The sequence below is a fragment of the Microcoleus sp. Pol12B5 genome (genome assembly GCF_036701335.1).
GTDB lineage: Bacteria > Cyanobacteriota > Cyanobacteriia > Cyanobacteriales > Microcoleaceae > Microcoleus.
Window position 1 is genome coordinate 1 of the sequence record NZ_JAUBQQ010000027.1, and the last position, 57,671, is coordinate 57,671.

41 protein-coding genes, 1 tRNA gene and 4 pseudogenes (1 of these 46 running past the window's edge) are annotated in these 57,671 nt (G+C 45.9%); 18 read left to right on the top strand and 28 right to left on the bottom strand.

Annotated elements, in window-relative coordinates:
• Window positions 1-135 precede the first annotated feature (135 nt).
• From QUA24_RS14095 to QUA24_RS14125, 7 genes are all read left to right on the top strand, one after another.
• Window positions 136-444, top strand: coding sequence for a hypothetical protein (locus tag QUA24_RS14095; protein ID WP_333230429.1), 309 nt, complete (start codon window positions 136-138; stop codon window positions 442-444).
• A 258-nt stretch (window positions 445-702) separates the two neighbouring features.
• The gene (locus tag QUA24_RS14100) at window positions 703-1,152 is read left to right on the top strand and encodes a GNAT family N-acetyltransferase (RefSeq protein WP_333230464.1); all 450 of its coding nucleotides are present in this window, start codon (window positions 703-705) and stop codon (window positions 1,150-1,152) included.
• A 441-nt stretch (window positions 1,153-1,593) separates the two neighbouring features.
• Window positions 1,594-2,178: an SMI1/KNR4 family protein gene (locus QUA24_RS14105; RefSeq protein WP_333230430.1), complete on the top strand. Its 585-nt coding sequence runs from the start codon at window positions 1,594-1,596 to the stop codon at window positions 2,176-2,178.
• Window positions 2,179-2,282: 104 nt separating this feature from the next.
• Window positions 2,283-2,579 carry a BrnT family toxin gene (locus tag QUA24_RS14110; RefSeq protein ID WP_333230431.1) on the top strand — a complete coding sequence of 99 codons (297 nt, stop codon included), beginning with the start codon at window positions 2,283-2,285 and terminating at the stop codon, window positions 2,577-2,579.
• Window positions 2,569-2,862, top strand: coding sequence for a hypothetical protein (locus tag QUA24_RS14115; RefSeq protein ID WP_333230432.1), 294 nt, complete (start codon window positions 2,569-2,571; stop codon window positions 2,860-2,862). Before QUA24_RS14110 ends, QUA24_RS14115 begins: the two co-directional genes overlap by 11 nt.
• A 91-nt stretch (window positions 2,863-2,953) precedes the next feature.
• The gene (locus tag QUA24_RS14120) at window positions 2,954-3,106 is read left to right on the top strand and encodes a hypothetical protein (RefSeq protein ID WP_333230433.1); all 153 of its coding nucleotides are present in this window, start codon (window positions 2,954-2,956) and stop codon (window positions 3,104-3,106) included.
• A gap of 10 nt (window positions 3,107-3,116) precedes the next feature.
• Window positions 3,117-3,950 carry a hypothetical protein gene (locus QUA24_RS14125; protein ID WP_333230434.1) on the top strand — a complete coding sequence of 278 codons (834 nt, stop codon included), beginning with the start codon at window positions 3,117-3,119 and terminating at the stop codon, window positions 3,948-3,950.
• Window positions 3,951-4,161: 211 nt separating this feature from the next.
• Here the strand turns inward: QUA24_RS14125 and QUA24_RS14130 are convergent, their stop codons facing one another.
• Together QUA24_RS14130 and QUA24_RS14135 are read right to left on the bottom strand one after the other, a co-directional pair.
• Window positions 4,162-5,334: a TRC40/GET3/ArsA family transport-energizing ATPase gene (locus tag QUA24_RS14130; RefSeq protein ID WP_333176612.1), complete on the bottom strand. Its 1,173-nt coding sequence runs from the start codon at window positions 5,332-5,334 to the stop codon at window positions 4,162-4,164.
• Between the two features lie 300 nt (window positions 5,335-5,634).
• Window positions 5,635-6,027, bottom strand: coding sequence for a DUF2358 domain-containing protein (locus tag QUA24_RS14135; RefSeq protein ID WP_333230435.1), 393 nt, complete (start codon window positions 6,025-6,027; stop codon window positions 5,635-5,637).
• Window positions 6,028-6,164: 137 nt separating this feature from the next.
• Between QUA24_RS14135 and QUA24_RS14140 the strand changes: the two genes are divergently transcribed.
• Entirely contained in the window at window positions 6,165-6,773 is a 609-nt protein-coding gene (locus QUA24_RS14140; RefSeq protein ID WP_333230436.1) for a glutathione S-transferase N-terminal domain-containing protein, read from the top strand.
• Between the two features lie 108 nt (window positions 6,774-6,881).
• Here the strand turns inward: QUA24_RS14140 and QUA24_RS14145 are convergent, their stop codons facing one another.
• The 3 genes from QUA24_RS14145 to ahcY all read right to left on the bottom strand — a co-directional run bounded on the left by QUA24_RS14145 (window position 6,882) and on the right by ahcY (window position 10,521).
• Window positions 6,882-8,306, bottom strand: coding sequence for an NADP-dependent isocitrate dehydrogenase (locus QUA24_RS14145; protein WP_333230437.1), 1,425 nt, complete (start codon window positions 8,304-8,306; stop codon window positions 6,882-6,884).
• Window positions 8,307-8,472: 166 nt separating this feature from the next.
• Window positions 8,473-9,075, bottom strand: coding sequence for a DedA family protein (locus tag QUA24_RS14150; protein ID WP_333230438.1), 603 nt, complete (start codon window positions 9,073-9,075; stop codon window positions 8,473-8,475).
• A gap of 168 nt (window positions 9,076-9,243) precedes the next feature.
• Entirely contained in the window at window positions 9,244-10,521 is a 1,278-nt protein-coding gene (ahcY, locus tag QUA24_RS14155; RefSeq protein WP_333230439.1) for an adenosylhomocysteinase, read from the bottom strand.
• A 360-nt stretch (window positions 10,522-10,881) separates the two neighbouring features.
• On the opposite strand from ahcY, the gene QUA24_RS14160 reads away from it, so the two are divergent.
• Window positions 10,882-11,067: a mechanosensitive ion channel domain-containing protein gene (locus QUA24_RS14160; protein WP_333230465.1), complete on the top strand. Its 186-nt coding sequence runs from the start codon at window positions 10,882-10,884 to the stop codon at window positions 11,065-11,067.
• Here the strand turns inward: QUA24_RS14160 and QUA24_RS14165 are convergent.
• Window positions 11,033-11,236: pseudogene (locus tag QUA24_RS14165) on the bottom strand (transposase); the annotation flags it as partial. The gene QUA24_RS14160 and the pseudogene QUA24_RS14165 sit on opposite strands and share 35 nt — an antisense overlap.
• 95 nt (window positions 11,237-11,331) lie before the next feature.
• A pseudogene (locus QUA24_RS14170) lies at window positions 11,332-12,332 on the bottom strand (transposase); the annotation flags it as partial.
• A gap of 180 nt (window positions 12,333-12,512) precedes the next feature.
• Between QUA24_RS14170 and QUA24_RS14175 the strand changes: the two are divergent.
• From QUA24_RS14175 to QUA24_RS27330, 3 genes and pseudogenes are all read left to right on the top strand, one after another.
• Window positions 12,513-13,432 (top strand): annotated as a pseudogene (locus tag QUA24_RS14175) (transposase).
• Window positions 13,365-13,778, top strand: a complete 414-nt coding sequence (locus tag QUA24_RS27325) for an ISAs1 family transposase (RefSeq protein ID WP_445242616.1) — start codon at window positions 13,365-13,367, stop codon at window positions 13,776-13,778. The pseudogene QUA24_RS14175 and the gene QUA24_RS27325 overlap by 68 nt, the downstream one beginning before the upstream one ends.
• Window positions 13,779-13,788: 10 nt before the next feature.
• Window positions 13,789-14,049: pseudogene (locus QUA24_RS27330) on the top strand (ISAs1 family transposase); the annotation flags it as partial.
• A gap of 389 nt (window positions 14,050-14,438) precedes the next feature.
• On the opposite strand, the gene QUA24_RS14180 reads toward QUA24_RS27330, so the two are convergent.
• From QUA24_RS14180 to QUA24_RS14250, 15 genes are all read right to left on the bottom strand, one after another.
• Window positions 14,439-14,520: transfer RNA gene (locus QUA24_RS14180), tRNA-Leu, on the bottom strand.
• A gap of 223 nt (window positions 14,521-14,743) precedes the next feature.
• Window positions 14,744-15,454 (bottom strand): peptidoglycan-binding protein, encoded by a 711-nt coding sequence (locus tag QUA24_RS14185; protein WP_333230440.1) that lies wholly within the window; start codon window positions 15,452-15,454, stop codon window positions 14,744-14,746.
• Between the two features lie 609 nt (window positions 15,455-16,063).
• Entirely contained in the window at window positions 16,064-18,484 is a 2,421-nt protein-coding gene (locus QUA24_RS14190) for a sucrose synthase (protein WP_333230441.1), read from the bottom strand.
• Between the two features lie 133 nt (window positions 18,485-18,617).
• A complete protein-coding gene (locus tag QUA24_RS14195; protein WP_333230442.1) occupies window positions 18,618-20,141 on the bottom strand; it encodes a carboxypeptidase M32 in 1,524 nt (507 codons plus the stop codon).
• Window positions 20,142-20,220: 79 nt separating this feature from the next.
• Window positions 20,221-21,423 (bottom strand): tetratricopeptide repeat protein, encoded by a 1,203-nt coding sequence (locus tag QUA24_RS14200; RefSeq protein WP_333230443.1) that lies wholly within the window; start codon window positions 21,421-21,423, stop codon window positions 20,221-20,223.
• 374 nt (window positions 21,424-21,797) lie between these two features.
• A complete protein-coding gene (locus QUA24_RS14205; RefSeq protein WP_333230444.1) occupies window positions 21,798-22,139 on the bottom strand; it encodes a type II toxin-antitoxin system PemK/MazF family toxin in 342 nt (113 codons plus the stop codon).
• The gene (locus tag QUA24_RS14210) at window positions 22,126-22,527 is read right to left on the bottom strand and encodes a type II toxin-antitoxin system Phd/YefM family antitoxin (protein ID WP_333230445.1); all 402 of its coding nucleotides are present in this window, start codon (window positions 22,525-22,527) and stop codon (window positions 22,126-22,128) included. Before QUA24_RS14210 ends, QUA24_RS14205 begins: the two co-directional genes overlap by 14 nt.
• Before the next feature lie 153 nt (window positions 22,528-22,680).
• Entirely contained in the window at window positions 22,681-24,264 is a 1,584-nt protein-coding gene (locus QUA24_RS14215; RefSeq protein WP_333230446.1) for a tetratricopeptide repeat protein, read from the bottom strand.
• Window positions 24,261-25,598: an ATP-binding protein gene (locus QUA24_RS14220; protein ID WP_333230447.1), complete on the bottom strand. Its 1,338-nt coding sequence runs from the start codon at window positions 25,596-25,598 to the stop codon at window positions 24,261-24,263. The genes QUA24_RS14215 and QUA24_RS14220 overlap by 4 nt, the downstream gene beginning before the upstream one ends.
• A gap of 147 nt (window positions 25,599-25,745) precedes the next feature.
• Window positions 25,746-26,264 (bottom strand): Ycf51 family protein, encoded by a 519-nt coding sequence (locus tag QUA24_RS14225; protein ID WP_333230448.1) that lies wholly within the window; start codon window positions 26,262-26,264, stop codon window positions 25,746-25,748.
• Window positions 26,265-26,341: 77 nt separating this feature from the next.
• Window positions 26,342-27,400 (bottom strand): adenylate/guanylate cyclase domain-containing protein, encoded by a 1,059-nt coding sequence (locus tag QUA24_RS14230; protein ID WP_333230449.1) that lies wholly within the window; start codon window positions 27,398-27,400, stop codon window positions 26,342-26,344.
• Window positions 27,397-27,771 (bottom strand): response regulator, encoded by a 375-nt coding sequence (locus QUA24_RS14235; protein ID WP_015177895.1) that lies wholly within the window; start codon window positions 27,769-27,771, stop codon window positions 27,397-27,399. Before QUA24_RS14235 ends, QUA24_RS14230 begins: the two co-directional genes overlap by 4 nt.
• Window positions 27,764-31,483, bottom strand: a complete 3,720-nt coding sequence (locus QUA24_RS14240) for a response regulator (protein WP_333230450.1) — start codon at window positions 31,481-31,483, stop codon at window positions 27,764-27,766. The genes QUA24_RS14235 and QUA24_RS14240 overlap by 8 nt, the downstream gene beginning before the upstream one ends.
• 296 nt (window positions 31,484-31,779) lie before the next feature.
• Window positions 31,780-34,293 (bottom strand): MASE1 domain-containing protein, encoded by a 2,514-nt coding sequence (locus QUA24_RS14245; protein ID WP_333230451.1) that lies wholly within the window; start codon window positions 34,291-34,293, stop codon window positions 31,780-31,782.
• Between the two features lie 550 nt (window positions 34,294-34,843).
• On the bottom strand, window positions 34,844-36,184 hold the full coding sequence (locus tag QUA24_RS14250; protein WP_333230452.1) for an ABC transporter substrate-binding protein: 1,341 nt from the start codon (window positions 36,182-36,184) through the stop codon (window positions 34,844-34,846).
• A 1,131-nt stretch (window positions 36,185-37,315) separates the two neighbouring features.
• Between QUA24_RS14250 and fmt the strand changes: the two genes are divergently transcribed.
• Entirely contained in the window at window positions 37,316-38,314 is a 999-nt protein-coding gene (gene fmt, locus QUA24_RS14255; RefSeq protein ID WP_333230453.1) for a methionyl-tRNA formyltransferase, read from the top strand.
• Between the two features lie 87 nt (window positions 38,315-38,401).
• On the opposite strand, the gene QUA24_RS14260 is transcribed toward fmt, so the two are convergent.
• The 3 genes from QUA24_RS14260 to QUA24_RS14270 all read right to left on the bottom strand — a co-directional run bounded on the left by QUA24_RS14260 (window position 38,402) and on the right by QUA24_RS14270 (window position 41,692).
• Complete coding sequence (locus tag QUA24_RS14260) at window positions 38,402-39,643, bottom strand: exonuclease SbcCD subunit D (RefSeq protein ID WP_333163571.1); 1,242 nt, start codon at window positions 39,641-39,643, stop codon at window positions 38,402-38,404.
• Between the two features lie 109 nt (window positions 39,644-39,752).
• The gene (locus QUA24_RS14265) at window positions 39,753-40,328 is read right to left on the bottom strand and encodes a Uma2 family endonuclease (RefSeq protein ID WP_333230454.1); all 576 of its coding nucleotides are present in this window, start codon (window positions 40,326-40,328) and stop codon (window positions 39,753-39,755) included.
• Between the two features lie 89 nt (window positions 40,329-40,417).
• On the bottom strand, window positions 40,418-41,692 hold the full coding sequence (locus QUA24_RS14270; protein ID WP_333230455.1) for an ATP-dependent DNA ligase: 1,275 nt from the start codon (window positions 41,690-41,692) through the stop codon (window positions 40,418-40,420).
• 351 nt (window positions 41,693-42,043) lie between these two features.
• On the opposite strand from QUA24_RS14270, the gene QUA24_RS14275 reads away from it, so the two are divergent.
• The 3 genes from QUA24_RS14275 (at window position 42,044) to QUA24_RS14285 (ending at window position 49,723) form a co-directional block, all read left to right on the top strand.
• Window positions 42,044-42,349 carry a glutaredoxin family protein gene (locus QUA24_RS14275; RefSeq protein WP_333230466.1) on the top strand — a complete coding sequence of 102 codons (306 nt, stop codon included), beginning with the start codon at window positions 42,044-42,046 and terminating at the stop codon, window positions 42,347-42,349.
• A 199-nt stretch (window positions 42,350-42,548) separates the two neighbouring features.
• Window positions 42,549-44,051: a UDP-N-acetylmuramoyl-L-alanyl-D-glutamate--2,6-diaminopimelate ligase gene (locus QUA24_RS14280; RefSeq protein ID WP_333230456.1), complete on the top strand. Its 1,503-nt coding sequence runs from the start codon at window positions 42,549-42,551 to the stop codon at window positions 44,049-44,051.
• A 155-nt stretch (window positions 44,052-44,206) separates the two neighbouring features.
• Window positions 44,207-49,723: an AAA family ATPase gene (locus QUA24_RS14285; RefSeq protein ID WP_333230457.1), complete on the top strand. Its 5,517-nt coding sequence runs from the start codon at window positions 44,207-44,209 to the stop codon at window positions 49,721-49,723.
• A gap of 138 nt (window positions 49,724-49,861) precedes the next feature.
• Here the strand turns inward: QUA24_RS14285 and QUA24_RS14290 are convergent, their stop codons facing one another.
• Window positions 49,862-51,478 carry a HAMP domain-containing sensor histidine kinase gene (locus tag QUA24_RS14290; RefSeq protein ID WP_333230458.1) on the bottom strand — a complete coding sequence of 539 codons (1,617 nt, stop codon included), beginning with the start codon at window positions 51,476-51,478 and terminating at the stop codon, window positions 49,862-49,864.
• 268 nt (window positions 51,479-51,746) lie between these two features.
• Here QUA24_RS14290 and QUA24_RS14295 point away from each other — a divergent pair, with 268 nt between their 5' ends.
• Window positions 51,747-53,153 carry a TldD/PmbA family protein gene (locus QUA24_RS14295; RefSeq protein WP_333230459.1) on the top strand — a complete coding sequence of 469 codons (1,407 nt, stop codon included), beginning with the start codon at window positions 51,747-51,749 and terminating at the stop codon, window positions 53,151-53,153.
• Between the two features lie 311 nt (window positions 53,154-53,464).
• Here the strand turns inward: QUA24_RS14295 and patX are convergent, their stop codons facing one another.
• Together patX and coaE are read right to left on the bottom strand one after the other, a co-directional pair.
• Window positions 53,465-53,668 (bottom strand): heterocyst-inhibiting protein PatX, encoded by a 204-nt coding sequence (patX, locus tag QUA24_RS14300; protein ID WP_333230460.1) that lies wholly within the window; start codon window positions 53,666-53,668, stop codon window positions 53,465-53,467.
• Between the two features lie 808 nt (window positions 53,669-54,476).
• Entirely contained in the window at window positions 54,477-55,214 is a 738-nt protein-coding gene (gene coaE, locus QUA24_RS14305; protein WP_333230461.1) for a dephospho-CoA kinase, read from the bottom strand.
• A 205-nt stretch (window positions 55,215-55,419) separates the two neighbouring features.
• Here coaE and QUA24_RS14310 point away from each other — a divergent pair, with 205 nt between their 5' ends.
• Window positions 55,420-57,671, top strand: the 5' portion of a protein-coding gene (locus QUA24_RS14310; RefSeq protein ID WP_333230462.1) for a CHAT domain-containing protein. It continues 2,896 nt past the right edge of the window; only the first 2,252 of its 5,148 coding nucleotides appear in the window; it begins with the start codon at window positions 55,420-55,422; its stop codon lies off the right edge, out of view.

Consider the following 57,671-nt stretch of genomic DNA (forward strand, 5'->3'; position numbering starts at 1 on the left):
ATATGAAATTCTAATTAACTCATAATTTTGCCTGGAATATCATTCTACTATGTATTTGTGTAATTAATTCTGTCTAAGTACTTAGCAGCGTTACTAAGAGCCAATGAAATTCCAGCAGGTTTTTGCTACCAACGGTTGAGTATTGATGACAAGGGTGCGCCGTACAGTTTGCACGGTTTCAATGCCATCCATTTACCTGAAGTTGGTTGGTATCGGGTTGATGCAAGAGGTAACAAAGAAGGAGTCAACGCTCAGTTCACCCCGCCCCAAGAGCAATTAGCATTCAAGATTCAGTTTTCCGAAGAGGCAGATTTTCCAGCCATATTCTCAGAGCCGCTTCAAGTCGTTATAGAAGCATTGCAAGCACAGAAGACATGGGATGATATGCTTCGTAATCTCCCAGACGTTTCGTTGGAGTCTGCCAAGAGTTATATTCTGTTATGAGGGATAATGATTGTATGCCAGTCCGCTAACACGACGTTGAAGCCATAATCAGAGTCATGTCGCTTAGTTATTGTGATATTTGTCGCCACTCAATTTAGCCGTCAAGCATCATATGAATATTATCCAAAGTATGATTGAGGAAGAATAGTTATGGAAACAGAGTAGGATTTTAGTGAGGCTAAGCGAGGGGCGATCGATCCAATCTTACCTGAGAAAACTCGGATTTCAGCTATGACAAGTTTGACGTTCAAAGAAGTTATGATTAATCTACGCTCCGCGACTTCCGCTGATTTGGATCTGTTACGACACTGGGATGAGCAACCTCACGTAATTTCGTCAGATCCTAACGATGACTGGGCTTGGGAGGTGGAACTTGAGCGCGCACCCGATTGGAGAGAACAATTGATTGCTGAAATTGATGGTCGTCCCATCGGATTTATCCAAATCATCGATCCGGCACGCGAGGAGACCAACTATTGGGGTGATATGGCGGCGGATCTTCGTGCTATTGACATTTGGATTGGGGAAGAAACCGATTTAGGCAAAGGCTATGGAACACAAATGATGCAGCTTGCAATTGTCAGATGTTTCGCAGATCCGGCGGTGAAGGCTGTCCTCGTCGATCCGCTTGCCAATAATACTCGCGCCCACCACTTCTATGAACGAACGTCTTGGCTTTCAATTTATCGAGTACCGAAAGTTCGGTGACGATGATTGCTTTGTTTATCGCCTGAACCGAGTAGATTGACCCCATGAATTGATCTCGCATTGCTCTAGCAGCAGTCCGTGAGCGATCGCAAAAATCTACAAGTTATTTTTTGAGCTGTGATTGGAAAATATTAGATGATCCTTGCCTTAATTGACTAGGAAGTTGTTGTCAGAGTCGCTAAAAATTAAGCTGAGTTCAGGAAAGAGTGAACGAACTGTAGAGGGCGCAGAGGAGGGAAAAGAAGATGGAAAAAAGGTTCAGATTGAAGCAATTGAGCGTGGTTAGGATTGCTATAATGACCTGAGCGATCGTTAGAGTCGATAAAAAGTAGCAGGCAAAGAGAGTCAGCACCCCGCTTTAATTTTAGGCGGTTAAAACCGCTATCTCGCTTTCCTCTGAACTCTCGCATAGACTGAGTTTCCAGCTTCGGAGGTTTTCTCATGAAAATAATTTGGGAAAGAATTGATAATTGGCTGGCAGCCAATGCACCTCAAGTGCTAAAAAGTCTCAGACCAGGCGCTAATGATGAGGAGATCCATCGAGCAGAAGCATTCTTTGGTGTAGAGTTTCCCGAAGATTTCAACCTGTCTTACCGCGTCCATAACGGTCAGGATGAAGAATCTTATTCCCTGTTCCCCAACTTGGAGTTCCTCTCTCTCCAAAGCGCGATCGAAATATCTGAAAAATGGCAGGATTGTTCAGGCGATAATTTTAGGTGCGAGCCTGAAAACATTTTTGAAGGAATCTGGAACGGTTGGTGGAACCCGAATTGGATTCCATTCACAAACGAAAGCAATGGTGCTTGCGAATGCGTAGATTTAGCTCCAGCAGCAGGCGGAAATGTTGGACAAGTCATTATTGTTGAGTGGCGGGAGGCTACTAGAGGGCTTATTGCACCTAGTTTTCGAGTTTATCTGGAAACCTTTGCAGATGCACTAGAACGAGGAGAATATCGGTTCTCTGAGAATGGTTATGGGTTAGTGGATCTAGTTGACTTTGAAATATTGATGCAGAAACACAATTGAAAGGCCCCAACAAGCAGCACAGGCTGTGGCAGTAGTTTGAAAACGATCGTTTTTTGTGAATAACGTATTGACATTGTAAATACATTTTACCTATACTAGGGAGCATGAATGTATACTTCGTGCTCAATGGCATTACCTTTGTATGGGACGAGGGAAAAGCGCGGATAAATCCCACGAATCATGATGGGGTTACTTTTCAACAAGCTGCTGAATCCTTCTTGGACCCATTTCTAGTTGTCGTTGATCCCAGCCGCAATGAGGAAGCGCGTGAGGCTGTGATTGGGCTAGATAGTCGGTGGAATCTACTGTATGTGGTTCACATTGAGCGTGAAGAAAATGTCATTCGGATTATTTCAGCACGTAAAGCAACTCGTCAGGAGAGGGCAGAGTATGAAGGTTGAAGCATTAAAGCAGCGATTAAACCGCAACCGTCCAATGACTAGCGTGACGATTCGTATGCCCGAAGATGTTGTGGAAGATTTAAAAAAAGTTGCACCATTGTTGGGTTTTTCGGGTTATCAGCCATTAATTCGTGCTTATATCGGTCAAGGTTTGCGCGTTGATTTAGAACGATTTGAGAGCGAGACAGTAACAGCCTTAGTAGCAAGTTTGAAGCGTCGAGGTGTCAGCGATGCAGTGATTGATGAGGCATTAAAGGAAGTCGTTCATGCTGAGTCCTGTTAATTGTGTCGAGCCAGCAGTACAAAAAGGCGATCGATCTAACATTCAAGATAGCTAACACGACACGGTATCTCATTACGCAAGTCACTGCCTCATGAACGCAGACGCTATGAACAATACCTCAAAAACCGACGGGGCTAGAATCGACGAAATGAGCGATAAAGATATCGATCCCTCCGATATTCCACCGCTGTCGGAGGATTTCTTTCATCGCCGATTAAAACTGTACAAATCCGCATTCGGATGATCGACCATTAATGAAAATATTCCCTGCTCGCATTCATATTCTGTTTGCCAGTCAAGCTCCCGTCGGACTAATCATTCGACGCGGCCCGTCGAAGCAGGTTGCAACAATGCTATGGGATCGACAATGCGATCGATTCCAACTGGGACAATGGTTAAAGGGACGCATCTACGAACGCCGGAGTGACCTCTCACCCGACGGCAAATATCTGATTTACTTCGCGATGAATGGTCGCTGGCAATCGGAGGCCTGTGGTGCCTGGACTGCGATTTCACAAGCACCATACCTCAAAGCGATCGCCATCTTCCCCAAGGGGGATTGTTGGAATGGGGGTGGTCTGTGGACGAGCCAAGCCACCTACTGGCTCAACGACGGCTGCTACGGCCACCAGATATTGCGGGATACTTCAACAGTCCGTCGGGACACCACCTACGTCCCAACCTGCAATTATGGCAACAACGAGTGTCTCGGCGTCTATTACCCTCGACTTTTACGCGATGGTTGGCAACTGGTCGATCGCGTACAGTTCGGCAAAAGGAAAGCCCAACATATCTTTGAAAAATCGATCGGCAACGGCTGGATACTCCGCAAAATCGCCCATGCCGAGATCGATCACCCAGAGGGGAAAGGCTGTTATTGGGATGAACATTCACTCATTAATCGGGCTACTAATGCCACGATTAGTTATCCCCAAGGGGAGTGGACAGACCTGGATGGCAAACGGCTAGTCTGGGCGGCTGAAGGCAACCTCTATGCGGCAGAGATAACAGCGGAAGGATTAACCAACGTTGTCCTATTATTTGATTTTAATGATATGCAATTTCAGCCGATCGCTGCGCCATACTGAATCATCATCCATTTTTAACGGGATACCGATAACCGAACTTAAACCGCTATATGTCTATATCCGTAACCTCTAGTTTGGTATCTCCGATTCTTTCGGAGTTAAAATTGATATCTCTTGCTGTCATAAAACGACCAATACTAAAAACAAAAGAAAGAATAGAAGTCCTCACTAAAAAATCCAACAAGGTTCGTAGTGAGGACTTTAGCCCTAATTAAGCAAACTTAATCTTCAAATAATCCTCCTCCATCTTCGCCCCCGAAGGTTGGAGCGCCGCTAAAGCTTGCGGCAACACCAAATTACGGCGGTGATTGCCAATCCGAACATTCAACTCATCTCCCGTTTTGCTCAACTGGATCTGATCCTTAGCAATTCCGGGCAAATACAGTTCAAGACTATATTGATTGTTTTCCTGCACGATCTTAATCGTATTTTCTTTGTAATAAACTTGACTTGGATCTTCGTCTTTATAAAGAGTTTCTTTCAACCGTTCCAAAGCTGCCAAACCGCACATTTCTTCAGAATAAAGTGGCACCTCCTTAACTGGCAGCGGCATAAAATCTGAGTGAATTTCCTGACGGTACTGTTCCTGGCTTTCTTTCCACCGTTTAAAAAATGGGTCAGTTACTTCTGCAGGAATAATCCGGTTAGCTACTACTAAATCAGTGGCTACATTGTATAAACTCAAATAGGCATGAGCGCGCAGAGACTCTTTAATTACCATTTTTTCTGGATTGGTAACTAACCTTACCGAAGTCACAGTATTGTCAGTTAAAACCTTTTCCAGAGCTTCGATTTGTTCGTAAAATTCGTAAGGTGCATCCATCACCTCTTTGTCTGGCAAAGAAAAACCCGCAATTGGTCTAAAAATAGGTTCAACTAAAGGTCGAAGGGCGGCTGATATGCCTTGCAGCGGCTTGTAAAATTTTCTCATGTACCAGCCGCCAACTTCCGGCAAACTTAGCAGTCTTAATGCTGTGCCTGTTGGAGCAGAATCGATAATTAAAACATCAAATTCGCCTTCGTCGTAATGCCGCTTCATTCGCACTAAACCGAAGATTTCATCCATTCCTGGCAAGATGGCTAATTCTTCAGCTTGCACCCCTTCGAGCCCCTGCGCTCGCAAGACTTGAGTAATGTAGCGCTTAACTGCTCCCCAATTGCCTTCTAATTCCCTGAGAGCGTCTAATTCTGCTCCCCACAAATTCGGTTTCACCAGCCGCGAATCGTGTCCCAGTTCCATGTCAAAGCTGTCGGCTAAGGAGTGAGCCGGATCTGTACTCAGCACTAGGGTTTTGTATCCCAATTCGGCACATCGCAGCCCAGTCGCAGCGGCTACGGAGGTTTTGCCGACGCCGCCTTTTCCAGTCATTAATATTAAGCGCATTGATTGTTTAGCTCGCCTGAAAGTAGTTTACTCTTATATTGTAACGTTATGTAACAAAAATTAATTTGCTGGGGGAATTAATTGGGGCGACAAGCAGCCGCTGAACACAGCGTATTTCCTGTAACTCACGAAATTGCTGCAATGTCAAGATCAGTTAAAATTATTTATTTCAAATATCAATTGCGGCGCCTAAAAATCCATCAGCGTTCATCTGTGTTTATCTGCTAACATCTGCGGTTCAAAAAGGGATCTCGCTCTTGAAACACCATCTTTTATTGCTAACAAACCTAAGCCAAATTCTCAAACATTAGTTTTCACCGGAAATATAAGCTGTTTGAGTACATCCAACCGCGAACAATTCCAGTAATCGATGTGAGAAACAATTAAACCGTCGCTGTTGACTTTCAGTTCGCTCCTACCGGCGATCGCCATTTTCGGCTTCCAAGGTAGCGGTGCGATCCAGCTCAGAGTCCAGCGAGTTTCTATAGTATCTACCGACTGCGAAATCCCGTGCAAATCGAGATTTACATCCTGAAAAAAAGTCCCAATAAACCCGATCATTTTGCGGTAGCGATCGACTCCTTTAAATCGATTCACCGGATCTTCAAAATAAACATCTTTTGCATAGATGCTGTAAGTCTGATTATCGGGAAATCTTTGATAATCGTCTTTGAGAATTTCAATAATGTCCATTTCGAGCGATCGTTATTCTTCTATTATTAGAATATAATTTTAACACAATAGATATAAAATTCGCAATTTTCGTTCAAATTGTGATAGTATATCAGGTTATTTCCTGCCTTGCAAACTTTCAACTTAACATCACAACTATGATTGACCTCTACACTTTTACCACACCGAACGGCCGCAAAGTCTCGATCATGCTCGAAGAAATAGGTTTACCCTACAACGTGCACGTCATCGACATCACAAAAAACGACCAATTTAGCCCAGAGTTCATCGCCATCAACCCCAACAGCAAAATTCCGGCGATAGTCGATCGAGATAACGGCATCACCGTCTTCGAGTCCGGCGCTATTCTGATCTATCTTGCCGAAAAAAGCGGCAAATTTCTGCCCGCAGACAAACAAAAATACTTTCAAGTTATGCAGTGGCTGATGTTTCAAATGGCCAGCGTCGGCCCGATGTTTGGTCAGCTAAACCACTTCAAACGCTTTGCACCCGAACAAATTCCCTATGCGATTGGGCGCTACGAAAAAGAAACCTTGCGCCTCTACGGAGTATTAGACACTCAACTAGCAAAATATGAATATATCTGCGGCGACTATTCTATTGCCGACATTGCTATCTATCCCTGGGTTGCTATTTACGAATTTCAAGGATTAACCCTCGACAACCACCCCCACCTCAAACGTTGGGTAGAAACCTTGCAGAAACGTCCTGCAGTTGAGCGCGGTATGGCTGTTCCATCATTATAAACCCCCCATCTAAATTGTATTTTTGGGCGGGCTAGAAGCCCACCCCACAAGCAAATTGACTTTTGTGGAACGGGCTAGAAGCCCGTTCCACAAAAGCCTTCGAACTCATCAATCCGCGAAATGCTTAATAATCGCCTCAGCAAACTCCGAACACTTCAACTCAGGCACCGGAGGCTCCATCAACCTCGCCAAATCGTAAGTAACTTCACCATTAGAAATTGCCGCTCCTAAACCCTTCTTAATCAAGTCTGCTGCTTCCTGCCATCCCATGTATTCTAACATCATCACCCCGGACAAAATCAGGGAACCGGGATTAACTTTATCCAAACCAGCGTGTTTCGGTGCGGTACCGTGAGTTGCCTCAAAAACTGCACATTCATCACCAATATTCGCACCAGGGCCCATACCCAATCCACCCACAATGGCGGCGGCCGCATCGGACAAATAATCCCCGTTTAGATTCATTGTCGCCAAAATCGAATACTCGGCCGGTCGGGTTTGAATTTGTTGGAAAATACTGTCAGCAATTCGGTCGTTGACCATGATTTTTTCTTTCCACTGGCCGCTGCCGTGACTGTCCCAAATTGCAAACAGAACGTCGGCTACTTCTTGACGAATTTTGGCTTGTTTTTCGGGGGTCAAAGCATCGTATCCCGGATCTATTTGGCGAGCATTATCTTCTAAGCTAATGTCGGGATTTTTTTCTTTGTTGCCCAGAATCCAAGACTCTCTTTCAGTTACGCACTGTTCGCGAAATTCGGTGGTTGCTAATTCGTAACCCCAATCTCGGAAAGCTCCTTCAGTATATTTCATGATGTTGCCTTTGTGCACCAAAGTCACTTGCTGCTTATCTTTTGGCAACCGTAAAGCGTGGGTAATAGCCCGCCGCACTAAACGCTGAGAACCTGTTTTGCTAATGGGTTTAATTCCGATTCCCGAATCGAGGCGAATTTGTTTTTTGCCATGTTCTGGTGTTGCTGGAATTAGCTCATTATTGAGGAATTCAATCAATTTTTTGCCAATTTCGCTGCCTTTAGCCCATTCAATTCCGAGGTAAATATCTTCTGTATTTTCCCGGTAAATAATTACATCTAGGAGTTCAGGAGTTTTGTGTAGCGATGGTGTTCCCGCATAATATTTGCAGGGCCGCACGCAGGCGTAAAGGTCAAAGATTTGCCGCAAAGCTACGTTTAGCGATCGAATTCCGCCCCCGATTGGGGTTGTCAGTGGCCCTTTGATGGCGACTCCGTATTCTTTGATGGCGTCTAAGGAGTCCTGGGGCAGATATTGGTAAGTACCGTAGACATCGCAAGCTTCGTCGCCTACATAGATTTTAAACCAGTTGATTTTTCGATCGCCACCGTAAGCCTTGTCTACCGCAGCATCCATGACTTTCTGGGATGCAGGCCACAAGTCAACGCCGGTACCGTCGCCGCGAATGAAGGGAATAATTGGGTCATTGGGGACGATCGGCGAACCGTCTTTGAAAGTAATTTTAGAACCTGTTGTTGGGGCTACAATTTTTTCGTACATATCTTAACAGCGCGGATAGGAATGTTCCCTATTTTGCCACGATTGTCTGCCTAAACCTCAATCAATCCTAAAGATTTGTATGAATTTTTGATAAATTGATTTTTAACCGCAGATAACAGCAGATAAACGCAGATGTTTTTGGGGATGTCTGCATTTATCTAAAATTTTATTCTTTTTGCATATTCTTCTTCACAATCCACAAAATACACCAGATGACTATAATCACCACAACTATTTTGGAAACCGGGCCGAGATAATCCTCTACAAGTGTATAATTTTCCCCTAGTTTATATCCGGCAAAAGTCAGGAAACTTACCCATAAAAGAGTGCCGCCTGTTGAGTAGATTAAAAAAGGAATTAAAGGCATATTATTGATGCCAGCCGGCAGGGAAATTAGGGTGCGAACTCCCGGTACGAGGCGACACAAAAACACGGCTTTGTTGCCGTGTCTGTTAAACCATCTATTTGCTTTGTCAATATCGGCGCCCGATACAGCGATCCACTTGCCGTATTTGTCGGCTAAACTGCTCAAGCGTTCTTCGCTCAATAATTTACCAGCATAGTACCAGGGAAGCGCCCCCAGAACTGTACCGATTACTCCTGCTGCGATCGCCGGTGAAAACTCCATTCTGTTCTGGAATACCGTGAATCCTGCCAGCGGCATAATCAATTCTGAGGGTATGGGGGGGAAAAGATTTTCTAAAAACATCAACAGCCCTATTCCGAAATAGCCCATAGACTGCATTGTGTTAGTTATCCATTCAACCATTTTGATTCCCTAATTTGGTAAGAAGAAGTCATTAGTCATTAGTCATTGCTCGTTCCCAGGCACAGCCGGGGAACACATATCTAGAGGCTCTGCCTCGACTCCCCTTGAGGGAGGCAGAGCCTCCTTGTATTCATTCCCAGGCCGAGTCCGGGAACGAGAATACTATGATTAAGTGCCCGAAGTCCAAGAGTTTGTGTACTCAATTTGTTCAGCAGTCAAAGTATCAATGTGAATACCCATTGCTTCCAATTTGAGACGGGCAATTTCTTTGTCAACTTCCACGGGAATTGAATGAATACCAGGCTCTAGTTTGCCTTTGTTCGTAACTAGATATTCGCAGGCTAAAGCTTGGTTAGCAAAGCTCATATCCATCACGGCACTGGGGTGTCCTTCGGCTGCTGCCAAGTTGATTAAACGACCTTCGCCCAACACAATAATCGACTTGCCATTATTGAGGTGATATTCTTGAGTGAAAGACCGGACTGTTTTCACGTCGGTACTTTTGGCACCGAGGGATTTGAGGTCAATTTCAATGTCGAAGTGACCGGAATTGCAAACAATTGCGCCGTCTTTCATTGTCTCGAAATGTTCGGCACGAATGACGTGTTTGTTGCCGGTAACGGTAATGAATATATCTCCGACTGTTGCTGCTTCGTCCATCGGCATTACGCGGAAACCGTCCATCACTGCTTCGATCGCCCGAATCGGATCAATTTCGGTGACAATTACGTTAGCACCCATACCACGGGCGCGCAGTGCCGTGCCTTTGCCGCACCAACCGTAACCTGCAACCACAATATTTTTACCGGCTAACAAAATATTAGTAGCGCGGATAATGCCGTCTAGGGTAGATTGACCGGTTCCGTAGCGGTTGTCGAAGAAGTGCTTGGTGTCGGCGTCGTTGACGTTCATTGCGGGGAAAGTCAGCACGCTGTCTTTCAACATGGCCCGCAGGCGCACGATGCCGGTGGTAGTTTCTTCGGTAGTTCCGATCAAGTCGGAAATTTGGTTCGGGCGGTGTTGGATCAGTGCCGCTACCACGTCGCTGCCGTCGTCGATGATAATATTGGGGCGGTGGTCTAGGGCTGTGTAGACGTGACGTTCGTAGGTAGCCGCATCTTCTCCTTTGAGGGCGAAGACGGAAATGCCGTAGTCTTGAACTAAGCAAGCTGCTACGTCATCTTGAGTGCTCAGGGGGTTGCTGGCGATCAGTACGGCGTCGCCACCGCCGAGTTTGATGGCGATTGCCAAATGAGCGGTTTCTGTGGTTACGTGGCAGCAAGCGGCCAAGCGAATGCCAGCGAAAGGCTTTTCTTTAGCGAAGCGTTCTTGAATTTGCCGCAAAACGGGCATTTCCCGGCCGGCCCACTCGATGCGTTGCTTTCCCAGGGGGGCGAGGGACAAGTCTTTGACTTCGTGTTTAATCTTGACGGATGTAGCAACCATGTATGTTATTTCTCAGAAATCATCAAACTTTGTTAGTTTTAGCAGATTAACCCATCGGCGGGCAAGTGCTGTGATTTTACTTGATCGGGGTCGGCGCTGCTAATCTTAAATTTTGATTGTGTTTTAATGATTAGTGAGCTAGTCGAGGGAGTCACCCGCACAGTGAGAGTCAAACATTCTTGTCTGGCGATCGATCTCAATCTTTTGTGTTAGCGTGGCGTTCTGGAATTATTTGACACTCTCACTTGGGCTGCTGGCAGTTTGAGCGCCTGCGTGATTGCCTTCCCGGCTTGGCGTCCGGCAGATATCATTGGTTTGTTATGACTTGGTTCAGTAGGGATTAGTTTCGCGTTTCCAGACATCTTCAAATACTTTTTAGCGGAAATATTGTTGCTGTGGCACGAACCGTTTCAATTGGGCGATCGGATAATTGTAGAAGGCTTTGAAGGTACTCTTGAAAAGATTTTGTGGCGTTCTACTGGCTCTCCTGAACTTATGGTTACAAGTTTATCTAATCAAAAAAGCAAGCTAATACGCGATTCCTAAAATTATTAAAATTATAAAAACCATACCCTTGCCGCATTATCAACTTAATCCGATTGTTGATTCCTTCCATGACTCCACTTGTGGTGCGATCAAGAAAGTAGTTGCAAATACCCTCAAAACAATTCTCAATTGTTGATGCAGATTCTCTAAAAAACACTTGTGCGTGATTTGGAATTATGTCAATTTTGTAGTGACTAATTAGGGCTTGCTGAGTAATCTATCGCTTTCCCAATAACAGGAGCGATCTATATATTTAAGCTCGATTTAATATAAGTATTTATGTATTAATCCACTCCTATTATAAGGGAAGATTATCATTGATTCCAAAACAGGTGTTCTTTTTCCAAACAGACATAAAAACCCACAAAAAAACTGGCGCCCCCAGGTAGAAGGATTCATTACAAAAAAAGTAATTGCAATAACGCTACCAGATGTATTATCAAGTTTAGCCATCACTCGATTCAGACCGAATCTTCGTTTACCTTGTCCGAATTTTCCCTCAATCGCGTTGCGAATTCTCTCATCCTCCAACGCTTGCCTCTTTTTTTATTTACTCACATTTGCTGGAGGTCTTCCTAAAGGAAGCCCACTGATTCTAATTCCTCTTTCTTTACACCAAGCTCGGTTTTCTCGATTTCGATAAATTCAATCTGCATGAACTGACTCTGGATAATATCCTGTGATCCTATGATATGCTTCTACTTGTGCTTTTAAGTCCCCGGATTCGTTAAAGTTATCCCAGCTCATCCGGTCTAAGAATACATACCCTTCAAAGCAAGTGGCTGATAGTTTGGCTCGCCTCTCTACGCTTTTTCCGGCTTTTCCTCTGACTACTGGGCGAATGTGAGGCTGACTTAAACTTACTATTCTATCCTCAATACTCTGTTTATTATTGTCAAATAATCCTAGCTGTTGATGATAGATTTTTCTGAGTAATAGAAAGGTTTTATATTGCTTTTTATTTAAACTTTATAGGGTCGCACCTGACTCGATTAGGTGTTCAATATGAGCGAGATTTCTTTTGATGTATTGGAGTTGTTTTTTAAGCCTCTGTCTTCTTTTATTGCGGGTGGATCGTCTTTTTTTCGCTACTGCTAAGTAGTTTTTTACAGCAAATTTTACAGTAGGTTGTTGGTTTTTTATTGGTTGGATTTTTGAACTATTTATACAGGATGTCTATTTTTTTTGGTATAAACTCTGGCTCCGTTTAATAGTCCTAAATGGGTAGGATAACTAATGTCGGCTGGGGCCGAAGGAGCATCTATAGCATTTCTTAGAAAGATAAGGTATAATATAAGTGACTTAAACGGAGTGAAAAATATATAACTTTAAAATGTTATACAGATATAATTAAATGGGGCTCTCTTCGAGCAGTAGTCCCTCGACCCGCAGTCACGAGAATAACAACTACCTCAAATTTTAGCAAGGATCACGCATTAGTAAAAATGAAAACTTATTCTCTTGATGCTAGACAAAAAATTATGGAGGTGTACCATAATGAACCGCTGTCACAAAGAGCAATAGCTAAGCGTTTTTGTGGAGCCTCGGAGTTTTGTCCAAAAAATGGTTAAACAGTATCGTGATACCCAAAATATTGCTCCTCGCACTGAGCGATGTGGAGTCAAATTAAAACTGAATTCAGAACAACTGCTAATTTTAGCGGAATTGATTGAAGCAAACAATGATGCAACTCTCGAAGAACTCCGTTATTTACTGTACCAAAAAATTGGTTTTACCATCAGCGTAGCAACGATGGGAAGAATGGCAAAACTCTTAAACATGACTTTGAAAAAAAAACTCTTTTCCCGTCAGACAAAGGCACTGACAGGGCTCAGAACCTGCGATACGAGTTCTGGCAAAAAATTAGAGAAGTTTGTTTCAAAGACTTAATATTCATTGATGAATGTGGAGTAAACTTGGCAATGGTTAGGTTATACGCTCGCTCTCTAAAAGGTTCAAGAACTCTCGTGATCAAAACCGAATAAACGCGGAAGGAATGTCTCAATAATTGGAGCTATATCGGTCAAAGAAGTCCTAATATCAGTTAATTTAATAGGTACAACTGATGGAATTACATTATTTGAGGCTTGGATTATCCGAAAATTAGTGCTAAACTTATGGAAAGGTGCTTGTGTAGTGATGGATAAGAGAAAGGGGCAAAATTAATATACCTGTCGCCTTATTCGCCCGATTTCTCACAAGCGTGAAAATTTATAGTCAAAACTTAAAAATATTCTCCGTTCTATCAAGACACCTAATTATAAAGAGTTAGCAAAAGCACTCTTAGTTTGCATTTAGTGAAGTTACATCAGCAAATATTTGGAATTGGTTTACTCACTGCTGTTATTGTACCTCACCTTTGTAAGGAATGCTATATTCAGCAAGCCCTATATAGTGCAAAAGCTGATTATATTTTAGCGCTTAAAGCCAACCACCCTGCACTTCATGGGCCCGTCAAGACTTGGTTTGACCAAGCGCTAGCTCTCAAATTTGAAGGCAGATCCTTCAGCTACAACGAACGGATAGAAAAAGGACATCACGGTCTCGAAAAAAGACAAGTTTGGAGCGTCCCTGTTTCTCAACTATCACCGTTGCATCAACAATCGGATTGGGTAGGTCTAAAGACCCTCGTAATGGTAATACGAATTCGGCGTTTATGGAATAAAACTACTTATGAAATCCAGTTTTATTTGACTAGCGTAAGATTGTGACGCTTGTAAGCTTGGACAGGCAATCCGTCTCCATTGGGGCATTGAGAATGGTCTGCATTGGACTTTAGATGTCACTTTCAAAGAAGATGCTTGTCGTGTCCGAACGGGACATGCACCACACAATCTGGCATTACTACGAGGGATAGCTCTTCATGCTTTAAACCGGGATAAATCTTTTCGGCGTAGCAATCGCCAAAAATCCAATCGAGCCGCACTGAATAATAACTATATGCTGACTATTCTTGCTGCTTGTTTATCCCACCCAACATGATGATGCCTCTCAATCCTCTTGTCAATAGGGTTAGAGATGCACTTACCCTGATAAATAAAGCTGCATATTTCACGGAATAAGCCTCTACCAATATGCAGCTTTCTTGTCTTTATTTCCTTCCCCACTCGTCATTATTCAAGCAATGTCTTAACCTAAGAAAATTCCCGTCAAGCTTCAAGATTTATGGCAACAAAACGAAACCACGATCGCTCTGACGGGGTGACAACAAGAGTCAAAACCACGATATAATCAAGGACATAGCCTTCCAAGCCCTTTGAAAAAATGGCAGCTTGTAACACAACCTTCAATTCCGGGATGCCGTTCACAAGGTAGCAAAAACTCTGCTAAACCAAGGGTGGGGGTTTTTCGTTTGGGAATACAATCTGTTATGCGGATAAAAGGACTTGAACCTTCACTCCTCTCGGAACCAGAACCTAAATCTGGCGCGTCTGCCAATTCCGCCATATCCGCATTTTTACATTTTAATACAATAGCACACAACAGAGCGATCGGTCAATCGATTTTAGATTTTAGATTTTAGATTTTAGATAAAACACAGCTACCCACTGATAAATCCGCAGGCGGATGACCAAATTGCTCGATCGCCCAACATCGAGAAACCCGGTCATTTTGGCACACCGGGTTCAATCATGAGTTATCGCCACAGCAATTTTCCGTATGTTTCACTCGTCGCTTACTTTTGGCCCAGCGCCTTCCAGGTTGTTTCGTCAACCATGCCGTCAACCGTCAAACCCTTAAATTTCTGAAAGTTCTTGACAGCCGTAGCAGTGCGAGCGCCAAAAATGCCGTCGATCGGGCCCGGATCGTAACCCTGCATTTCCAAACGCACCTGTAGCGTCTTCACCTTGGAACCGACAGCGCCTTTATTTAGAAGAGTTGGAGGATTGCCGGCAGCAGCAGCATTGCTCAGAATTGGAGCATTGTTCTGCACAGTTTCAGGAGCAGACGCCGGATCTGCTGCTAAAGCTGTCCAAGTTTCTTTGTCCACAATGCCGTCTGAGTTCAAACCCTTAGACTGCTGAAAGGCACGAACCGCCGATGTAGTGCGAGAGCCATAGGAACCGTCGATCGTCCCCACCTTGAAACTGTGCACCTGCAACCGTTGCTGTATGGCAGCAACTTCTGGCCCATCAGCTCCCGCCGAGATAGTTTTTTCCTTTCTGACTGGCGCCTGCTCGCCCGCGTAAAAAGGCTTGTTAAACATATCTGCTTCGGACTTTCCCTCGGGCGATGCTGACGCACCTGGATCGGCGGGAGCCGTAAAGTCTCTGCGGTACTGTTCCTGCACCAAAGGCTCGGAGTCAAAAGCAGCAATTGCCTTTCGGGTTAAGCCGGGAGCGAGCAGAGCGATCAAGCTGAAAATCGTAACAGTAGTCACACGCATAAATTTCATCCTGTTAGTAAGGTTTGACAGGGTTTCCCTGTTTTCAAGTTTCTAAATCTAATTGTATTACCCGGACAGCTTTCTGAGACATATAGCAAAAGCAAGAGGGAAGAATGCCCTTCTACTTCGCTATCGGGTAAGAAGAAGTCCGAGGGAAGGGGTAATAGACCGCATTGGTTTGAGCCATTAAGAAAGTTCTAAGCGTCTGGCGCGGTTGCTATATCTGCCCCGGTCTCTAGAATTTCAGCACTCGGGACACCAGCACTCACAACTTACCTGTTAGAAGTAGGGGCCGGTTCGCACTATTCCTAATAAACCCACTTGATTCCGAGATGTTTCGTTACCAAAGCTCATATTTTCGTATAAACCACGTCTTTTAGCCTCAGTCTTATGGTACAAAACCTGCCGTCATTCACAAATCTTTACAGGCGAATTTTCTACAAAGTTGATCTATGAAAAGCGAAGTTTTTTCCTTCAATCTCCCCGTAATATCAATTTCGGTTGTATGGGAATTATTAAACCCCTCTTGACGCAGAGGATACAGAGAAAGGGAAGAGAGAGATGAATAATGGCGATACCAAGGGATTTAATATAAGCAAAACTCGCGACTTATCGATTTGCGTGTTCTGCCAATAAAGCCTTTGCTCTTGGCTTGTAAATGAGATAAAACAGCGATTCTACGTAGCGGAGCATATCTTCGCGGTTTTCCTTGGACGAGTAGTTCCAAAAACCGTAAGTCCGCGCCAGAGTCAGCAGCTTGGTAGTATGAATTTTCCAGGTATACGTGCTGTAAACTCGGTCAATGCCTCGCGTTGAAATTTCATACCAATAGTTGGGATCGTGTTCACATTTCGATAAAAAATCTAGAAGTTTTTGGGCAGTCTCCTGGTGGTTAGTCGGGTTGATATAAAACCCATTTACGCCATCTTGAATAATTTCCAGCGGGCCGCCAAACTGCGTCCCGAAAGTGGGAATACCGGTAATCATTGCTTCGAGAATTGTCAAGCCGAAAGCTTCAAATAAGGCTGGCTGAACAAATATACCTTGGGTGTCGGCGATTACCCGGTAGATTTCGCCGGACAGGCTTTTGGAAAGCTTCACTCCCAACCAGCGAATTTTATTGTGAAGGTTGTATTGGTCGATAATTGCGTAGAGTTTTTTAATTTCTTCTGCTTCTTCGTAGTCTTCGGTTTCTTCGACCCGCAGCTTGCCGGCTACTAGAATTAAGTTGCATTTTTCTTGCAATTCCTGGCTTTTTCCAAACAATTCTGCTAAGCCTGTCATGTTTTTAATGCGATCGAGCCGGGCCATCGAAAATAAAGGGCGCTTGTGCGGAGCGTCGAGTTTTCCAAAGACTTGTTCCGGGTCTTCTAGAGTAAACAGCAGTTCGTTGAGCCGATCGCGATCGCCTTGGACCCGGTCTTCGATCCGCGTGTAGGGAAAGTACACACTTTCGTTAACTCCCGGCGGCACGACGTTGAATTTAGGGCTGAACAGTTCAATCCCGTTCACAACGTGGTACAAATCCGGCATGGTAAAACACTTGTAAGATTCGTACTGACCAACACTATCGGGTTGGCCCACAATCTCTTGATAGGTGCTGCTGACAATACAATTAGCTGCATTCATGGCAATTATATCGGCAGTAAATTGCAGCGAAAAATGGTACTTTTCCTCTGATTCTTGCCAGTAGAGATTGCTGAACAAATATTTAGATTTTGCCAGCGCATGGGCAATATTGCACTGAGTAACTTTGAGTTTGCGAGACAGCAAAAACGCTACCAAGTTCCCGTCGGAATAGTTGCCGACAATTAAATCTGGCTTGCCCTCAAACTCAGCCAGAAGTTCTTTTTCTGAATCGATCGCATAAGTTTCCAAATAAGGCCAAATCTCGAATCTAGAAATCCAATTTTGAGTCAGTTTGGGATTAAACTCCCGGAAGGGAACCCGCAAAATCCAAGCATTTTCTGTGGCGTGAACTTTTTCCAAACGTTGGTTGCAGCGCGTGCCGTCGCTGTTAGGAATTAACCGGGTGAGAATAATTACTTTAGGTTTGACTCCTAAACTATCGAGACCTGCAAGATGAATGTCTTCTTGCAGTTGTTTTTCTAAACTCTTGGCTTGATCGAGGACATAAACTACCTGGCCTCCCGTATCCGGTCGCCCCAAAACTCCTTCTTGGCCGAACCAGCCGTGAGGAGAAACTAGGACGATGTTGAAAATCATCGGGATGCGAGAAATAAATGCTTCTAGGGTTTGCGGATCGGAGGAATCAATTAATTCGTCAAGAATTCCTAGGGTTTCATGCACGCGGGCGGCGGTATTTCCCCAACCTGCCTCGAAACCCATCATTTGCAAAACCACTCGAAATCTCTCGTAGGGTTCTTCTTCAGAAAGATCGCCGACAAAGGTGAGGGCTTTTTTGATTTGTTGTGAAAGTTGTTCTTGGGATTTTATGCGATCGTTAATTAGTAATTGTACGCCTTTGTAGCGGTGAATCCGCAAGAAATTAAATAGAGCTTCCTGCCACTGTCTGGCGTCTTGAAATAGTTTGCTGGAGAGATATCGGTTGAGGAATTGTACTCCTTTGCCGATGTTTTTGGGGTCGCGAATTGTGGGGGAGTAGTCGTAAAACGGGCCGAAATCTAGTTCTAGAATGTCGCCTTCTTGGGGATGAAAGTGGTTGACGAAGCGATCGCGCACATCGAGCAAGTCTTGCACTGTCATCTGCTCAACAGTCAAGTCGTCTGCAACTCGCACTATTTCCATACTAGCAATTTTTGGTCGCAGCAGGACGCAAAGGCTGCCATCTTCGAGGATAATTTCCTGAACGTAGTAAATTAATTTGCTTAAATGAGAAGATTGATGGAACTCTTCAGGCTTTTCGTATTTGGTGCAGTAGGTGGCAAAAGCGTTAACTATGTCGTTTCGCAGTAAATATTTGTTTCCCAAAGCGCGCAAATCGCTGACAAACTGACGGAAGTCGGTTTTTTCGTCGCTGGCGATAACAGCCTGAAAGAGTTCCGACATACATACTCCCTTATTTAGAATTTTTGATTTTCGTTGTAAAACAGGGCGATACTTTGTGAGTATCGCCCTTTATTTTTAGGGGGCTACTTTTTTTAATGCCATTTTAAAATCTGCAAAGTGAAGTTGCTATCCCTCAAATGACATAAAACTCCCCGTATTTATGGCGAATGTAACGGACAAAGGGATCGATAGTTAAAGGTGAACCTGTAACGCGATCGATCAATTCGACAGCAGTGTATTTGCGGCCGTGCTGGTAGATATTTTGTTTGAGCCAGTCGTGGAGTACGCTAAAATTGCCCTGTTCTATTTCTACGGGAATTTCAGGATTGATTTTTACTGCAGTTTCGTAGAATTGGGCGCTCATCAAGTTGCCGAGGGTGTAACCTTGGAACATTCCGCCGATCGTACCAACATACCAGTGAACATCTTGCATCGCGCCTTCGCTATCCGTGGCTGGGACAACGCCGAGGTCGGTTTTATAACGTTCGTTCCAGGCTTCGGGGAGGTCTCGCACTGCTAGTTTTCCCTCTACCATTGCCAATTCTAGGTCAAAGCGGATAGCGACGTGGAGGTTGTAGGTTACTTCGTCGGCGTCGGTGCGGATGAGCGATCGTGAGACTTTGTTAATTGCCCGGTAAAATGCGTCAGTGGATACGTGTCCCAACTGTCGCAAAAATACGCCTTGGAGTTGCGGATAAAAACATTCCCAAAAACCGCGGCTGCGCCCGACCAAATTTTCCCAAAGTCGCGATTGACTTTCGTGGACGCCGGAGGAAATGCCGCCTGCCAGAAGCGTGCCTTCAAATTCCGGGGAATTTCCGAGTTCGTAGAGGGCGTGTCCGGCTTCGTGGATGCTGCTGAAGAGTGCTTGATCCAAGTGGTCTTCATAGACGCGGGTGGTAATTCGTACGTCGTCTATGGAGAAGTTTGTCATGAACGGGTGCAGGGTGGTGTCTTGCCGTCCCCGTTGGAAGTCGTACCCCATGCGTTCTACGACTTTACGGGTAAATTCTAGTTGCTGGGATTCTGGGAAGTCTTGGTGCAAGCAGGAGTCGTCGGCGGGAGGTTGCGAGGTGATGGCTTCGACTATCGGCACTAATTCTTCACGCAGTTTGGCGAAAAGCGGGCGCAGCAGGGATACTTTCATGCCGTAGTCGCTACGATCGATCAAAGGATCGGCGATGTGTTCGTAGCCGGGGAAAAAGTCGGCGTATTGCCTGCTTAATTCTAGGGTTTTTTCGAGATACGGCTCAACGGCTGCGAAGTTGTTGGCTGCCCTGGCCGCGGCCCAAGCTTCGTAGCTGTCGGCTTGGTGGCGGCAGAGTGCGGACATAAAGGTTGCGGGGACTCTGGCGGCGCGATCGTAGTCTCTGCGGGCGATGCGGATCAGGCTGGCTGCGGTGGAGTCGTAGGGGAGGGTTTGTTCGTAGAAACGCAAGTCTTCTAGGAGTTCACCTATTTTGGGGTCGGTAAATTTTTCGTGGGATATTTGTTTGAGAGTAGCCAACTGGCGGCCTCTGGCATTTGCACCTTTGGCGGGCATATAAGTTGATTGATCCCAATGCAGCAGCGACGAGGCTGATTCGATGTCGTTAACTTCTCTGAGGTGGGCTGCCAGTTGAGCGAATTTTGCTTGAGTTTTGTCTAGGGTTTGCATGATTGGGGTTTATGGTGCTGTTTTGCCTACAAAGGTTGCAGTGCGGCATCGGTATCCATCAATCATTGCTACCCTGAAATCAAGCTAAAAACCGCACTTCTTCCCGTATTGTACGCAATTTAGAGTCATTTTTGCACAATTTCCGGTATTTATGCGGATTGAGTTCGATCGCCTTGGACAAGTTTTCGATCGCTAGCCGGATGCTGGTAGCTACAAGTTCCTGGCTGTTTGTGAGCTCGCCTGCTTCTTTTTCCAGGGCGTAAAGGCAAGCTTTTTGATAGTACAGGTTGGGATCGTCGGGTTTGAGTGCGATGATTTTATCGTAGGAGGCGATCGCTTCGGTAAATCGTTGAATTTTTTTGAGGGCTATGGCGCGGTTGTACCAGGCTTCGGTGTTGTCTGGCTGCAACTCTAGGGTTTTGTCCCAAGAGGCTATTGCTTCTTCAAAGCGTTGTAAGTTGGCCAAGGCTAAGCCACGGTTGTAAAAGGTTTCGCTGTCGTTTGGCTTGAGTGCGATGGCTTTGTCCCAGGATGCGATCGCTTCTTCAAATTGTCCCATTTGTGCGAGCGCTGTGCCGCATTTGTTCCAGGCTTCGGGGGAATTAGGCCGCAGTTGCAGGGTTTTGTCGTAGGAGGCGACGGCTTCCGAGTAGAGTTTTTCATCGGCTAGGGCTAAGCCGCGGTTGTACCAGGCTTGATGCAAGTCGGGTTTGAGTTCGATCGCTTTGTCGTAGGAGGCGATCGCCGCTGTATTTTGGTCGGATTTTCTCAGGGCAAATGCTTTGTTGTACCAAGCTTCGCAGTAGTCTGGTTTGATGGCTAGGGCTTTGTCGTAGGAGTCGATCGCTTCTGATAATTTTTCTAAGCTGACGAGGGTGTTGCCGCGGTTCGTCCAAGCTTCGGGGTAGCTGGGGTTGAGTTCGATCGCCTTTTCGTAGGATGCGATCGCTTCTGAGAGTCTGTTGAGCTTCCGCAAAACGTTGGCGCGATTATACCACGCTTCGGGATTGTTGGGTTTGATTTTTAGGGATTGGTTGTAGGCTGCGATCGCTTCTTCTAGCTGGCCCAATTTTTTGAGGGCTACGCCTTGGTTGTACCAGGCTTCATAAAATTTTGGTTCAAGTTCGATCGCTTCTTCCCAGGATTCGATCGCAGCTTGAAATCGTCCCATTGCTTCTAGGGCGTTGCCGCGTTCGTATAAGGTTTGAGCCTTTTGGGTGTTGACTGCTATGGATTTTTCCCCTGAGTCGATCGGCTTTTCTATGCTGGCTAATTTTTGCAAGGGGTTTCACCTCTTTATTTTCTGTCTAGTTGATACTTTTCTTTTTTATATGCGATCTTTTTTGCCTGTGAGTGCTTTCGATCGCGACTATTTGGTTATTTATGGCAATTTTACAGGAATTTGGGAACTTTTTCAATTTTTTTCCTTATAATTCTAGAGCTGGGACTTGGAAGTATAGATTAATACTAATTTTTTTTATGACTGCGTAGAAAAGAGGAAAGGGCGATCGTACTCAGGTGTGACAAACCTCATCCAAGATATAACAGGACTTACATATCGACCCTATTTGTAGTGCATTGCGGCCCTTTTTGCTACGGGTAGTGTAAAAATTTAAAAGTTGCGTAAGTCCTGATATAAGTTTCACCTATCGGCGATCACTGACTTAGCAAATTGTAAAGCTTTTCAGCAATTTGAGCCTGTGTATCTGATGATAATTCACCCAACTCACGTTGAACAACCACTGTAGAAACAGTTACCAGTTGATGCAGCCTGATAGTAGATGGCACCCGCAGCCCCGAAGGCTGAAAGTCGGGATGAGAAGCTTCTAATACGATATCTGTTTCCAGTAGATTTGTGGGCAAGCGACTTGTAATATAAGCAAGAATAACATGGCGTCGCGCTCCCAAAGGGTTAGTCAAACAAGCTGCTGGACGCAGTTTGTTAGCCGATAAATCATCATAGGGAAACGGTACTAGGAAAATCTTACCCTTGGTCATGGAATGGTTTACCGTCAGCTATGGTATAAATGTCTTCTTCTGGGTCTAGGATCGAACCAAAATCCGGCTCGATTGCTACTGTTTTAATCCATTCAGGGTCGTGGAAGGGCAAGCCATCAGCTAAAGTGTAGATATCTTCCGCTGAGTCTCTCAGAGAATCAAAAGCTGGATTTGCGATCGCAGCTTTTAGCCATTCATATTCTTCGAGTTTTGCTTTGTTAATTAGGGCGGCTTCTAGTGCTTCTAGTCGCTTCAGATCGGCATAAGTAATGATAGCAGCGATCGCCCTTCCTTCCTGTTCTATGACAATTCGTTCTCCAGTATCCTCGACATGGGCGATGAGTTCGGGAAATCTGTCATTGGTTAGATTAACATTTAGTTGAGTCATCTTTTAACTCGCTATTAATTATCCTATTATATCGTGTCCATTAGCTTCGTTGAAAAGTGTTTGTGATGCTGTAAGGGCGGGTTTTACCAACAATAATTGCCTCAAACCGACAATCTCATAAACCCGCCCCGCCCCCGCTTGGGCGGCAAATCCCTATTCTTGAATCAAGGCTTGAAACCGAGTATGCGATCGAATGCTGTCAAAATCCGAGTTAGTTTTTGCCATTTCTCGGTATTTGTCAGGATTCAGATTGATGGCTTGCTGCAAATTCTGAATCGCTTGGTCAATCTGACTGTGTAACGCATAGCAGCAAGCTTTATTATAAAATGCTGGGTGATAATCTGGTTTGAATTCTAAGGCTTTGTCGCAGGAGGCGATCGCTTCTTCCAATCTTCCTAAAATACCCAGTGCAATGCCCCGATTGTACCAGGCTTCGTCTTTATCTGGTTTGAATTCTAAGGCTTTGTCGTAGGAGGCTATCGCTTCTTCCAATCTTCCTAATTTACAAAGTGCATTGCCCCGATTGTACCAGGCTTCGTAATAATCAGGTTTGACTTCTAAGGCTTTGTCGTAGGAGGCTATCGCATCTTCCAATCTTCCTAAATTACCCAGTGCATTGCCCCGATTGTACCAGGCAACGTGATAATCAGGTTTGACTTCTAAGGCTTTGTCGTAGGAGGCTATCGCATCTTCCAATCTTCCTAAATTACCCAGTGCATTGCCCCGATTGTTCCAGGCAACCTGTTGTAAATCTGGTTTGAATTCTAAGGCTTTGTCGTAGGAGGCTATCGCATCTTCAAATCTTCCTAAATCATTCAGTGCATAGCCCCGATTGTTCCAGGCTTCGTGTAAATCTGGTTTGATTTCTAAGGCTTTGTTGTAGGAGGCTATCGCTTCTTCCAACCTGCCTAATTTACGCAGTACAATGCCCCGATTGTACCAGGCTTCGTGTAAATCTGGTTTGATTTCTAAGGCTTTGTCGTAGGATGCGATCGCCTTTGCATATTCTTCAGCATAGTCATACAATAAACCTTGTTCATAAAACAATTCTGCTTGTTGTTCAGGTGTTTGCCCATCCTCATCAATTAAAGATTGAATCCTCACCAATTCCCGTTTTCTTTCTTGGGGAGTCAAAGCTAGATAATCTTCTTGCTTCCATCTTTCGGAACAAGCCTGCCTTGATTCTAGTTGCAGCAGTTCTTTATCCATTGACAACTTAAATAAACTCGATCGCCAATCAAAGAAATCAGGTGCCCGCTGAATAAAATAATCAATAGCAAACTTAGGCAACAGAAAAACAAAGCAGATTTTAAAATTATCTCGAAATCGTTCTCGCTGCTGGTTTAAATTAATTAAAACAGGCGGCACTCCCCGCCAACTGTAAGAGTAAATATCCTTACTTTCCCAGCCGAGTTCCTTTTTTTCTTGTTCGTATTCATAAAGTGAATATTCTAAACCCTGGACGAATAGGACATTGATGCGCTCGCGATTTGGCAACTCTTCAATTAGATTGTAAAAATCATAAACCGATTCCTTCAGCCGCAAAACCTCAATCTTTTGCTGCGAAATATCTGTTTTAACTCTAGCAATCCAGCGTTCTCCCTCCGCCGGGGAACACTCCACAAATAACAAGCTAAAGCCTTTTGTCCGCTTGATAGCGCGTATCAGATCTCGATATTCTTCCTCCGGTTCTGCGGGCGGTAAATCTTCGTCCCAATCAATTGCTTCTGGTTTCATGGCTGAAGTAGTGCGACTGCTTCCTTAAATTCCGGAATGCCTTCAATTAGCGGGTGAACATCATACCAAGGCTGCATTTCTCCTTCATCATCAAAATATCGGTATTCCAAAATACAGCGGTTAAATAGCAAATTGCGGTGCTTTTCTTCATTAAGTATCCGGTGAGAAATAGAGACTTTTGCTAAAATTGACCATTCATCTTGTCCGGGAGTTTTGCGGTAGACATTCCGCTCTTTCGTGATTGCTCTTTGGGCCGCTTTGGCAGTAATTGGCAAATTCTGTGTTTGATTCACAGCTTCTCGCATCATCTTCATCAAATCCCTAACGTGACCTCCACTCATCAAGCACAGCCGTTCTAGGGTTTCTTCGGTGTCAAACAATCCTGTCTCTAAAGATAGATTTGGAGCGATTTTTTGCACCCGCTTCTTAATCAACTCTTTAATTTTAGCAAGTCCCGGTTGGTGAGCGCTACCATCTAGATTCTGTACCAGAATCATTGGCAGCACTTGCGGAGTATTGTACTTATCGCTTAAATCAGCAGCGCGATTGGAATGCACCATGGAAATCGGTACAGTGTAAACGACGTGACAATCTAAAGCTTGGAGTTGTTCGCTGCGGTCTAAGAAAATTTGGTCTAGATTGCTGCGTCCTCCTGCGTCTGTCGCAGAAAATGGCACAATCCGGTCTAAATTATCGGCAATCGCTACCAGTTGCGAATATTTGTTGGGCAACTTTTTTTTAGCGTCGCCAATAAACTCATTTAGCGCATCAATCAGCGTTTGTGTTTGGGGTTCAACTTTTTCTCGGATTTTTTGACGCAGACTCGGTTGAGTTCTCACATTCGCCGTCAACTTGGCAAACTGACTAATTTGCGCCTCTAAGGTCAATTTTTCAAAAGATATTTCTGTTAGCCCTAAATCTTTTAAATCGTCCCAGCGGTCTTTCATCCAATTGAGCAAAGGCTTGGAGTCAGCCTCTTTAATTGCTTCTAATAAGTGTCTGGTGCAAGCTAGCAAAATATCTGTATATTCAGTATCTTCGGGATTGATATCTTCCGCGTCAGCCGCGAAATAAACTACAAAATAACCTTTGTTGTTCAAGTGTTGCTGTAGCCGCAGCAATTCCGTTGATTTTCCAGCACCGCGATGTCCTGCATACAACTGGCAAGTCATCGGTTCTGAACGCTCAATGTTGAGGCCCAAGTCTAGGGTAATATTGTCATCTCCTCGCACTTCCCCACAGTCAACATATTGCGGGTCGCCTGCTGGTAAAGGAGAAGATGGGTTAAAGGCGTTGTAGAGGTCTTTTAGTAGTTTTTCTGTATTTTGAGTCATAAATTTTTTTTAGTATTTTTGGTTTTTTATAGGCTGAACCGCAGATTTAAGGCAGATGAACACGGATAAACGCAGATAATTTTAAGAAGAGCGATCGAATCTATGCAAAAGGCTGGGTGCACATCGCGCACCCAACAATCACTACTTTTAGGCTTGATATTTTTTCAGAATAGCAACTTTTTCGGGGAAGATTTCGATCGCCATTTTCTCATCATAACGAGTCGCGAGCGATCGCCTCACTTCGCCCAAAAACAGCGGCTGCGACAGTCCAGGCTCTGGGTGTACAACTGTACGAACTCGGATAGTCATGTAGTCTCTGCCGCGCCCAGAGCGCCCTGGAGAGTACAAATCCGCAGCCGCTTGCTGCATCGTTGCTTCTAATTGCGATTCGGTGATCGTAGGTGGCACAGTAACTACTGTTTGAGCGCCGCCTGTATCGTAAACTAAAGAATAGCGCACCGCACCGGGAATTTCTGTACGGGAAAACAGTCCCAAACCCAGACCGAATATACTCGCAGCAATTACGCCCATAAAGCTTGTCACTCCTACCAATCGGAAGCGAAAACCCCATTTGAAGATAAATGCTATAACTGTTAAAATAGCCAAAGCTACTGTCAGAATTGCCGCCCATTGGGCGTACATTAAAAGGTTAGAATTTACGCTCATTTGATGATTTGTTGACTGTTGACTGTTGACTGTTGATATTAGTTACCGCTACCCGATGCCCAATGCCCAATGATTAATTAAGCGTTTCGGCCCATAAGCAGATAAGTCATCATATCGCCTTTGCCCTTCACTGGAATCACGCCGCGCTCCTCAAAAACGTACTTATCCCGCAGGCGCTCGTAGGTAGCAACTGTCACTTGAATGCTGCCGGGGACGCCTTGAGATTCCATCCGGGAAGCTGTATTTACCGTATCTCCCCACAAATCGTAAGTAAATTTTTTAGTACCGATTACCCCAGCTTCTACCGGGCCTGTGTGGATGCCGATGCGAATGCTGAGCGGCTGACCTCCCTTGGTATGTATCTTAGTCATTGCTGCTTGAATTTCCAGCGCCATTTCGGCGATCGACTCGGCGTGGTCGTCGCTGGGCGTCGGCAAACCGCCAACCACCATATAAGCATCGCCGATCGTCTTAATTTTCTCAAGTCCGTAGCGCTCGGCCAACTCGTCAAAAGCCGAAAAAATCTCGTTGAGCAACTCCACCAATTGGGCCGGCGATAAATGAGACGAAAGCTTAGTAAAACCGACCAAATCGGCAAACATCACTGTTACCTCGGCGAAACTGTCTGCGATCGTAATTTCCCCGTGTTTGAGGCGCTGCGCGATCGCCTTCGGTAAAATATTTAACAGCAAACGCTCGGACTTTTCCTTTTCCTGAGCCAACTCATGTAAATACGCCTGTTCCTTATCCCGCAGTCGCTTCTTTTCCAGACAAGCGCTAATCCGAGCCTTGAGCAATACCGGATTGAACGGTTTAGAAAGATAATCCTCCGCCCCCAACTCTATACACCGGACGATACTGTCGATATCGTCCACCGCCGAAATCATAATCACCGGGATGTAGCGCAAATTCTCGTCCGCCTTCAGACTTTCGAGCACCTGATAGCCGTTCATTTGCGGCATCATAATGTCTAGCAGAACCAAATCAAAAGGAACGCTTCGCAACATTTCCAGAGCTTGGAGACCATCTTCAGCAACAGTCACCACATGGCCTTGACGCTGAAGTCGGCGGGCCAGCAAATCGCGGTTTACCTCATTGTCGTCAACAACCAGCACGCTGCCCTCGTCACCTTTCATGTCAGGGCCTCTTTCAGAAGAGTTTCAATTTTACCCAAAAGTCGTGGAAACTCGACGGGTTTGGTGTCGTAGTCGTTGCAGCCTGCGGCAAGACACTTTTCACGATCGCCCGCCATTGCGTGAGCCGTCAGCGCAATCACCGGAATCCTGCTAGTTTCAGGAGCCGCCTTAATTTGCTGCGTTGCTTGCCACCCGTCGAGAACCGGCAGACTCATATCCATCAGAATCAAATCTGGTACTTTCGCGAGCGCCATCGACACTCCCTCAGCACCATCAACAGCAATAAAGACCTCGTGTCCCTTGCGGGCCAGACGCCTGGAAAGCATATCCCTGTTCATTTCGTTATCTTCGACCAACAGGATTTTAGCCATTGGTGTTCTCCTTGCCTTTCGAGTCGTACCTGCGATCGAACCTGTCATTCACTATAGAGCGAACATCGCGCAACAAACTATCGCAACTGTAGACTCCCTTTTGTAGCACCCGCTCGACGTAGCCGTTTAGCTGCTGGCTTTCGGCCGGTGTCAAGTCTTTCCCCGTGATCACAACAATCGGTATAGGATCTCCCGAATGGGATTTGCGAAGTTCGCCGATCAATTCAAAACCATCCATTTCTGGCAACATCAAATCCAGTAATATCAGGTGCGGGCGAGCAACTTTTAGCCGATCGAGAGCAGCGCGTCCGCTGTCAGCTTCCGTTACTGCCCAGCCTTGTGTTTCTAGTACGCATCGCAGTATTTCGCGCGTGGCAACGTCGTCTTCCACAATTAGAATCTGACAGGTCAAATTGTTACTTGCAACGCCGTCTTGGTCGCGTCGGTACTTGTTCAACAAGGCAGCCAGCCGTTTGCCGTCCACTGGTTTGGTGAGGTAGTCCGATGCACCCAATGCAAAGCCGAGGCTTTTGTTGCCCACAAAGGATAGCAGGATTACGGGAATTTCGGCAAGGTCAGGGTCTGCCTTCAGCGCTGAGAGTACCGCCCAGCCATCCATTCCGGGCATGATCACATCCAGGGTGATGGCGTCTGGCCGTAGTTGCTTAGCGAGCCGGAGAGCTTGCTCGCCACCGCCGGCGACTTCTACGTGCAGTCCTTGGCGACTGAGGGCGCGCTCGATTAAATCCCGCGAGATCGGGTCGTCGTCCACTACCAGCACCGTGCCGACAGCGGGGGCGTCGGGAGGGCTAATGCTGTCGTGGACTTTGTTGGGGATTTCCGGATGTGTGATGGCTTTGGGCAAGAGCACGGTGAAAGTGGTGCCGGAGCCCAAGGTGCTGCTGACCTCAATGCTGCCGCCCATCATTTGACAGAAGCGCTGGCTGATTGCTAGTCCCAAACCGGTGCCACCGTACTCGCGGGTAGTCGAGGCATCACCTTGGGTGAAAGGTTGGAAAACTCGCTGCAATTGCTCTTGTGTCATGCCGATGCCAGTGTCGGCGACGCGGAAACTTAAAAATTCGGAGTTGGAAATTAAAATTTCGGAAGATTCCTCTTGATTTTTCATTTTTAATTGTTCATTTTTAATTCTTTCCACTCCGATCGCAATTTTCCCGTTTTGTGTGAACTTGGCAGCGTTGCTGAGCAAGTTAAGCAGCACTTGCCGCACTTTTGTCATGTCCGCGTGCATGGTGTCGAGGTTGTCTGGACAGTACACTTCTAGGGTATTACCGTTTTTCTCGACCAGCGGCCTGGCCGTGGCAACAGCACTTTCAATTAAGGTATGAATCTCGAATGTTTCTAAGTAGAGATCCATTCGGCCTGCTTCAATTTTAGAAATATCTAGGATGTCGTCAATCAGGGACAGCAGGTGTTTGCCGGCGCTGCAGATTTTTTCGAGGTCGGGGACGGATTCGCAACTGCCCAATTCTTCGGCTTCTTCTTTAAGCATTTCGCTGTAGCCGATGATGGCATTGAGGGGTGTGCGAAGTTCGTGGCTCATGTTGGCGAGAAATGTGCTTTTTGCCCGGTTGGCTGATTCTGCTGCTTCTAGGGCCAACTGCATGGCGGATTCTGCCTGTTTGCGATCGGTGATGTCTTGGACTGTGCCTTCGTAGTACAAAACGCTGCCGTTTTCGTCGCAGATACTGCGCGCGTTTTCGGAAATCCAAATCGTGCTACCGTCTCGGCGGTATATTTGGGATTCAAATTTTGACACTTGGTGGCGGGCGCCCAATAGAGCCATAAACTCGGCGCGCCGATGGGGGTTAACGTAAAATTGACGGTTGATATCGGTGAGTTCCGCGAGCATTTGGGTACAGGATTCGTAGCCGTAAATTCGGGCTAGTGCGCTGTTGCCGCTGAGGTAGTGCCCGGTCGGCGTTGTCTGGAATATGCCTTCGACTGCGTTTTCAAAGATGCTGCGGTATTTTGTTTCGGATTGTCTCAAGGCTGCTTCTGCTCGCTTGCGCTCTAGGGCATTGGCGAGCATTTCTCCTACCATTTTTAGCTGTGTGGATATTGTGGATATTTCGGTTGCTCGACCTGCTGTTTGCTGTAAGCCCTCGAATCCGATAAATCCTACTAGGTTTTTACTACAAATTAGGGGAATAATTATCAATAATTGAATATTTCTTAGCTGTTTTTTTAATTCTAAATTATTTAGGGAAGCGTCACTCGAAGGTATTAAGGCGGTTGCTGTTTGATTGATTGTTTGGGATGGGGAGTCTGTCTGGAATTCGCCTGAATTGTGACCGATCAAATAGCCAATTTCGGCGATTGCTGGGGGCGGGAGTTCGCCGATTTCTGGAATATAGAGGCATTCGGCGCGATCGAGTTTTTCTGCGATCCAAGGGATTTGTGCGATCTCTATTGGTTTGTCGGTGCTGTTTTTGACTGCCGGAATGCTTTCGCCACACCACTCGTAGGTTTTGTGGGCGCGGGTTTTGTCGAATGATAACAGGTAGATGTAACTGCGGTCAAACCCGCTCAAGGTGGCGATCGATTGCAGGGTTCGATCGATGCCTTTGTCTATTTCTGATAAGGGCTGGCTGATGAAATCGGTTGACAAACGGGCAATCAATTGAGCGAATTCTATTCGATACTGCAAAGATTGTTCTACTTTTTTGAGTTTTGTAACGTCTCGAAAGCTCCAGACTCTACCGACTGTTTTCGCTCCGACTTTTGAGGGCAACGAATTTAATTCAAGAATTCTTCCGTCTTTAAATTCTAATAATTCGCTGATTTGAGTATCTGAATCTGCCGACACTTTAATCACGTTTGGGAGAAATCTTTGCGGGTATTTTAATTGTTCCCTGTCGAAGGGGAATCCTGTTTTGAGCGTGTTTGTGAGTGTGGCGAAGGTCGATCGGCTCAACTTTCCTTGGCTGGAGGACAAGCCCCACATCTCTATAAATTTCTGATTATAATTACATATATTGCCGTTTATGTCAACCGCCAGAATTCCTGCATCTGTAGATTTTACAACTGCTTGCAGTATCGAGAGCGATTGCTTGTGTTCTCTAATGTCAAAAAACATCAAGACTGATATTTCGCGGCCCTCAACTGCGGGATGGAAAAAATAGGAAACTGGTAACATCTTGCCGTCGCGACACAAAAACTCGTCGTCCCAGTTGTTGCAAGGTTGACCGGAAGCGATCGCCTGTTGTAAATCTAGTGTAGGTGCGATCTTCCCATCTTCAGTATTGCTGGGCGACTGTTTCGTAGCCGTCAAAACTTGGGATTTGTTACCTTTCTTTTGCTTCCCGATGCGTTCTAGCAGAGAAATGCCTGCAAGTTCCGACTCTCGCCACCCCAGCAAGCGTTCTGCCTCTGGATTCACCGAGATTACACAGCCCTTCGCGTCAAGGATACATAATCCCGCTCCCAAGTTGTTGAGACTCATCGGCAGTCGATCGAATTCTGAAGCTGTTGGAGAGTCTTTAGGGGACTGGGGCGAGGAGGCAAAATCCTGCTGCGCCACCGACTGGGAACTCAAACAAGCTTGCAGCAGCGGTTCCTGCTGGCTCCGGGTTCCGTCGTAGCTACAACTTACCTGCTCTAAGAATAGCTGCCACTGCTCGGCAGTGGGAGGGGGAGACTCGCTGGCTAAACCGAGCTGTTCGAGTTGGCGCTGGAGGTCGGGATGCATAATTTCTGGCGCTTTGTAGGCAACTTTCTACAGTATATCTTTTTAATTAATAATATTATATATACGCAGCTATACAGTTAGTCTAAAGCTACGGGATCAAGCAAATCCTAGGTTTGATCGAAAAGCCTATTGAGCATCTCTGCTCTCCAAAAAACTTTAAACTGCGCTAATTATATCCTAACGGCTTTAATGATTTGGCTATATGTTTAAAATCTCGATACCTGCTAGCGAAAGAATCAGCGAATTGCGGAGGCTAATAAAACCGGAAACGCTCGAAAAGAAATGTCAATAAATTATTATTTATCAGAATTTTCGGTTGAAATTGAAAGGTCGGTGAAAATAGCTGGCAGCCGAATGGTAAAAGTAGAACCTTTGCCCACCTCGCTGAATGCGGTAATGTCTCCGCCCATCATTTCGCAGAATTTCTTAGTAATCGTCAGCCCCAAACCAGTCCCGCCGTACTTCTTAGTAGTGGAGGAATCGGCTTGAGTGAAAGGCTCAAAGATTCTGGCTAACTGTTCGGGACTCATGCCAATGCCGGTATCTTTGACCGTAAAAATGATCCAATCTTGAGCGGAAGATAAGAGAGACAAGCTATTTTCAGCTTGGCCACCTCCTCTATACGCTCCAAGTTTTTTGCCTTTGTTTGCAGCGTCGGCGGGGATTTCGCCGGATCGGGTAACGGCGAAGGTAATCGCACCGGAGCAAGTAAATTTCGCGGCATTGCTGAGGAGGTTGAGCAGAGACTGCCGGAGTTTAGTCAAGTCGGTCTGCATCGAGCCAATATTTTCGGGGCATTGTATTTCTACAATATTGCTATTTTTGTTTGCCAGCGGCGCGATCGTGGCAACTACTTCCTCAACCAGAGTTGGAATGGTGAAAGTTTCGACGTGCAAGTCGGTGTGGCCTGCTTCAATTTTGGTCAAGTCGAGAATATCTTTAATCAGCGCGAGTAGGTGCTGACCGGCCGTGTTAATTCTCTGGAGGTCGTCGATGAACTCTTCGGCACCAAGGTCTCGGGCGTCTTCTTGCAGGATCTCGCTGTAGCCAATGATGGCGTTGAGGGGGGTTCTGAGTTCGTGACTCATGTTGGCGAGAAAAATGCTTTTAGATCTATTTGCAGCTTCGGCGGCTAATGCGGCCCGGCGGAATTCTTCGGAACGCAAGCGTTCGGTGATGTCGGTGGTCATGATTAAAACGCACTGAGTGCTGCCGAGGTGGATGAGTTCCAATGACAGCAGCCAGTCGCGGACTTCGCCGGCTTTGGTGCAAATTTTGATTTCTTGGTTGCTGATCGAATTTTGTGATTGCAAAATCTGGGCGAGCCGCCCCCCGTCTTCTGAATTGACAAACATTCCTAAGTCGCTGGGAGTGCGGCCGAGAAATTCGTGCCGCAGCCAGCCTAATGAGCGCAAAAAGCTTTCGTTGGCATCGAGGAAGCATCCATCTGTGAGGGTGCAGATGCTGATCCCGACTGGGGAGGCGTGAAAGGCCTTGGAAAATCTTTCTTCTGAAGAACGCAGCGCGGCTTCGGCTTGCTTTCTGTCTGTGATGTCTTGGACGGTGCTGGTGATGTAGAGGGAGTTGACGTCGGCTTGTTCGTAGACTGTGCGGTTGCTACCGTCGGGGAGTATGAGCCTGTAATCGATACTGTAAGGTTGTTGCTGAAATAAAGCGGCTTCGATCGAGGTTTTGACTAATTCTCTGTCTTCAGGGTGCACGTATTCCAAGAAGGCTTCCAGGCTGGGTTCAAAAGTTCCCGGTTGCTGTCCCAGGATGCGGTAAATTTCCTCTGACCACCGCAATTGCTGGCCGTTGCGGTCTAAGTCCCAGTTGCCTAGCTGGGCGATGCGCTGGGCGTTGGCGAGGCTGGCTTCGCTGGCGCGCAGGGAGGCTTCTGCTTGGTGGCGTTCGGCGACGGTGGCGGCTAAGACTAAGCCGGTGACGGCGATGACGGCGATGAAGGCTTGCAGGGATAACAGCGCTTGGGGGATACTGCTGGCGTGTTTGAGGAAGGGGCCGCTGCCTCGGGCGATACCCCAGATGGCGAAGCCGCAGAGGATGAGGTTGGAGAGGGCGGTGTAGCGCTGACCGAATCGAAAGGCAGCCCAAACTACTAGGGGAAATGGTAAGTATTCGAGGGGATAGCGGGCGTAAGCGGCGCGGGTGCGGGAGCAAAAGACGAGCCATCCGACTGCTAGTAGCAGCAGCAGCCAAATCGCTCGTTCAGCTATCTGTTTGCGATGGGTGGGGACTTTGGGCAATTGTTGCCACGTCAGCAGCAGCGGGGCGACGAGCACAATTCCCATAGCGTCTCCGACCCACCAAGTCCCCCAAATCGTGCCAAAATCGCTCCAGCTAGATATACCACTCAGGCATACGAGGATGCTGCCGATGGTGGAGCTGATCAGGGTAGATCCCAAGGCTGCTAGCCCGACTATTCCTAAAACGTCTTTGAGCCGATCGAGCCCGGCGCTAAAGTTAAGGCCTTGGAGTAGATAAGTTCCCGTCCAGGCTTGCAGGCTTCTGGCGCCTGCCGAGATCAATGCCGTGACGATGTTGGCCGACGGTACGTTCATGCTGAACAGGAAGCCTCCGATCGCGATTCCCGGCCACAGTTGTCGCCCAAACAGCAGCAGGGCGACTTGGGCAATTCCTGCTGCTGGCCACATCGGGTAAATTTCTGAACTGAGGGTGAGGGTGGAAATGGCGAATTGCGACGCCCAATAGTAGACCAGGGCGATCGCGCCTACTGCGAGAAAGTACCGCCAGGAATGTCCTTTGATTGCGTTAAGGAACTTTGTCTGCATTGTCGTTTGGGGAAAAGGTGGACGGTTGTTGGGATCTCAGGAGGTGGCACGGGACAGGCACAGGGTAGAGAAAATGTTTCTATTAGGTGATGGTAGGTCATGGGTGGTAGGTAGTGGGAGAAGCTTTTGAGCTAACTTTTTGTGGTGCCGTTGAGGGAGCGGTTTTTTTGTTCGATCAAATCTGCCCATGAATTTCGGGAGTATCGCTTTTTTGTAAATATATCTCTAATGGCTAAGCAATTGGTTTGTAAATTTTGGTTTTTGTTAAAAATTTATGATCGAGCGAGAGCGGGTGTCTTTTTGTATCGGGCCATCGTAACTAAATTTACCCTAACATCTTGCACCATGATCAATAATACCTAAAATACCAATAACAGCGACGTAAAATCTCTGCTTTTAGGTAAGTTTCGGGCAATAAACACGGTTTCTGATTAGAATTGCAGGCTGTAGTGATTTTCACTAGATTTTTAACCATCAATCGAGGCTTCAAGTCTTTCGCTCGAATACAGTGAAAGGGGATAATTTACAGCTAAAAAAATATTTTTTTTGTCTATTTTTCTGGGACCGTTGCAACATCTAAGGTTAGTGTCAAACGCTCTTGAGATTCTTTAAGGGCGTCTTGGGGGTTGCGGCCGAGAAGGGTTGCCTCTATGGCGCGACCGAGGTTTTCTGACAGGCGGGAGTAACCTGATATAATGGGTCGCGCTCTGGCTGAGTTCATTTGTTCTAAAAATACTCGCAAAACAGGGTTTTTTTCCACAAAGCTTTGATAAGCTTGGCTCTGTCTCGATTTTAAGTTAATGGGTAAATAACCTGTTCCCAATGCCCATGCTGTTTGGAATTCTTCACCTATAACGTATTCTAAGAATACTAGGGCTGCTCGCTCTCGTTCTGGCGAGGTTTTCATTAAAAATATGTTTTCACCCCCTACGACGGCTGCAGGGCGTTTGAGGAGCGGTAAAGGCATTGCTGCGTAGTCGATCGCGCTTTGCTGCAACTGTGCTAGCGTCCACGGCCCGGTGATTTGCATGGCGACTTTCCCGGCGATGAAATTGTCGAGTTCGTAACCGCGTTCGGGTGCTGACAATATTGCTGAACCTTCTTTTAACAAGTCGCTCCACAATTCTAAGGCGGCCTGAGAACCGGGATTATCTATTTGAGGTACAGGACTTTGAGGTATTTTGCCTTTGAGTTCGCCGCCTGCGCTGAACATGAATGGCAGCCAGGTAAATACTGTCCATTCTCCTTTGCCTAGGGGGAGCACTATGCCGTGTTGGTCTGTGCGGCCGTCTCCGTTGGTGTCTCGCGTGAGCGATCGGGCTACTTGCTTTAATTGCGCCCAATTCTGCGGCACTTCTTTGATTCCTGCTGCTGCAAATAAGCTGGGACGGTAAAATATGGCGACGTTGTTTGTGCCTAGGGGAACTGACCAAGTATGTCCGCCAAGTTCCATTGACTCGAAGAGTGCCGGGTCAATTTCGGCTTTCCGGGGCGATTTGTCGAGCCAGTTTTCTAAGGGTTCAATTGCGTCGAGTTCTGCTAGTTTTCCTGCAATTGAGGGGCCATTCCACAACAAATCAGGCGGTGCATTTCCAACTATTGCTGTTAGTATTTTTGGTAGTTGTTGGTCGGGCTGACCGATGTAAACTGGTTTGATTTGGATGTTGGGATGTGTTTGGTTGAATTTGTCTGTAAGGGTTTGAAATACGTCGCGATTTGGCGGGGGATTGATGCCGTGCCACAGTGTGAGTTCGATCGGCTCGCCGTTTTTTGAGACTGGGGTGGTACTGTTTTGACAGCCGCTTAATATTAGCAGATTTAAGGCAATTAAAATGCAGATCGTTAGTTTTAATGGTCTTTTAATTGCTTTGGATAATTTGGATAATATCATTTTTTATTTAGATTCAGGGAAGAAGACTTTTTTAACTGCAGATGAACGGGGATGCACGCGGATAGTTTAGAGGTTGGTAAAACGAGCTAAATCTAGAAAATCTGCTGGTAGCTGATTTCTCTCTCCATCGGAGGTGTTTTGAAACAAAACAGTGAAAGCTCCTGCTCCTAGTCTATCTTGCGGCCACATCCGATAGCAAGGAATTTCTGTCAGGTGCGATCGATCTTTTACTCAATGAGGAACTGTAACAGGCGGAAATTCGGGGAATTTGCTTAATAGCGATTCGCTGACTTGTTCCTGTTCTGCGCTCGAATCGTTGCAGGTCATGTAAGCACGATAACTTGGCAGCGCGACAATTTTACCAGAATTAGCTAAAATTATTATTTTTTGGGGGTGGGCATTGCTTATGATTAAAGCCTCGGGGTGCTTTGTATCCTTGGGCTAAGATTGATTGACCAGTACAAGGAGCGTCTACTATTACTAAAATAGCAGTTTTTGGGAAGTTTTTCCAGAGTATTTTTGAATCGAGGTTCGGGACGGCCCATGATTTAATTGAGTAGCGCCTGACGTTGAAAATCAGGATTCATGCGCTTGCCTATGACTTCGTTGCGAAAGAGTCATAAGAGTAATTCTGGGTTTAAAGTTTTCCAGGTAAATACACTTGGTTTTGTTGTTTTTATATAAAAAATGGATGTGAAGTGATGGGCCAAGTTAAAGCAAAGGTAAAGTTAATTAATGCAGTAGATGAAGTCCTTGTTTGTCGCGGACTGTTATCTGTTGAGTCTAGTTGACCTGAGTGTCAGTCGATTTTAGATTTTAGATTTTAGATTTTAGATTAAAGAATTGAAGCATTGACCCCACGGATGAATTTGGGGGCTTGTATCCTAGATGGTTCCGACTTGTGCGATCGCCTTTTTGCCGATCGCACAAGTCGGAACTATCGTCGATGTGTATAATTGAGGAGGAAACTACCATGATTGGAGTCCTAGACGCATTGGGAGCTATAAACCCGCTTGATTGGTAGATTTCTTGTTTTGACAGTTCAAGACCGTATCTAGAGGAATCACGGTTAATTCACGCCTACACGCTCTAACTGATGACTGCTAACTACTTACTAATAACTAAAAGTATATGAAAATTGTTTTTTTTGGCACTCCCGATTTTGCTGTTCCTACTTTATCCAGTTTGCTAAGTCACCCTGAATTCGAGGTTGTGGGTGTGGTGACTCAGCCGGACAAACGCCGGGGAAGAGGTAATCAATTGATGCCTTCACCTGTAAAAGATGTGGCTTTAAATCACAGTCTCCCGGTTTGGCAGCCGCAGCGAATTAAGAAAGATGCTGAAACAATTGCCAAATTGCGAGAAGCGGCGGCGGATGTGTTTGTGGTGGTGGCTTACGGCCAAATTCTGTCTCAAGAAATTCTGGATATTCCTAGTTTGGCTTGCGTTAACGTTCACGGTTCAATTTTGCCGAAGTATCGCGGTGCCGCGCCGATTCAGCGCTGTCTTTTTGACGGGGAAAAGACAACAGGAATTACTACTATGCTGATGGATGCTGGGATGGATACGGGGGCGATGCTATTGAAGGCTTTTGCTGGTATTTCGCTGTTGGATAATGCTGATTCTTTGGCGGATAGGTTGGCGGAAGTTGGGGCGGATTTGTTGATAGAAACTTTGGTAAAATTGAGAGACGATAAGGTTAAAGTTGTTGTTCAAGATGATGCTGAGGCGACTTACGCACCGATGATTAAGAGCGCAGATTATGTGCTGGATTGGTCAAAAAGTGCGATCGCCCTTCACAATCAAGTTAGGGGCTTTTTGCCGGATTGCACGACGACTTTTCGTGGCAATTCTCTGAAGGTGATAGCTACGGTGCCCGTCGGGCCGGAATATTGGCTGCAAATGCCAGCGGATTTGAGAGTTTTGGAACGCGAATGGCCTGTTTTAGCCCAGTTGTCGGGCGCGAATGGGGAAGTTGTCAAGGTTGTAAAGGGGTTGGGGGCGATCGTCCAAACTGGTGATGGTTTATTATTGTTGCGGGAGGTGCAGTTGGCGGGGAAAAAGGTGCAGTCTGGGGTAGATTTTGCCAATGGAACTCGGTTGGCGGTGGGTGAGATTTTTGGGAGTTAAATAGTATATTTAGGGCGGGGAAAATACCCACCCTACAATATTGGGCAGCAAAATCATCCTGTAATTAGATGCGCGATTATTGATTTATTAAAATTCCACCAAAACTTCTTCCGTATTGCCCAACAAACCTTGTGCTGCCTCTAACATACTCTCAGCAACATCTTTCAAATCTTCGCGACTTGCCAGATAAGTTTTTAAAGCTTCTAACGGTTCTATACTATTATTAGCATTCAATTCTGGCAACCGCGGCCTCGCTAACTGACTAACTAATTCCGGCTGAATTGTGTAGCTGTGCGCTTCGCCCAGAAGTATGTGCAATTCAGCATTGTCGATTAAATCTAATTGTTCCGATCGCAATTGGTAAATCAATCTCACAACCGCATCTTGTATCTCTTTCTTACCAATAGCTTTAACTAACTCTGCTTGGGGGTTTTCCGATTCGGAAACATTCACTTTAATAGTCTGAAACACCCGCACTGGCAAAGTGCAAAATTCCCACTCTGCTTTTCCCCGTTCCAAGTTAACTAACACAAAACCTTTATCTTCCTTCTCTTCGCTAAAATCAACTCGTTCGATACTTCCGGGATAAATTACTGGCGGATTGTTGGAAGCATTGAGATTTTGGTGTTTGTGAACGTGGCCGAGAGCAACGTAATCAAAACAAGGGCGAGTTAGCATGGAAACGGGAATGTTAAAACCTTTGCCAACTGCTAAAAAACGTTCGGCACCCAGACTTGCTTTATCTGCCATTAAGTGCGCTAAAAGTACGGTTGGTATGTCGGGGTTTAGGCGGCGAATTTCGCCTTCCATTGCGATCGTCAATTTTTCGGTTAATAATTGGTTAACATCGCCCATAGACAGGCTTTCAGTCTCGGAACGTGTCATTAAGGTCGATCGAGTCAACCAAGGCAAAGTAACCACCTGTACTGGCCCGCTGCGGGTTTGAATGAGGTGAGTGTCCAGGCGATCGCCTACAATAAACTTAGGTATTCCCAAAGTCCGATAAATTCCCAAACTCGCGCCACCTTGTCCCTGAGAATGTTGGTCGTGATTTCCTACTAGCAAAACAGTCGGAATTTGGGCGTCCACCAAGCGGCTGAATTGTCGGGCAAAAGCCTCTTTAACAAACGGTGGAGGCGTCGAATCAGGGAAAGCATCGCCGCCGAATATGACTAAATCTACGGGTTCAGAAATTGCTCTATCCATACATTTGCTCAGCGTCGCCGCGAAGTCTTCCAGCCGCGTATTTAAACCAGTTTCTGGATTAATCCGGCCGTGGGAAAAGCCGCTGCCCATGTGAATGTCTGAAAGGTGTAAGATTTTAATCATTGTTTTTTCTATTGGTTAGCTATCGTTTTGGTTCGTAGTGAGGACGGAAGTCCTCAGAAGAAGGACTTGCATTCCTGACTACGAACCAAAGAAAGTTGTTTTTCATACATCACAATATGATGCCGGGGACTTTTTGATAAATTTCGCTAATTGCACAACTAAAATTCGCACTAACAAATTCTACTCTATCTCCTTGTCGGTAAGTCTGAGAAACCCAATTTCCTGACTCATTCAGCCGAAAGCACTCAATTTTAATCTCAGATTGAGTGATGAGTACGTATTCTTGCAAACTCGGAGAAGTTTGGTAATCGGCAAATTTATCGCCTCTGTCGAAAGCTGCTGTTGAGGGCGACAATACCTCAACTACTAAAGATGGATATAAAATGAAATCTTCAGTATTTGAGGTATCTCTTTCGTCGCAAGTCACCGCTACATCAGGATAGTAATAGCAATTTGCCTCTTCCAGTCGGACTTTTATATCTGATGATAAAACTAAGCAGGGTGTATTCAGAAGATGATTTCCCAGCAGCCGAACTAAATTACTACCAATAACAATATGAAGCTTTTTTGCCCCTGTCATTGCATAAACGTGTCCGCGTCTGTATTCGTGTTTGATCGGGCTTACTCGCTCGCCTTCTAGGTACTCTTCTGGAGAAATGTAGAAATTGTTTTTGCTGATAACCATTGATTTTCACTCTGCTGATTTTATCTGATACTATGTGTTGGAACTCGCATATTTGGGGAAGAAAACGGCAGTGCCGTTTCCCTACAAATTTAACAAAACTCCAGAAATCGTGCGTGCCATAATTTGCCACTTTCCGTCAAACCCTGCGATCGCACTTTAATTTTGACACTTTTGGGGTTAGCCTCGTAGAGTCGGGCAATTTCCAGCATTTCCTCCCCGCTAAACCCGGTTCCCACGGTTCCTACCGGGACTAATTTGCCATCAATTTCTTGCGCTACTTTGACGGCGCTAAACGGCCGCCCCGCAACTTTTGTCGCCGTCAAACCCACAATAAACAAATCGTGTTCTTGACAGTATTTAGTCCTCACCATCGGATATTTCTTAACATCTTTTCCGCCGACATAGTGACAGTTGTGCAACACCCAAACTTCGCCTTCTTTATTTTCGGATTCCTGCTGATTAGCCAGGAATAGCTTTTCGGCGGTGGTGCGAAATGTCGGTACAACTTCAAAGGCTGGGGATAAATTCGCCAGCATTTCGCCAACTTCAACTCCCACTGCAATTCGTTCGGATTCTGCCACGGGAGTTAAATCATTGCCTTTGAAAAACAAACTTTTAAAAATGGCATAAATTGCGCTGGGCTGAGTAGTCGGAAAACCGCTTTCAATATTAACTGTAGCAGCTTGCGCCCCGGTACGGTGTTCGCTGCCTGTACAGCTTTTGTAATACAGTTCGCCGTCTAAAACAAAGGTGCCAATTTTAGCGGCTGTGTCGATTAATGTGCGATCGATCTCAACCGATGCCTGTTGCCGCAGGTTAGTCGATCGCGATTGGTAGTATACTTTATCTGGCGTGGCAATGACCACTACTCGATTGCCGTCGCGTTTTGGCTGTCCCCAATAATCGGGATTTTCGATGTAATAAGAACGTTCACTCGGCGCGTCAACCGGCTGCATGGTGACAATCCTTCCCGGCTGTAAGTGCGGTGGTAATTCGGGAACTACGGGGTTATTAACAGTCTCTATGTTGGCAGCGGAAGTTGATTTTGCAGCAGCAAGATTGGTGCTAGATTTGTTTGGAGTATTGAGGGCGATCGGCTTTTCTCCGGTTTCCAATTCAAACGCTCTTTTCCAAAAGCCGATCGCCATTTCCGGGTATCCTTCCGACTCCGCGCACAGTGCAAAACCAATAACTTTTGCCGTTCCAATTCCCCGCCCGTAATCAGCCAAATACTGCACTGCCCCCGCTTCTCCCATCAAGTGCAATCCTCGCGTCACGATGCGATTGTTCCAGCGTTCTCGAATGTCGGCGCTAATTTTTTTAGCTGCTTTTCGCTTGGCTTCTGCGTATTCGGTGCAGTCCATACTGCCTCCTTTATGTAGGGCTATTTATATACTATACTAAAGATTGATTTATTAGTCAAGGTGGAGTTTACAATTAGGTTATGTGAATAAATTTAACTCTTTCATTGGTGAACTAGATTTATTTTTTTACCGCAGAGGCGCAGAGGGCACAGAGGAAGAGAAGAAAAAGAGGGATGGGGTTGTAGTGTTTTGATTGTCAAGCGCGGTAATCTGTTCGCTGCCAATGCTAAGATAACTTCGATCGCGCATTGCGAGCAATAAAGCCGTGAGTTGCGTCTTACTCGCGTTGAGTTCGCCCACTGGCGATCGCACGTTTGATAATTTAAGATCGAGTTTAATCTTACTGTTATGATGCGATTGATTTTGTACAGCAAACCCGGATGCCACTTGTGCGAAGGGTTGCAAGAAAAACTCGAACAGATTGAAAGCCTCCAGTTTCAACTCGAAGTCAGAGATATTACCGAACGCGATGACTGGTTTCAAGCTTATCAGTACGAAGTTCCAGTTTTGTTTAAAGTGCAGCCCCAGCCCAAAAATTCTGTTGGCGAGGCTGCATTCTCCACTGAAGAACTGTTACCCCGTCCTTCTCCCCGCTGTAGTGTCGCCCAATTGGAGCAAATGTTACAGAAATATTTGCAAATCGATCGATCACAATAATACGATTTACCCAAAAACTCAGGTTTTAATCCTGACTTCAGGGTGCTCGGTGTGCAGCTTACTCTAGGCCGATAGGTTTTACACCGCGCATAAAAAAAAACTAGGGTTTGCACCGTATACAGCAAAAACCTGTAGAGAATGGCTCAAACAATGTGTTCCGCCAGTCATATTCAAGACATTTAAGCGAGGAGTTTTTCAGATGAAATTGATAGAATTATTAGCAGCAGTTCCCAGCATTTCCTTTGACGCGCAACATCCCGCCCTCGATGCCGAAGTCAAGGGTTTATCGACTAATTCCCACGCTTGTCAGGCGGGTGATTTGTTTTTGGGAATGCCGGGAACTCGGGTAGATGGCGGAAATTTTTGGCAAAGCGCGATCGAATCTGGTGCAGTTGCCGCCATAATTTCCACCCAAGCAGCCGAGAAAACACCCCCCGAAGACGGGGGTAGTTGCGTCATCGCAGCAGCCGATATGGCTCAAGTTTGCGGTCAAATAGCAACCGCATTTTACGGCAATCCAGCTAGCAAATTAAAACTTGTCGGCGTTACCGGGACTAACGGCAAAACTACCACAACTCATTTAATCGAATTTCTGCTCAATGAAATGCAGTTGCCGACGGCGATTTTCGGTACGCTTTATACTCGCTGGCCGGGATTCCAACAAACTGCACTTTACACCACACCTTTTGCAGTTGACCTGCAAAAGCAATTAGCAGAAGCTGTAGTCGCCGGATGCAAACACGGGGTAATGGAAGTCAGTTCCCACGCTTTAGCGCAACAGCGAGTTTTGGGGTGTAGTTTTGAAGTTGCTGTCTTTACAAATTTGACTCAAGATCATCTCGATTATCACCGCGATATGGAAGATTATTTTGAGGCTAAATCGCTTTTGTTTGGTTCTGATTACCTCAAAAAGCGCGCTATAATTAATATTGACGACCCCTACGGGCAGCGAATAGTTGAAACCATTAAATCTGACCTAGGTTGGAGTTACAGCACTGTTCTGAAAACGGCAGATTTGTATGCTTTTGATTTGGAGTATCAGCCCAATGGAGTTAAGGGAATGCTGCACACTCCCAAGGGTGAAACAGCTTTTTCTTTGCCTTTAGTTGGTCAGTTCAATTTATCAAATATGTTGGCTGCTGTTGGTGCTGTTTTAGAATTGGGTTTAGATTTGTCCGCAATTGTGGAGAAATTATCTCAGTTTTCGGGAGTTCCGGGACGGATGGAACGGGTGCAAATTAGTCCAGACCAAGATATTAGCGTTATTGTGGATTACGCGCACACTCCAGACAGTTTGGAGAACTTGTTGAAGGCATCGCGGCCGTTTATTCCGGGTCAGATGATTTGCGTGTTTGGCTGCGGTGGCGATCGCGATCGCACTAAGCGGCCGATTATGGGGAAAATCGTTGCAGAATTAGCCGATTTAGCTGTTGTTACTTCCGACAATCCGCGGACGGAAAATCCCGATCGCATTTTGGAGGATGTTTTAGCAGGAATTCCCGCCGCAGTAAAGCCGATAGTGATGTGCGATCGAGCCGCTGCAATTCGCACTGCTATTATGGAAGCTAAACCGGGAGATGGCGTGCTGATTGCAGGAAAGGGACACGAAGATTATCAAATTTTGGGCACCGAAAAAGTCCATTTTGACGATCGAGAACAAGCGCGAGATGCCTTGAAAGCCAGAAGGAATTCAGTTAAGTAAATTCGGTTAACTGTTAACGGTTAACCGTTAACGGTTAGCTGTCCGTGGGCTGTGAAATTTGTTGTAGTTTTCAGTATTGATACCTGGGTAAAATCTGATTTGCACGAGATTATAATAGTAAGAAAAAGTATCTTCACAAAAAAATAATTATTGCTATGATAGAACTAACTGGCTATCAAATTCTAGCTCGAATTTACTTAGGCACTCGCACCATAGTTTATCGAGGAACTCGCCTCTGCGACCAAAAACCTGTCGCCATCAAAGTCTTGCGAAACGAGTATCCCAGCTTCAGCGAACTCTTGCATTTTCGCAATCAATACACGATCGCCAAAAACCTGAATTTGCCCGGAATCATCGAAACCTACAGCTTGGAGCCCTACCGGAACGGCTATGCGCTGATTGTGGAAGACTTCGGGGGAATTTCTCTGAAGGAATGGACGGGGAAAGGAAAAACCGTGCCATCTCTGGTTGATTTTTTCCAAATTGCGATCGACCTGAGCAATACATTAGATATACTTTGCCACAACCGCATCATTCACAAAGACATTAAACCAGCCAATATTTTAATAAATCCTGATACTAAACAAGTCAAACTCATTGACTTTAGTATTGCATCTTTGCTGCCGCGAGAAACTCAAATAGTGATGAGTCCCAACGTAATCGAAGGAACACTCAGCTATATATCTCCAGAACAAACAGGAAGAATGAATCGCGGCATTGACTACCGCACAGATTTTTATTCATTAGGTGTAACCTTTTACGAATTGCTGACAGGAAAATTGCCATTTCAATCGAGCGACCCAATGGAATTTATCCACTGTCATATTGCCCAGCACCCGCCATCTGTACATGAAATTAATCCCGAAACTCCCTTTGTCCTCTCGGAAATTGTCAGAAAATTGATGGCCAAAAATGCCGAAGCTCGCTATCAGAGTGCATTAGGGCTGAAAGCAGATTTAGAAAACTGTTTGCAACAACTCAATGAAACAGGTAAAATAGAGAGTTTTGTCATTGGGAGGCGAGATTTTTGCGATCGCTTTATCATACCCGAAAAACTCTACGGCAGAGCAACCGAAGTCGCTGCATTATTAGCAGCATTCGATCGAGTAGCAAACCCCTCTAATTCTCGTTCCCCAGAAGAGGCTGGAACCGATAGAAACGATGCAAAAGAAGACCTCCTCTTGATTGAGGAGGACTGGCGCTACTCGAACTTATCCCGGAGCGAAATGATGCTAGTTGCCGGATTTTCCGGCATTGGGAAAACCGCTGTAGTCAACGAAATTCACAAACCCATAGTTCGGCAACGTGGTTATTTTGTCAAAGGCAAATACGACCAATTTCAACGTAATATTCCCTTTAGTGCTTTTGTGCAAGCCTTCCGAGATTTGATGGAGCAATTAATCTCAGAAAGCGACGCTCAGCTAGAACGATGGCAAAGGAAAATTATTAAGGCTCTTGGCGAAAATGGTCAAGTTATTGTAGAAGTGATTCCCGAACTGGAACGAATTATTGGGAAACAACAGCCTGTCTCTGAACTTTCGGGAAGTGCCGCCGAAAATCGTTTCAATTTACTATTTCAAAAATTTATCTCTGTCTTTGCTACAAAAGAGCATCCCTTAGTGATTTTTTTGGATGATTTGCAATGGTCAGATTCAGCATCTCTAAAGCTTTTGCAAGTGTTGATGAGTGAAAAAGATACTCAGAATTTGCTGGTAATTGGGGCATATCGAGATAACGAAGTATCTCCGGCTCATCCATTTATGTTGGCAGTAGCAGAGATGGAAAAATCCCAAGTAACAGTAAATACTATTACCTTGGAACCTCTGAGTCAAGTCGATATTAACGATTTGATAGCAGATACGCTCTCGTGCGAGATCCTTCTTGCTCAGCCATTAACCGAGTTGGTTTATCAAAAAACCCAAGGCAATCCATTTTTTGCCACGCAATTTCTCAGGGCGCTACAGGAAGATGGGCTGATTGCGTTTAACCCCACTCCCCTTACGGAGGGGGGAGAGAAAGGGGTAACAGAGGGGTGGCAGTGCGATATTGCCAAAGTCAAAGCCCTAACTATTACCGATGATGTAGTGGAGTTTATGGCGGTGCAATTGCAGAAGTTGCCGCCAGAAACTCAGGATGTGCTGAAGTTGGCTGCGTGCATTGGAGCGCAGTTTGATTTGAATACATTGGCGGTAGTCAGCGAGAAGTCGCCGGAAGAAACTGCTGCGGATTTGTGGAAATCCTTGCAAGAAGGATTCATCTTACCAACGAGTGAAATTTACAAGTTTTATATAGGAAAAGAAGAGCGGATCACCAGCCCCGCATTGCCAACAACAGCCGCTCAATTACCTTACTACAAGTTTCTCCACGATCGGGTTCAGCAAGCTGCTTATTCATTAATTCCTGATGACCAAAAGCAAGCCACCCATCTCAAAATAGGACAGTTACTTCTTCCGAATTTCTCAGAAGTTGAAAGAGGAGAAGAAGTGTTCGATATTATTAATCATTTTATCCTTAGTTCGGAGCTAATAACCCAGCAAGAGGAACGAACAAAGCTTGCTAAAATTAGCCTCTTTGCAGGGCAGAGAGCCAAACTATCAACAGCGTATGAATCGGCGACAAAATATCTCGCTTTCGGTTTAAGTTTCCTACCCAGAAATAAATGGCAATGTGCCTATAAATTAACATTTACACTGTATTTAGAAAGCCTTGAATCTGAGTTTTTGGCAGGAAATTTTGAGGAAGCTGAAGAGCTGATAAAAATCGCTTTTAATTCTGCCCAATTTAGTTTAGATAGAACAAAAATTATTGCCATTCAGCTAACTCATTATCAAAACAATGCCCTGTATCAAAAGGCGATTCAGGTAGGAATTGAAGGGCTGAAGCTGTTAGGCTTAGAACTGGCGATTATGCCAAATGAAGCAGAGTTAGAAGGGATGGCTCTGGAAGTTAAAAAAACCTTAAATCAGCGCGCAGTTGCACGACTAATCGACGCACCACTCATTGTCGATGAAGAACGCCAGATGCTGATCAAACTGCTAATGAACATGGTACCGCCCACTTACCTAACTAATCAGGAGTTGTTAGTGTTGGTTGTGCTACACATGACAAATCTCTGTTTGCAATACGGGAATACAAATGTGGCGGGTTTTGTTTATGTTTGGTATGGAACAATTCTCTGCCAACGCTTTCAAGACTATGAACTGGGCTATGAGTTTGGACTTTTAGGGTTGAAGGTGAATGAAAAATTTCATAACACCACCCTGAATGGCAAAATTTATATGTCGTTTGGCAACTTTATCAACCATTGGCGGAAGCACGTCAGTTCCAATCTTGTTCTGCAACAAGCTGCTTATCAGGGGGCAATGGAGGTAGGGGATTTTTCTTGGTGTCATCACAGTGCTCTGTTCAGTTTTTGGCAGCAGGCGATCGTCTCAAGCGATATTCACAGTTTGCTGGCTCGACATGAAAAGTACATCAGCTTTGCGGAACGGACTGAGATTACGACAGCCTTTGCCCTAATTCTTCAGTGCAAGCTCCTAGAGAATTTGCAAGGGCTAACGATAGGGAAGTATAGCCTGAGCTCTGAAACATTTGATGAAGAGTCGGCGCTAGCAACGTTCAATGAAATTGGCTATGGCTATGGCAGTAGTACATACTATTTCGCTAAAGCCTTTTTGTTTTTCACCTATGGTGAGTATGCTAAGGCTTATGAAATGTTAGTAGCCGCGACCGAGTTTTATAATGCACTATATGGACAATTTCAACGTGTTCTGCATTGTTTTTATCAGTCTTTGACTCTATTGCAACTTTATGGGGAAGCACCGGAAAAACAACCCAAAGATTATCAAGAAGTTGTTCAGAATAATCGGCAACAACTTCAAATTTGGGCACACAACTGTCCTGAAAACTGTTTGTCCAAATTTCTGCTTTTAGAGGCGGAGATGGCTCGCGTTGCTGAAGAAAAATGGCCGGCTGCTGAGTTGTACGATCGCGCCATTCAACTGGCTAAAGACAACCAATTCCTCAACGAGGAAGCCCTCGCCCACGAACTCGCCGCTAAATTCTACCTCGGCTGGGGCAAAGAAAAAGTCGCTGCTGGCTATATGCAGGAAGCCTACTATTGTTACGCCCGCTGGGGAGCAAAAGCCAAAACCGATGACCTAGAAAAACGTTATCCCGATCTGCTGCGCCCCATCGTACAACAGTCCGGCCAACCCGTCACTATTTTAGAAACCCTATCCACCCTCACCAATCCCACCTACTCAATTCATTCGAGTACCCACCACACTACCTCAAGCACCTCGATCAACCATGCTCTAGATTTTACGACCCTGCTGCAAATCTCCCAAATAATCTCCAGCACGATCGACCTGGATGAGTTGCTGCAAATTGTGACCCAAACCATGCTACAAAACTCTGGAGCCGATCGCTGTGCACTGATGCTATGTCAAGATCAACAATGGCAAGTGCGGGCGATAGCTACGTGGGAAAACATTAGCCTGCAAACGGAACCCCTAGAGAATAATCCCAGCGTTCCTGTTAAATTAATCCAGTATGTCAAAAACACCCTAGCAGCAGTTGTCATTGATCACGCCAAAACTGATCTGCCTGTGATTGACGATTATTTAGAGCACCATCAACCAGAGAGTTTGCTGGGTTTGCCAATTCTAAATCAGGGGAATTTGGTCGGCATTTTGTATCTAGAAAATCGGATAACCAGTGGGGTGTTTAGTCGCGATCGCCTCTTAGTGCTGAATTTTCTCTCTAGTCAAGCGGCGATCGCTCTGGAAAATGCCCGCCTCTATCACCAAGTGCAGCAGACTTTGAATGAACTTCAGCAAACTCAGATGCAAATGATCCAAAGTGAAAAGATGTCAGCATTAGGTAATCTAGTGGCCGGGGTTGCCCATGAAATCAACAACCCCGTTGGTTTCATTGCCGGGAACATTAATGAAGCTCATGCTGGAGTCCAAGACTTAATTGATTATTTGCGCCTCTATCAAGAAAAGTTTCCTCCATCCGAAGCAGAATTGATTAAGAAAGCAGAGGCAATAGATTTAGATTATCTAGTAGAAGATTTACCCAAAATGTTGAGTTCCATGAAAATAGGATGCGAGCGCATCAAAAACATCAGCACCTCCCTCCGCACTTTCTCTCGCGCCGATACGGCCCATAAAGTTGAGGCCAATATCCACGAAGGTCTCAATAGCACTTTGATGATTTTACGGCATCGCCTGAAAGCGAACGACAAGCATCCTGAAATTAAAATCCTTAAAGAGTACGGCAATATCCCCCAAGTAAAATGTTATTTGGGACAATTAAACCAGGTATTTATGAATTTGTTAGCAAATGCGATCGATGCCTTAGAAGAATCAAATCAAGGACGGAGTTTTGCCGAAATTCAAGCCCATCCCAATCACATCACTATTCGGACAAAAGTAGAAAGTGAAAAGGTAAAAATTTCCATCGCCGATAACGGAAAAGGAATGTCAGAAGAGGTAAAAAATCATATCTTCGACCATCTATTTACCACTAAAGATGTTGGCAAAGGAACTGGGTTAGGACTAGCGATCGCACGTCAAATTGTAGAAGAAAAACACGGCGGAAAACTGAGTTGTTTTTCTTCACCTGGAGAAGGAACGGAGTTTCTCATTGAGATTTTAATTGATTGAACATTACTGGTCAGTTGTCCGTTGTTGACCTATATTAATGAGCTCTCTCTTCTCTTCCTTTGCGTTCTCTGCGTCCTCTGCGGTTAAATCATTCCGATACAACCGGAATAGATAGGACAACCAACAACGGACAACTGACTATTGCAGCGGCAAAAATACCGTCATCACCTCACCCTTTTGGGGCCGCTGGCGAATTACCAACTTCCCGCCAGCAGCCCGAAATAAATTCTTAGTCACGCTCAAGTTTAAACTCAAACTTCCCGTCTCCGGCTGCACCATCAACAAAGGCCCGATCGATCGCAAAGGACCATTTGCCTTAGCTGCAAAAGTTGATGCGCCATTACCTTCAGGTAGGTGTTCCGATTCCAACTGCAACTTTAACTGATTGCCGGCTAATGTCACCTCCACCTGAATGCGACTCCCGGAAGGCAAAGTTCGAGTAAAATTCTCAATCAAATTAGTTAAAACCTGATCCAGCATCGTCGGATCGCTGACTACCGCAGGCAACTTTTTCGGCACAATAACTTCCAAAGTGTGGTTGCGAACACTCGCCTGTTTTTGCCAGCGGGGAATGCTATTTTGTAGCACTTCACCGAGGGACATTGCTGTTAGCTGCACGCCAGAATTTTTAGCGTGCGACATTTCCAATTCCACGGCGCGGAAAATTAAACCGAAGCGATCGATCTGAGCGGTACACTCAGCATCAATCATTTCCAAACGCTTGATCACCACTGGTTCAAGTTTGGGACGTTTCAGCAGCAGCCGAGTCAGCGTGCGAATAGTAGCCAAAGGAGTGCGGACTTCGTGGGCGATCGCCTGTAGCAATTCCACCTCTTTAGTAGCCAGAGGCATGGGAGATTTGCAGTTGATATCTGTAGCCGATAACTTGTGATGTCTATGGTTCAAACCATCATCAATTCTTTCATCCTTTATCCTGCCTGCTTCATCTTTCCCAACTGGCAAATTATGCAACAGCAAGCGGCTGAACTGCATCACTGTTTGATAATGGGGTTCCACAGGCAAAAACTGCTGGAACAGCGCGTCTAATTTAGTAGAATTATTAGTTAATTGGCTAACTGATAAATTGAAGCTACCGTCAGAATTGGCAAGCAAACATTCGCTTTCAGTCACCCTGCGCCGCAAAACCTCCCAAGCTTTGGCAACTACTTGTGGATCGAAAGAAAATAGAAAAGCCGGAATTCCAGCAGAATTTTCACCCAAAACCATCACCAGGCTAAAACTAGCAGTTAAGACCAAACAAAACTGCTCGTTGGCTAAGGGATCGCCACTTGCCAAAGCCAAAGCCGGGGCCGCTGCCGGCACTGATGTTTGCACATCAGCCGCGGGCATTAAAGCTAAAGTTTGTCTAGCCCGAAAAGACCACAAAGCTGCATCGTTGTCAGGAATACTGGTAAAAATCCAATTGGCAAAGCCGTTGGCCAAAGCGGGATCAGTCAGAACCGAAGACGGGCCGGACAAAACCAATCCCTGACAGGAATGGGGGATTGTCGATCGACAATTTGCTCGATCGACATTTGTTTCTTGTCCTGCTTTTTGCCGATCGAGCATTTGGTTCAAAGCTGCGATCGCCCCGTACCATTCCTGTTCAGCTTTCAGCCGAGAAGCCCCACGACTTGCAGGACACCGATGGCGGTTGTTTTCTCCCGCCAACTTAGCATCAAAGAGACTGAGGTCATTTTCTTGGCCTTCGGAGGCTAAAATTTCGCTTATTGTCGGTAAAAAGTAAGTATTCACAGTTATAAACCCACCTTCGGAGGCATGAAGGGTGAAGTATTTATGTATAGGAAAGTTCAGGAGTTAGGAGTCAAGCACCAGCACGATCGAAAAATCCCGCATAATTTCTTGCGCCTTCCTCCTAACCCACAGGATATCCACATTTGTCAACTAACGATATTGGCAGAACCGTACCAATAAGTCGCAATCTCCGCGCTTGCGGCGGTATTTTGTACGATTGCCCTGACAAAAGTGCAAAATGAAGTAAGTTAAACACCGTGCTTTCCTTATGCCCACCTCGATCGCCGACTCGAAAAATCTGCTGTCCGACTTAATGGCACGCTACCGCCACCAAGTCGATTACCTGGCAATTCGACTGGAAGAAGCCGAAGGCACCGACATACTGCTGCGGGGGGAAAAAATTGAAACCCTCAGCGAAGGAGTCTCAATTGGCGGCCAAGTCAGAGCTTGCCACAAAGGCGGTTGGGGCTTTGCCAGTTTTAACCGACTTTCCACTCTCGCCGAAAGAATCGAAGAAGCTATCGCCGCGGCAAAACTGATCGGCGAAGAAGAAACGATCCTGGCGCCAGTTACGCCAGTACAAGACATTTGCTTGCTGCCGCTGACAGGAACAGACCCCCGTCTGGTTCCCCTAATTGACAAAAAGCAATTGTGCGATCGCTACGCGGCGATTCTCCGCAGCATTGACCCCCGCATCGCCACAATCTCCGTGCGCTACGGCGACAGCACCCAGCGCATCATCCTCGCCACCTCCGAAGGCACCATGCTAGAACAAGGTTGGGCAGATATGGAAATGCGCTTTGCCGCCACAGCCCGCAGTGGGGAAACCGTACAAACCGGCCGCGAAACTACTGGTTCCCGCAAAGCTTACGAAGATTTAACCGAGCTCGATGTTCAAGTTCGCAGCGCCGCCCAGAGAGCCGTAGATTCCCTAGCCTTACCCCCCGTCCAAGGCAACACCTACACCGTCGTCATCGACCCAATTTTGACCGGATTGTTCGTCCACGAAGCCTTCGGGCATCTTTCCGAAGCCGACATGGCCTACGAAAATCCCGACATCTTGGAAATTATGACCCTTGGGCGCCAGTTCGGCCCAGAAAACTTGCAAATTTTCGACGGTGCAGCGCCAGAGGGACACCGGGGCAGCTATTTCTACGACGACGAAGGCACTCCCGCGACTACTACTCAGTTAATTAAAGACGGCGCTTTAGTGGGGCGATTGCACTCGCGGGAAACGGCGGGCAAGTTGGGAGAAACGCCTACTGGCAATGCTCGGTGTTTGAATTATCATTATCCGCCGATCGTCCGTATGACGAATACTTGGATCGAACGGGGTGACACGCCAGTTGCTGACTTATTTTCTGGTATCAAAGAAGGAGTTTATGCGCGCAATTGGCAAGGCGGCATGACTAACGGCGAAATGTTTACTTTCAGTGCCGGCGAAGCTTGGATGATCCGCGACGGAAAATTAGACAATCCGGTGCGGGATGTTACTCTTTCGGGTAATGTTTTCAGCACTTTAGCTGATATTGAGGCGATCGGCGACGATTTCTACTGGGATGAATCCGGCGGCTGCGGCAAGGCAGGACAAAGCGGTTTGCCCGTGGGCTGCGGGGGCCCGAGTTTGCGGATTCGCGATGTCGTTGTTGGTGGCGAAGCTGCAGAAGAAGATTAAAGCTGCAAAAGTTTAAAAAAGAAAGGTAAAGCGCCAGATTCCTACTCGCGCTTTACCTTTCTTTATTTTTTGAGTGCAACATTTCGCGCCCTTTGGTGGTATCTGATATCTTGAGGACGCTTGGCCAAAAAACCGGAATAGCGAACAATTATGCTTTGAGTCGTCAAGTACCGCTAAAAAATCGGTTTTTTGGTACGCAGTACCTAAGTCCCGAATTAATAAATCGAAATCTTCAATTTTTATCTTCTTATCCCAATTTTCTCTTCTCCCCTTCTCCCCCTAATTCCCGACAATTATCGCTTTTTTCGGCTTTATCTCCCGTCGCCTCGTCCTGGTGCCTTATTATCTTCTTCCTTATCGTACAAGCTCTGAGTGTCAGGTAGAGCGGTTAAAATTTCTGAAGCAGAGTTGTCTTGAGCAAAAAAGGTCGATCGAGTTTCTAAGCTTTGAGCATTAACTGCGGTACCACTCAGTAACAGGCTTGACATCAGGATGGAAGAGTAAACGCGCATCATAAATTTTGGTGTTTGTATTTTCCCCTTCTTGATACGCAGTCTGTACTCTGCTATCAGGATAAAAAAAATAATTGTGGCGAAGTCATCAATTAGTAAGTTAGGGAACCTACAATTTTTTTGAGTTTTGGTTAAAAGCGGGTTAAATCCATCCTCTAGCTCCCTTGTTCGCGGACAATTTCTAGTTATCTGCTACTTACGGGCAACCAGCATAATTCAAGACCATGTTCAAAAAAATCATGCTACTATTCTATGCCCGTCTTGCCAACCCTGGTAGTTATAAATCATTTCCCCATCTCAAATCTAAAATCTAAAAGGGTATCGCCGATGGAAACCTCTTGAAACAGTCTTCCAACAAGGAAATAAAACGCCAATTGTAAAGTTTTACTACTTTTATGATTAACTTCATAATTTATTGAGGTGAAGCGGCAACCCTAGGATGAAAGACACAACAAGAGAGTACCGAGGCGCTCCATCCGCACGTTACATATAAATATCTTGTTGAATAATGAGATTCCTTAAAGCGGGCAAGGCTTAATTTTCACATTAACTTCATAAATGGTTGCTATTGTATGTTTAAATAAATTGTGAACCTTTGATTTTTTATGATTTTTTCTGATCTTTTTTGATCTTGCTTTGTGACAAGAGGGCTTACGCGCCACTTTGAAGGAGGAGTCGAAAGCGGTTGGGAAAAAAGCCCGTTGACAAAATCGTGGATTCAATCTCAAATCTCAACTCTCAAATCGAACTGGCGCGCAGAAAGTAAAAAAACCTGGTTTTAAAACCCATATCGCGGATTCAATCTCAAATCTCAAATCTCAACGCGATTGACTTGCACATCTACCTGCTGGAATAGCGAGTCGAGCGTTGACGAGTTGTCCAAAATAACATCAGCTTGTTGACACTTTTGAGCCAGCGGCAACTGGGCGTTAATGCGGGCATTAGCTTGATAGTAACTCAAGCCGTCTCGCTGCATTAGTCGTTCTAACTGCACTTCGGGTGAACAGTACACTACCCAAATTTCGGTACACAAGTCAGTCATGTTAGCTTCAAACAGCAGCGGCACTACCAAAACCAAAGTCAACGTGTCAGCCTGCGCGCAGAAACCGGGTTTTTTTTCAACAATACTTCGTTCTAGCTTTTGATGAGGGTGAAAAAAGCCGGTTTCTTGAGTCTTTGTACCTAAATCCTGTGTGCCTTGGGATACCAAACTCGATGCAGCAATGCAGCTTTGAGTTTCCTCAACTAATCGGCGGCGCACGTAGGGGTGAATCTGTTGTTCCAACCACTGCCGCTCGTCTGCGTTACAAAAAATAATACTTCCCAACTCTGGCCGATTTAAATTGCCATCCGGGAGCACAATACCGGCACCGTATCGTTTTACAATAGAGTCAAGTATTGGCGAACCGGGGTTCACAGCTTCGCGGGCGTAAATATCGGCATCTAAAATCGGAAATCCACAGGCATCTCTCAGATAATTAGATATAGCGGTTTTACCCGTGGCGATGCCCCCAGTTAAACCAATCAGACGGACAATGCGATCGCTCATAATTTTCTCTGTTTAAAATTCCTGGGTTTCGACACTTACTGTCAGTCTTTGCTATGTTGGTGACACAATCAAATTTAGACTTAATATTTAAGATTTGCGATCGAGAGTTCGCGTTAGGAAGTGTCAGCATTGGGGTGCGATCGACTCTTTTTTACCTAAAATCTCAATTTTAAACTCGAATTAAGGTCTAGACCGAGGCAAACTTATGAATGCTCAACGTGCTGTGCGGTCGATTCTGGCAGCAATTCCCCTTGCTGGATTTTTGATAGTAGATTTTTTACCCAACCTGGTTTTCCTCAAAGAAAACAGCAGCGGATGGGTACTCGTGGCAATTTATCCCCAATCTCAAATTGCTGCAGCACAATCTATTACTCCAGCCCCAGACGGCACCGGAACCGCTGTCACCGGCCCAGGTACAGGGTCGCCTCCTCGCTACGACATTAAAGGCGGCACTCCCTCTAGAGACGGAGCAAATTTGTTCCACAGTTTTACTCGGTTTAATCTGAATCCTGGCGAAACTGCCAATTTCATCTCCAACCCAAGCGTTAAAAATATCCTCGGTCGTGTTGTCGGCGGGGATGCTTCCTTAATCAACGGTTTAATTCAAGTTAGTGGCGGCAATTCTAATTTGTTGCTGATGAATCCCGCAGGGATTATTTTTGGAACGAATGCCCGACTCGATGTGTCCGGGTCTTTTTTTGCTACCACTGCTAGCGGTATCGGTTTTGACAACGGCTGGTTCAACGGTACTGGGGCGATCGACTACGCCGCCCTAGTCGGAACGCCGAATGCTTTTGTTTTTGGCTCACAGCCCGGAAGTATTGTCAATGCCGGTAACTTGGCTGTCGGAACCGGGCAAAATTTGACTTTGCTGGGCGGTACGGTCATCAGTACAGGGCAACTTTCAGCCCCAGGCGGTCAAATTACTGTGGCGGCTGTCCCTGGTGAAAATCTGGTGCGGTTGAGTCAAAACGGACTTTTGCTGAGTTTAGAAGTTTCTCCAGCAGCCGGAGTGTCGGGTGCCGAAGCGGTTCCCTTCTCTCCGCTGACTTTACCTCGGCTGCTTTCGGGCCCCGGCGTGGCTAACGCTACGGGTATAACTACGAACGCTCAAGGTGAAGTCGTACTCACAGGCGGCCAAACAGTGCCTGCGGGTGCTGGAACTGCGCTGGTAGCGGGTTCTGCGGACGTGTCTGCCAGGGGGGGTGCGGGAGGCAGCGTCAACGTGTTGGGTGACAAGGTAGGGCTGTTGGGAGCGAAAATTGAGGCTTCGGGGCCAGACGGCGGCGGAACGGTGCGGATCGGGGGAGATTACCGAGGCGAGGGAACTGTGCCGAATGCCAGGATGACTTACGTGGATGGCAAAAGTTCGATCGCCGCCAACGCAACTGAATCAGGCAACGGCGGCAGAGTTTTTGTCTGGGCTGACAACACAACAGCATTTTTGGGCAGCATTAGCGCAAATGGCGTTTCTGCAACGGCAACCGCAGGTGTTGGCGGGTTTGTGGAAGTTTCGGGCAAGCAAAGATTGATTTTTAACGGTACTGTTGATACCTCTGGGACAAACGGTTTGGGCACTTTGCTGTTAGATCCAGAAAATATTTTAATTATAGATTCCCCAGAATCTGCGGGCGATGCGGCAATAATTGCCAACAATAATATTTTGTCAACAGGAACGCTACCAGGACAGGAAAACAATTCTGAGCCTTCGCTGACAATTTCGGCTAGAGCTTTGGAAAGTATGTCGGCAACTTCAAATGTGGTTCTCGAAGCGCTCAATGATATTACAATTGCTGATTTGGCGGACAATCAGTTGAGCTTTCAAGCAACTACTGGTTCGGTAACATTGAGAGCAGATGCCGATCGCAATGGTGTGGGTGTTTTTTCGATGAATTCTGGAGATACAATTACCACGGCTGGCGGTGCGCTAGCCATTTCGGGAAGTCAAATTACTGCGGGCAATTTGTCTAGCAACGGCGGAAATATTAGTTTGATTAGTCCGGGTTCGACTGTTGCCAACAATATTTCTTCATCCAATCCCAGCACCGGCAGCAGCGGGAATATTTTGCTCGAAGGCCTGAATGTAACCGCGCAAAAACTTGATGCCAGCGGCCCGGAAGCGACGGGAAATGTAACTGTGACGGCTCAGAATGTTCTGGGAGTGAGCTCGCTCGCAGCGGGTTCTGGAAACATTACTTTGACTGGTAATGAAATTAATTTCAAAGGCGACAAAAATTCAGTTAGCGGCACTGGGTTTTTGGTACTGCAACCTTGGAGTCCCGGTCAAAATATTGCGATCGGCGGTTCTGGAGATGTCGGTACTAATATTTATTTGAATCTGACGGCAAGCGACCTCGGAAGTTTGGAAAATGGGTTTGCTGGAATTACGATCGGCCGCAGCAACGGTATCGGTTCAATTCTGATTGCCAACGATTTCACCTTTTATGATCCACTAAT

What these genes read in the sequence shown, in the direction of transcription:
- QUA24_RS14100 (WP_333230464.1), top strand. Translation starts at nt 703, where the DNA reads ATGATTAATCTACGCTCCGCGACTTCCGCTGATTTGGATCTGTTACGA.
- QUA24_RS14105 (WP_333230430.1), top strand. Translation starts at nt 1,594, where the DNA reads ATGAAAATAATTTGGGAAAGAATTGATAATTGGCTGGCAGCCAATGCA.
- QUA24_RS14110 (WP_333230431.1), top strand. Translation starts at nt 2,283, where the DNA reads ATGAATGTATACTTCGTGCTCAATGGCATTACCTTTGTATGGGACGAG.
- QUA24_RS14115 (WP_333230432.1), top strand. Translation starts at nt 2,569, where the DNA reads ATGAAGGTTGAAGCATTAAAGCAGCGATTAAACCGCAACCGTCCAATG.
- QUA24_RS14120 (WP_333230433.1), top strand. Translation starts at nt 2,954, where the DNA reads ATGAACGCAGACGCTATGAACAATACCTCAAAAACCGACGGGGCTAGA.
- QUA24_RS14125 (WP_333230434.1), top strand. Translation starts at nt 3,117, where the DNA reads ATGAAAATATTCCCTGCTCGCATTCATATTCTGTTTGCCAGTCAAGCT.
- QUA24_RS14130 (WP_333176612.1), bottom strand. Translation starts at nt 5,334, where the DNA reads ATGCGCTTAATATTAATGACTGGAAAAGGCGGCGTCGGCAAAACCTCC.
- QUA24_RS14135 (WP_333230435.1), bottom strand. Translation starts at nt 6,027, where the DNA reads ATGGACATTATTGAAATTCTCAAAGACGATTATCAAAGATTTCCCGAT.
- QUA24_RS14140 (WP_333230436.1), top strand. Translation starts at nt 6,165, where the DNA reads ATGATTGACCTCTACACTTTTACCACACCGAACGGCCGCAAAGTCTCG.
- QUA24_RS14145 (WP_333230437.1), bottom strand. Translation starts at nt 8,306, where the DNA reads ATGTACGAAAAAATTGTAGCCCCAACAACAGGTTCTAAAATTACTTTC.
- QUA24_RS14150 (WP_333230438.1), bottom strand. Translation starts at nt 9,075, where the DNA reads ATGGTTGAATGGATAACTAACACAATGCAGTCTATGGGCTATTTCGGA.
- ahcY (WP_333230439.1), bottom strand. Translation starts at nt 10,521, where the DNA reads ATGGTTGCTACATCCGTCAAGATTAAACACGAAGTCAAAGACTTGTCC.
- QUA24_RS14185 (WP_333230440.1), bottom strand. Translation starts at nt 15,454, where the DNA reads ATGCGTGTGACTACTGTTACGATTTTCAGCTTGATCGCTCTGCTCGCT.
- QUA24_RS14190 (WP_333230441.1), bottom strand. Translation starts at nt 18,484, where the DNA reads ATGTCGGAACTCTTTCAGGCTGTTATCGCCAGCGACGAAAAAACCGAC.
- QUA24_RS14195 (WP_333230442.1), bottom strand. Translation starts at nt 20,141, where the DNA reads ATGCAAACCCTAGACAAAACTCAAGCAAAATTCGCTCAACTGGCAGCC.
- QUA24_RS14205 (WP_333230444.1), bottom strand. Translation starts at nt 22,139, where the DNA reads ATGACCAAGGGTAAGATTTTCCTAGTACCGTTTCCCTATGATGATTTA.
- QUA24_RS14210 (WP_333230445.1), bottom strand. Translation starts at nt 22,527, where the DNA reads ATGACTCAACTAAATGTTAATCTAACCAATGACAGATTTCCCGAACTC.
- QUA24_RS14215 (WP_333230446.1), bottom strand. Translation starts at nt 24,264, where the DNA reads ATGAAACCAGAAGCAATTGATTGGGACGAAGATTTACCGCCCGCAGAA.
- QUA24_RS14220 (WP_333230447.1), bottom strand. Translation starts at nt 25,598, where the DNA reads ATGACTCAAAATACAGAAAAACTACTAAAAGACCTCTACAACGCCTTT.
- QUA24_RS14225 (WP_333230448.1), bottom strand. Translation starts at nt 26,264, where the DNA reads ATGAGCGTAAATTCTAACCTTTTAATGTACGCCCAATGGGCGGCAATT.
- QUA24_RS14230 (WP_333230449.1), bottom strand. Translation starts at nt 27,400, where the DNA reads ATGAAAGGTGACGAGGGCAGCGTGCTGGTTGTTGACGACAATGAGGTA.
- QUA24_RS14235 (WP_015177895.1), bottom strand. Translation starts at nt 27,771, where the DNA reads ATGGCTAAAATCCTGTTGGTCGAAGATAACGAAATGAACAGGGATATG.
- QUA24_RS14240 (WP_333230450.1), bottom strand. Translation starts at nt 31,483, where the DNA reads ATGCATCCCGACCTCCAGCGCCAACTCGAACAGCTCGGTTTAGCCAGC.
- QUA24_RS14245 (WP_333230451.1), bottom strand. Translation starts at nt 34,293, where the DNA reads ATGCAGACAAAGTTCCTTAACGCAATCAAAGGACATTCCTGGCGGTAC.
- QUA24_RS14250 (WP_333230452.1), bottom strand. Translation starts at nt 36,184, where the DNA reads ATGATATTATCCAAATTATCCAAAGCAATTAAAAGACCATTAAAACTA.
- fmt (WP_333230453.1), top strand. Translation starts at nt 37,316, where the DNA reads ATGAAAATTGTTTTTTTTGGCACTCCCGATTTTGCTGTTCCTACTTTA.
- QUA24_RS14260 (WP_333163571.1), bottom strand. Translation starts at nt 39,643, where the DNA reads ATGATTAAAATCTTACACCTTTCAGACATTCACATGGGCAGCGGCTTT.
- QUA24_RS14265 (WP_333230454.1), bottom strand. Translation starts at nt 40,328, where the DNA reads ATGGTTATCAGCAAAAACAATTTCTACATTTCTCCAGAAGAGTACCTA.
- QUA24_RS14270 (WP_333230455.1), bottom strand. Translation starts at nt 41,692, where the DNA reads ATGGACTGCACCGAATACGCAGAAGCCAAGCGAAAAGCAGCTAAAAAA.
- QUA24_RS14275 (WP_333230466.1), top strand. Translation starts at nt 42,044, where the DNA reads ATGCGATTGATTTTGTACAGCAAACCCGGATGCCACTTGTGCGAAGGG.
- QUA24_RS14280 (WP_333230456.1), top strand. Translation starts at nt 42,549, where the DNA reads ATGAAATTGATAGAATTATTAGCAGCAGTTCCCAGCATTTCCTTTGAC.
- QUA24_RS14285 (WP_333230457.1), top strand. Translation starts at nt 44,207, where the DNA reads ATGATAGAACTAACTGGCTATCAAATTCTAGCTCGAATTTACTTAGGC.
- QUA24_RS14295 (WP_333230459.1), top strand. Translation starts at nt 51,747, where the DNA reads ATGCCCACCTCGATCGCCGACTCGAAAAATCTGCTGTCCGACTTAATG.
- patX (WP_333230460.1), bottom strand. Translation starts at nt 53,668, where the DNA reads ATGATGCGCGTTTACTCTTCCATCCTGATGTCAAGCCTGTTACTGAGT.
- coaE (WP_333230461.1), bottom strand. Translation starts at nt 55,214, where the DNA reads ATGAGCGATCGCATTGTCCGTCTGATTGGTTTAACTGGGGGCATCGCC.